This window comes from Aeromonas sp. R5-1 (assembly GCF_040908265.1).
GTDB classification, from domain to species: domain Bacteria; phylum Pseudomonadota; class Gammaproteobacteria; order Enterobacterales; family Aeromonadaceae; genus Aeromonas; species Aeromonas caviae.
This window is the reverse complement of the sequence record NZ_JBFODJ010000081.1, coordinates 1-44,909: the sequence shown is the minus strand read 5'-3', so window position 1 is coordinate 44,909 and position 44,909 is coordinate 1. Positions and strand designations below refer to the sequence as shown.

37 protein-coding genes and 2 pseudogenes are annotated in these 44,909 nt (G+C 63.5%); 15 read left to right on the top strand and 24 right to left on the bottom strand.

Going from position 1 to position 44,909, the window contains the following annotated elements; all coding sequences use genetic code 11:
- Positions 1 to 21 precede the first annotated feature (21 nt).
- The 8 genes and pseudogenes from AB5Y64_RS11870 to AB5Y64_RS11835 all read right to left on the bottom strand — a co-directional run bounded on the left by AB5Y64_RS11870 (position 22) and on the right by AB5Y64_RS11835 (position 9,377).
- Positions 22 to 1,149, bottom strand: coding sequence for an ISAs1-like element ISKpn9 family transposase (locus tag AB5Y64_RS11870; protein ID WP_053288160.1), 1,128 nt, complete (start codon positions 1,147 to 1,149; stop codon positions 22 to 24).
- A gap of 136 nt (positions 1,150 to 1,285) precedes the next feature.
- Positions 1,286 to 2,098 (bottom strand): annotated as a pseudogene (locus AB5Y64_RS11865) (M48 family metallopeptidase); the annotation flags it as partial.
- Between the two features lie 152 nt (positions 2,099 to 2,250).
- Positions 2,251 to 3,225 (bottom strand): PstS family phosphate ABC transporter substrate-binding protein, encoded by a 975-nt coding sequence (locus tag AB5Y64_RS11860; RefSeq protein WP_039039286.1) that lies wholly within the window; start codon positions 3,223 to 3,225, stop codon positions 2,251 to 2,253.
- 273 nt (positions 3,226 to 3,498) lie between these two features.
- The gene (gene phoR / locus AB5Y64_RS11855) at positions 3,499 to 4,794 is read right to left on the bottom strand and encodes a phosphate regulon sensor histidine kinase PhoR (protein WP_161470785.1); all 1,296 of its coding nucleotides are present in this window, start codon (positions 4,792 to 4,794) and stop codon (positions 3,499 to 3,501) included.
- A gap of 72 nt (positions 4,795 to 4,866) precedes the next feature.
- Complete coding sequence (phoB, locus tag AB5Y64_RS11850; RefSeq protein ID WP_010673471.1) at positions 4,867 to 5,556, bottom strand: phosphate regulon transcriptional regulator PhoB; 690 nt, start codon at positions 5,554 to 5,556, stop codon at positions 4,867 to 4,869.
- A gap of 102 nt (positions 5,557 to 5,658) precedes the next feature.
- Positions 5,659 to 6,068 (bottom strand): annotated as a pseudogene (locus AB5Y64_RS11845) (VOC family protein).
- A 68-nt stretch (positions 6,069 to 6,136) separates the two neighbouring features.
- Positions 6,137 to 7,423: a diguanylate cyclase gene (locus tag AB5Y64_RS11840; protein ID WP_053288159.1), complete on the bottom strand. Its 1,287-nt coding sequence runs from the start codon at positions 7,421 to 7,423 to the stop codon at positions 6,137 to 6,139.
- 283 nt (positions 7,424 to 7,706) lie between these two features.
- Complete coding sequence (locus AB5Y64_RS11835; RefSeq protein ID WP_368203849.1) at positions 7,707 to 9,377, bottom strand: sigma-54-dependent Fis family transcriptional regulator; 1,671 nt, start codon at positions 9,375 to 9,377, stop codon at positions 7,707 to 7,709.
- Between the two features lie 288 nt (positions 9,378 to 9,665).
- Here AB5Y64_RS11835 and AB5Y64_RS11830 point away from each other — a divergent pair, with 288 nt between their 5' ends.
- The gene (locus tag AB5Y64_RS11830) at positions 9,666 to 11,183 is read left to right on the top strand and encodes an aldehyde dehydrogenase family protein (RefSeq protein ID WP_041213364.1); all 1,518 of its coding nucleotides are present in this window, start codon (positions 9,666 to 9,668) and stop codon (positions 11,181 to 11,183) included.
- Between the two features lie 51 nt (positions 11,184 to 11,234).
- Here the strand turns inward: AB5Y64_RS11830 and AB5Y64_RS11825 are convergent, their stop codons facing one another.
- Entirely contained in the window at positions 11,235 to 12,029 is a 795-nt protein-coding gene (locus AB5Y64_RS11825) for a helix-turn-helix transcriptional regulator (RefSeq protein WP_103244450.1), read from the bottom strand.
- Positions 12,030 to 12,125: 96 nt separating this feature from the next.
- On the opposite strand from AB5Y64_RS11825, the gene AB5Y64_RS11820 reads away from it, so the two are divergent.
- A complete protein-coding gene (locus AB5Y64_RS11820) occupies positions 12,126 to 13,013 on the top strand; it encodes a DMT family transporter (RefSeq protein WP_010673465.1) in 888 nt (295 codons plus the stop codon).
- Positions 13,014 to 13,127: 114 nt separating this feature from the next.
- Here the strand turns inward: AB5Y64_RS11820 and AB5Y64_RS11815 are convergent, their stop codons facing one another.
- On the bottom strand, positions 13,128 to 14,111 hold the full coding sequence (locus tag AB5Y64_RS11815; protein ID WP_053288158.1) for an aldo/keto reductase: 984 nt from the start codon (positions 14,109 to 14,111) through the stop codon (positions 13,128 to 13,130).
- Positions 14,112 to 14,210: 99 nt separating this feature from the next.
- Between AB5Y64_RS11815 and AB5Y64_RS11810 the strand changes: the two genes are divergently transcribed.
- Positions 14,211 to 15,119 carry a LysR family transcriptional regulator gene (locus tag AB5Y64_RS11810; RefSeq protein ID WP_053288157.1) on the top strand — a complete coding sequence of 303 codons (909 nt, stop codon included), beginning with the start codon at positions 14,211 to 14,213 and terminating at the stop codon, positions 15,117 to 15,119.
- A 105-nt stretch (positions 15,120 to 15,224) separates the two neighbouring features.
- Here the strand turns inward: AB5Y64_RS11810 and AB5Y64_RS11805 are convergent, their stop codons facing one another.
- Together AB5Y64_RS11805 and AB5Y64_RS11800 are read right to left on the bottom strand one after the other, a co-directional pair.
- The gene (locus AB5Y64_RS11805; protein WP_039039279.1) at positions 15,225 to 15,917 is read right to left on the bottom strand and encodes a response regulator; all 693 of its coding nucleotides are present in this window, start codon (positions 15,915 to 15,917) and stop codon (positions 15,225 to 15,227) included.
- Between the two features lie 3 nt (positions 15,918 to 15,920).
- Positions 15,921 to 17,486, bottom strand: coding sequence for a sensor histidine kinase (locus AB5Y64_RS11800; protein ID WP_041213369.1), 1,566 nt, complete (start codon positions 17,484 to 17,486; stop codon positions 15,921 to 15,923).
- 258 nt (positions 17,487 to 17,744) lie between these two features.
- On the opposite strand from AB5Y64_RS11800, the gene slyA reads away from it, so the two are divergent.
- The 4 genes from slyA to AB5Y64_RS11780 all read left to right on the top strand — a co-directional run bounded on the left by slyA (position 17,745) and on the right by AB5Y64_RS11780 (position 20,857).
- Positions 17,745 to 18,218, top strand: a complete 474-nt coding sequence (gene slyA, locus AB5Y64_RS11795) for a transcriptional regulator SlyA (RefSeq protein ID WP_053288156.1) — start codon at positions 17,745 to 17,747, stop codon at positions 18,216 to 18,218.
- A gap of 1 nt (position 18,219) precedes the next feature.
- A complete protein-coding gene (locus AB5Y64_RS11790) occupies positions 18,220 to 19,275 on the top strand; it encodes an HlyD family secretion protein (RefSeq protein ID WP_010673458.1) in 1,056 nt (351 codons plus the stop codon).
- A gap of 10 nt (positions 19,276 to 19,285) precedes the next feature.
- The gene (locus AB5Y64_RS11785) at positions 19,286 to 20,314 is read left to right on the top strand and encodes a DUF2955 domain-containing protein (protein WP_010673457.1); all 1,029 of its coding nucleotides are present in this window, start codon (positions 19,286 to 19,288) and stop codon (positions 20,312 to 20,314) included.
- A 183-nt stretch (positions 20,315 to 20,497) separates the two neighbouring features.
- Positions 20,498 to 20,857 (top strand): MliC family protein, encoded by a 360-nt coding sequence (locus tag AB5Y64_RS11780; protein ID WP_161470777.1) that lies wholly within the window; start codon positions 20,498 to 20,500, stop codon positions 20,855 to 20,857.
- A gap of 58 nt (positions 20,858 to 20,915) precedes the next feature.
- On the opposite strand, the gene AB5Y64_RS11775 is transcribed toward AB5Y64_RS11780, so the two are convergent.
- The 4 genes from AB5Y64_RS11775 to nrdD all read right to left on the bottom strand — a co-directional run bounded on the left by AB5Y64_RS11775 (position 20,916) and on the right by nrdD (position 24,411).
- Entirely contained in the window at positions 20,916 to 21,296 is a 381-nt protein-coding gene (locus AB5Y64_RS11775) for an energy transducer TonB (RefSeq protein ID WP_234716510.1), read from the bottom strand.
- Between the two features lie 146 nt (positions 21,297 to 21,442).
- The gene (locus AB5Y64_RS11770) at positions 21,443 to 21,613 is read right to left on the bottom strand and encodes a YqaE/Pmp3 family membrane protein (RefSeq protein ID WP_010673454.1); all 171 of its coding nucleotides are present in this window, start codon (positions 21,611 to 21,613) and stop codon (positions 21,443 to 21,445) included.
- A gap of 57 nt (positions 21,614 to 21,670) precedes the next feature.
- Complete coding sequence (gene nrdG, locus AB5Y64_RS11765; protein WP_052815464.1) at positions 21,671 to 22,180, bottom strand: anaerobic ribonucleoside-triphosphate reductase-activating protein; 510 nt, start codon at positions 22,178 to 22,180, stop codon at positions 21,671 to 21,673.
- Between the two features lie 113 nt (positions 22,181 to 22,293).
- On the bottom strand, positions 22,294 to 24,411 hold the full coding sequence (gene nrdD / locus AB5Y64_RS11760; RefSeq protein WP_052814900.1) for an anaerobic ribonucleoside-triphosphate reductase: 2,118 nt from the start codon (positions 24,409 to 24,411) through the stop codon (positions 22,294 to 22,296).
- Positions 24,412 to 24,850: 439 nt separating this feature from the next.
- On the opposite strand from nrdD, the gene AB5Y64_RS11755 reads away from it, so the two are divergent.
- On the top strand, positions 24,851 to 25,819 hold the full coding sequence (locus tag AB5Y64_RS11755; RefSeq protein ID WP_221365719.1) for an ABC transporter substrate-binding protein: 969 nt from the start codon (positions 24,851 to 24,853) through the stop codon (positions 25,817 to 25,819).
- A 57-nt stretch (positions 25,820 to 25,876) separates the two neighbouring features.
- On the opposite strand, the gene ligA is transcribed toward AB5Y64_RS11755, so the two are convergent.
- The 3 genes from ligA to AB5Y64_RS11740 all read right to left on the bottom strand — a co-directional run bounded on the left by ligA (position 25,877) and on the right by AB5Y64_RS11740 (position 32,503).
- On the bottom strand, positions 25,877 to 27,883 hold the full coding sequence (gene ligA, locus AB5Y64_RS11750) for an NAD-dependent DNA ligase LigA (protein WP_053288152.1): 2,007 nt from the start codon (positions 27,881 to 27,883) through the stop codon (positions 25,877 to 25,879).
- Positions 27,884 to 27,982: 99 nt separating this feature from the next.
- Positions 27,983 to 29,113, bottom strand: a complete 1,131-nt coding sequence (gene zipA, locus AB5Y64_RS11745; protein ID WP_053288151.1) for a cell division protein ZipA — start codon at positions 29,111 to 29,113, stop codon at positions 27,983 to 27,985.
- Between the two features lie 15 nt (positions 29,114 to 29,128).
- Complete coding sequence (locus AB5Y64_RS11740) at positions 29,129 to 32,503, bottom strand: AAA family ATPase (protein WP_053288150.1); 3,375 nt, start codon at positions 32,501 to 32,503, stop codon at positions 29,129 to 29,131.
- A 110-nt stretch (positions 32,504 to 32,613) separates the two neighbouring features.
- Here AB5Y64_RS11740 and cysZ point away from each other — a divergent pair, with 110 nt between their 5' ends.
- Complete coding sequence (gene cysZ / locus AB5Y64_RS11735) at positions 32,614 to 33,378, top strand: sulfate transporter CysZ (protein ID WP_010673447.1); 765 nt, start codon at positions 32,614 to 32,616, stop codon at positions 33,376 to 33,378.
- Between the two features lie 134 nt (positions 33,379 to 33,512).
- On the top strand, positions 33,513 to 34,127 hold the full coding sequence (locus tag AB5Y64_RS11730) for a trimeric intracellular cation channel family protein (RefSeq protein ID WP_010673446.1): 615 nt from the start codon (positions 33,513 to 33,515) through the stop codon (positions 34,125 to 34,127).
- Between the two features lie 94 nt (positions 34,128 to 34,221).
- Here AB5Y64_RS11730 and AB5Y64_RS11725 read toward each other — a convergent pair whose 3' ends face one another.
- From AB5Y64_RS11725 to AB5Y64_RS11710, 4 genes are all read right to left on the bottom strand, one after another.
- A complete protein-coding gene (locus AB5Y64_RS11725; RefSeq protein ID WP_010673445.1) occupies positions 34,222 to 34,473 on the bottom strand; it encodes a hypothetical protein in 252 nt (83 codons plus the stop codon).
- Positions 34,474 to 34,576: 103 nt separating this feature from the next.
- Positions 34,577 to 35,122, bottom strand: coding sequence for a DUF882 domain-containing protein (locus AB5Y64_RS11720; protein WP_010673444.1), 546 nt, complete (start codon positions 35,120 to 35,122; stop codon positions 34,577 to 34,579).
- A 148-nt stretch (positions 35,123 to 35,270) separates the two neighbouring features.
- Complete coding sequence (locus AB5Y64_RS11715; RefSeq protein WP_045523555.1) at positions 35,271 to 36,752, bottom strand: murein L,D-transpeptidase; 1,482 nt, start codon at positions 36,750 to 36,752, stop codon at positions 35,271 to 35,273.
- Between the two features lie 91 nt (positions 36,753 to 36,843).
- The gene (locus AB5Y64_RS11710; protein ID WP_368203842.1) at positions 36,844 to 37,611 is read right to left on the bottom strand and encodes a substrate-binding periplasmic protein; all 768 of its coding nucleotides are present in this window, start codon (positions 37,609 to 37,611) and stop codon (positions 36,844 to 36,846) included.
- 309 nt (positions 37,612 to 37,920) lie between these two features.
- Between AB5Y64_RS11710 and AB5Y64_RS11705 the strand changes: the two genes are divergently transcribed.
- The 5 genes from AB5Y64_RS11705 to AB5Y64_RS11685 all read left to right on the top strand — a co-directional run bounded on the left by AB5Y64_RS11705 (position 37,921) and on the right by AB5Y64_RS11685 (position 43,447).
- Positions 37,921 to 38,466, top strand: coding sequence for a hypothetical protein (locus tag AB5Y64_RS11705; protein ID WP_010673441.1), 546 nt, complete (start codon positions 37,921 to 37,923; stop codon positions 38,464 to 38,466).
- 57 nt (positions 38,467 to 38,523) lie between these two features.
- Positions 38,524 to 39,582: a glycosyltransferase family 2 protein gene (locus AB5Y64_RS11700; RefSeq protein WP_041213382.1), complete on the top strand. Its 1,059-nt coding sequence runs from the start codon at positions 38,524 to 38,526 to the stop codon at positions 39,580 to 39,582.
- Positions 39,579 to 39,950: a GtrA family protein gene (locus AB5Y64_RS11695; protein ID WP_010673439.1), complete on the top strand. Its 372-nt coding sequence runs from the start codon at positions 39,579 to 39,581 to the stop codon at positions 39,948 to 39,950. Before AB5Y64_RS11700 ends, AB5Y64_RS11695 begins: the two co-directional genes overlap by 4 nt.
- Positions 39,950 to 41,116: a hypothetical protein gene (locus AB5Y64_RS11690; RefSeq protein ID WP_052814338.1), complete on the top strand. Its 1,167-nt coding sequence runs from the start codon at positions 39,950 to 39,952 to the stop codon at positions 41,114 to 41,116. The genes AB5Y64_RS11695 and AB5Y64_RS11690 overlap by 1 nt, the downstream gene beginning before the upstream one ends.
- Positions 41,117 to 41,323: 207 nt before the next feature.
- Complete coding sequence (locus tag AB5Y64_RS11685) at positions 41,324 to 43,447, top strand: alpha-amylase (protein WP_183149563.1); 2,124 nt, start codon at positions 41,324 to 41,326, stop codon at positions 43,445 to 43,447.
- A gap of 49 nt (positions 43,448 to 43,496) precedes the next feature.
- Here AB5Y64_RS11685 and AB5Y64_RS11680 read toward each other — a convergent pair whose 3' ends face one another.
- Positions 43,497 to 44,825, bottom strand: coding sequence for an IS4 family transposase (locus AB5Y64_RS11680; RefSeq protein ID WP_053288733.1), 1,329 nt, complete (start codon positions 44,823 to 44,825; stop codon positions 43,497 to 43,499).
- Between the last annotated feature and the right edge of the window lie 84 nt (positions 44,826 to 44,909).

Below are 44,909 nucleotides of genomic sequence, written 5' to 3'. Positions count from 1 at the left end.
ACAGGGCTGACGCATCAGTGTTTATACTTTGAACAACCCCATACATTCGAACAAATATTGTTCATTCAGACAGCAGAGCCTGCGCTTGTTGGCCATGCTTAGATTACGTGATTTGTTTTGCTTCAGCATGTTCAGTATCCACTGCCTGATGACCGCTAAGTTTTCCCCAGCGAAGCCCGCTCTGGCCTGAAGTTGATCCTCTCCGAACGCAATATCTAAAGTCCAGTGCAGCAGATTTTCTACCGACCAGTGCGCTCGGGTTGCCTTCAGCGCTGAGGTGGCATCCAACGCTCGGCTACTTATATAAAATCTCACGAAATCATAGCCTTTGCCATTTTCAATTCGCTCAGCCTGCACGGCTATGATCGTCTTCGCTTTCCACTGCTGGCAAACTGGCATGCTTTCATCAACCACCAGAACCCAACAACGTCGATGCTCTTTTCGCCCATGTTCTGAGTCAAATTGTTCAGTAAAGCCGTGCCCCGAAACATCGCTTTCATTCTTATCCCAATACGCTTGGAACTGTTCTTTTACTTCAGTATTGAGGCTAGGTTGGTTGTCTTTCACCGCAAGCAGGTAATCCCCCGACTTCTTGAGGATGGTGTCAGCAATTTTGACCTGTGTACCCATTGCATCAATACTGACCAAACACCCTTTTAATTCAAGAAGTTGGAGTAGCTCAGGTATTGCCGTGATCTCGTTAGATTTGTCAGCGACTTTTTGCTGGCCAACACACATTCCCAGCTCAGTTGACCAGACATTGACCATATGAACAACGTTGGCTCCTCGCCCTTTAGCGGTAGCACGAAGAGCTTTACCATCAACCGCTAGTTGGCCAACCAGTTTTTCATCGCCCATGATGTCGCCGATCCACGCTTGAAAAATGGATTTCAGACTGGCGGGAGGCAGAGTGGCAAAGATGCGGTTGAATGTATCGTGTGATGGAATGCCGCCAGGCAAGCGCAGCCAGCGCCGGAACCATGGCTCTCGCTCTTGAGCAAACAAGGTAATCTCGCTCCAAGTATCAAAACCGCACATCATGGCGCAAATGGCCATGAAAACAACCTCTGACAAGATATGTGAGCACTTGGCCTGATTGCGTGGGTCTGGGATTGATTCAAGGTAGTCGAGCAAAGACTTCTGGGCCATAATAATAAACAGTTGGTTAAGATCTCGACTATTTACAGCTTGGCAACGCAAGGTACAATTAAAATCGTACTTGGAGCCGTTCAACTGATCGAGACTTGATCAACTTGTGCAGAGAATGATCATGCGTCGGCCCTGACGCCTTGCACTGGGGAACCAGCCCTGATGCTTTCGCCTGCTGGTACAGGGGCTGCACTTCGGCCTGCTGGGCCTGCAGGTTGGCGATCCGGCTCTGGTCGCTGGGGTGGGTGGAGAGCAGCTGGGGCGGTGCCTTGCCACCGGAGGCGGCGCTCATGTTCTGCCACAGGGTGACGGCTTCGGCCGGGTTGAACCCGGCGCGGGCCATCAGCTCGAGGCCGAGCCGGTCCGCCTCGCTCTCCTGGGTTCTGCCAAAAGGCAGGGCTATCCCCACCTGGACCCCGAGGCCCAGGGCGGCCATGGTGGCAGCGCCCCCGAGGCTGTCGCTGCTGCCGATGGCGGCGTCCGCCACCGCCAGCCCGATACCGGTCAGCTGATCCCGGGAGAGGCGCTCGTTGGAGTGCTGGGCCAGCACGTGGGTCAGCTCGTGACCGATGACGGTGGCGAGCTGGTCCTGATTCTTGGCGACTTTCAGCAGGCCGCTGTAAACGCCTATCTTGCCGCCGGGCAGGGCGAAGGCGTTGATCTCCTTGGAGTCGAACACCACTACCTCCCAGCTGGTGATGCCATAGCTGGCAGGCACCTGGGCGGTCACCGCCTTGGCCACGCAGCCCACATAGGCATTCATCCTGGCATCCGTGCTCACCTTCTCCTGCTGCTTCATCTGGGTGAAGGAGTCGGCGCCCAGCTGGTTCATCTGCTGGGGGGAGAAAAGCAGCATCTGGTTGCGACCAGTCGGCGACTGGGCGCAGCCGGCCAGCAGGGCGCTGCACAAGGCCGTCAGGGCCAGTCTGGAGAGGGAAGATGCGCGCATGAGAGGGTCCTTTGCCGTGAAGTTGCCCTATTCTCGGAAATGCCGCCGCCCGGCGCAAGCCGGGCGCTGCGCCCTGCGACCAAAAAGATCCTGGGGCGCACCAATGAAAACGAGCCCGCATGGGGCTCGTTTTTCTGCAAGGGCATGTTCTGTTACATGATGCCCAGCTTCTTCAGGTCGGCCTGAACCACCTTGGCCGGGACCGGCACATAGCCGTCCTTGGCAACGATGGTCTGGCCCGCCTTGGAGAGCATCATCTTCACAAACTCCTGCTCCATCGGGGAGAGCGGCTTGTTCGGATGCTTGTTCACGTAGACGTACAGGAAGCGCGACAGCGGGTACTTGCCGGTGATGGCGTTGTCGGAGCTCGCCTCGATGAAGGTCTTGCCATCCTTGGAGAGCGGAACGGCGCGCACGCCGGAGGTGACGTAGCCGATACCGGAGTAGCCGATGCCGTTCAGGGAGGAGGAGACGGACTGTACCACGGAGGCGGAGCCCGGCTGCTCGTTCACGCCGCTCTTGAAGTCACCGTTGCACAGGGCGTGTTCCTTGAAGTAACCGTAGGTACCGGACACGGAGTTGCGACCGAACAGTTGCAGATCCTTGCCGGACCAGCTGCCGTCCAGACCCAGATCAGACCACTTGGTGGCCGCCTTGGCTTCGCCGCACTTGAGGGTGCTGGAGAAGATGGCGTCGATCTGCGACATGGTCAGCCCCTTGATGGGGTTGTCCTTGTTGACGAACACGGCCAGGGCATCGACGGCGACGCGGATGGCGGTCGGCTTGTAGCCGTAGCGCTTCTCGAATGCCTCCTCTTCACCGGCCTTCATGGCGCGGCTCATGGGGCCAAACTGGGCGACGCCCTCGGTCAGGGCAGTCGGTGCGGTGGAAGAACCGGCGGCCTGGATCTGCACGTTGACGTTGGGATACATGCGCTTAAATTCTTCGGCCCACAGGGTCATCATGTTGGCCAGAGTGTCCGAGCCGACAGAGGACAGGTTGCCCGAGATGCCGCTGGTCGGTGTGTATTCCGGCAGGTCTTTATCCACACCGGCAGCCAGAGCGCTGACAGAAAACAGGGTTGCTGCGGTGAATCCGATGACACCAGCCAGTTTGTTGAGTTTCATCCAATCTCTCCAAGTCCAAGGTTGCAGAAGGCAATCGTCAGGTTGACGTCTATACGTGGTTGACACCCGATCGCAATGATCCGTGGGCCAGCACCACTCCTTCTCCAGTGTTACAGAAGGTCCGTTCTTTAAGACGGCGCCAGTATCTGGCCTGGCAGTGACAAATTTATGGAATTTATATGACACTTTGATGACATGGGCCGAGAGTGGCCCGGATGAAAAAAGGGCTGCGATGCAGCCCTTCTATCGTTGCTAACACATTGACACAAAATATTATTTCACCAGCACCATGCGGGCGGGAATGAGAAAGCTGAAGCGGCTGCCCGCACCGACCCGGCTCTCGATATCGAGATGGGCATCGTGATGACTCAGGGCATGCTTGACGATGGCAAGGCCGAGCCCGGACCCTCCGGTGTGGCGCGAGCGGGCCTTGTCGACCCGATAGAACCGCTCGGTGAGCCGTGCCAGATGCTCGGGGGGGATCCCCTCCCCCTCATCCTGCACCGCAAACAGCGCCATGCTCCCCTGCTTGCGCCACTCCACGGTGATCTTGCGCCCCGCCGGGGTGTAGTGGATGGCGTTGTAGACCAGGTTGGAGACGGCGCTGCGCAGCTGATCCTGATCCCCGCGCACCAGCAGATTGGGCTGGACCATGAAGACGATTTCGTGGGCCCGCTCGCCGGAGAGCGCCCGCGCCTCCTGCTCCAGCAGCCCCAGCATGGCGGGCATGTCCACCAGATGGGAGAGATCCACGGTGGGCGCCGCCTCGATGCGCGACAGGGTGAGCAGCTGGTTGACCAGATTGTCCATGCGGATCGTCTGCTCCATCATCACCTTGTGCGCCTTGGCCCACATGGCGGGGGGCGGCAGCTCCTCGGTCATCTCCAGATACCCCTTGAGCACGGTGAGGGGGGTACGCAACTCGTGAGAGACGTTGGAGACGAAGTGCTTGCGCGTCTTCTCCAGGCTGCGCAGCCGGGTCACATCCCGCACCACCAGCATGGCCTGATCCTCCGCATAGGGCATGATGCGAAATTCGAGGAACTTCTCCTCGTTGATGGGGGAGTGCATCTCGAATGGCTCGTCATACTGCCCCTTGCCCAGATAGGCGACGAAGGCGGGGTGACGGATCAGGTTGCCGATGTGCTGGCCGGCATCCTCGGGCCAGCGAAAGCCGAGCAGTTGCTCCGCCAGCCGGTTGCACCAGAGGATGCTGCCGTCGGTGCGAAACACCACGGCCGCATCGGGCAGCGCCTCCGCCCCTTCCCGAAAGCGGCGGATGAGGCCCGCCAGCTCCCGGCGCCGGGCCCGGTGACGCTGCTGCAACTTGTAGATGCCGTTGAAGATGTGCTCCCAGCTGCCGCTGCCGTGGGGCGGCACCAGGCTGCGATCGTGCCACAGCCAGTCCGACAGCCGCTTCTGGAAGCGGTAGTGCCAGACCAGGTGCACCACAGTGGCCACCAGCAGGCAGAGAACGAGATGATCGATTAACCAACCTACCAAGACGAAGGGGCTGTAGAAGAACGCCATTCGCCACAACTGTCGCCGCCAGGCGTAAGGTTGCAACATTAAGATCTCCTAGAGGCAGCAAAGAGCCGGGTCCAATGCCCGCCGGCAGGCGCTGGCGGCACTGGCCCTGACCTAGAGACGGGTCGAGAAGCGGTAGCCGGCCCCGCGCACCGTCTGGATCAATCTGTCGTGCCCCGTCTCTTCGATGGCCTTGCGCAGGCGGCGAATGTGCACGTCCACCGTCCTGTCCTCGACATACACGTTGGTACCCCAGACGTTGTTGAGCAACTGCTCGCGGCTGTAGACCCGCTCGGGGTGGGTCATGAAGAAGTGCAGCAGCTTGAATTCGGTCGGCCCCATGTCGAGGGCCTTCTCCTCGGCACTGACCCGGTGGGAAACGGGATCCAGTTTGAGCCCCTGCACCTCGATCACCTCGTCCACCGAGGTGGGAGAGACGCGGCGCATCACGGCGTGCAGGCGGGCGGTGAGCTCCTTGGGGGAGAAGGGCTTGGTGATGTAGTCGTCGGCACCGGCCTCGAGCCCGCGCACCTTGTCCTCTTCCTCGCCCCGGGCGGTCAGCATCACCACCGGGATCTGGCGAGTCATCTCATCCTGCTTGAGCTGCTTGAGGAACTGGATACCGCTGCCACCTGGCATCATCCAGTCCAGCACGATGAGTTCGGGGTAGGGTTCGCGCACCTTTGCCAGTCCATCGGCGTAATCTTCTGCTTCTACTGTTTCATATCCCTTCTGCTCAAGCACGAAGCAGAGCATTTCGCGGATCGGTGCCTCGTCCTCGACCACCAGAATTCGCTTAGCCATATCCCTTCTCTCTCCTCTGTGAAGATGGGTGCGCCAATTATTAGAACTTTCTGTGACACTTTTATGACTTTATGACGGGCGGGATGATAAACGTTTTCAGATTCAGTTGGCAGCAGCGAGTTGCAGCAGGTCCCAGCGATTGCCACTGATGTCCTCGAACACCACCACGGTGCCGTAGGGTTCGAGGCGCGGCTGTTCACAAAAATGAACACCATAGGCCAGCATCCGCTCGTAATCGCCCCAGAAGTCGTCGGTCTCAAGGAACAGGAAGACCCGACCGCCCCCCTGGCGACAGATGGCGGCGCGCTGCTCCTCGTTGGCCGCGCGAGCCAGCAGCAGGGCGGAGCCGGGAGCCCCCTTGGGAGCGACCCGCACCCAGCGTTTGCCCGGTTTGCCCGGCTCGTCGAGGGGGTGTCTTCCAGTAGCTCGAAGCCCATTCCCCGGGTGAAGAAGGCGATGGCCTCGTCGTAATCCGCCACCAGCAGCGTCAGGGCGCCAATGTGTTGTGCCATGGCATCTCTCCTCGGATAAATGATGGGGCGCATGATAGCCCCGCCCGGCCATGGGCTCCAGCGCCGGATCAGTCGGGCGCCACCTCCACCCGGTTGCGACCATTCTGCTTGGCCTGATAGAGCGCCTCGTCGGCCCGCTTGAGCGCCTGCTCCAGGCTATCCTTGCGCCGCTCGGCCACCCCGAAGGAGGCGGTGATACCGAGCCCCAGCGGCCAGTGCCTGTACCCCTCCAGCGCCCCTCTCAGCCGCTCCGCCAGGGCGGCGGCCCGTCCCTCGTCGTAATGGAGGCAGACCAGCACGAACTCCTCCCCGCCCCAGCGCACCAGTCGGCACAGGCTGTCGCAATGGCGCAGCAGCTCGCTCACCATGTGCTTGAGCACCTCGTCCCCCACCGGGTGGCCGTGACCGTCGTTGACCCCCTTGAAGTGATCGATGTCGATGTAGATGAAGGAGAGCGGCATCTCGCCGAGCTCCCCGAGCAGCTTTTCGCCGCCGAGCCGATTGAGGGCCCCGGTCAGGGGATCGTAACGGGCCTCCTCCTCGGTGCGCCGGTTCTGCTCGCACAGGCTCGCACTCAGGGCTTCAGCCGCGAGGCGCGCCTCCCTGGCCTTGCGCAGCCGATCCCCGAACATCAGGTTCTGGACCAGGAAGAGCAGCACGCCGTAGACAAGCCACCCCAGCAGCAGATAGCGATAGAAGTCCCCCGGCTTGCACCAGCGGCCATAGAACTCCAGCCGCTCGAGCCGCAACCGGTGCTCCCCCGGCAACATCTTGTCATCGGAGGCGATCTCGATGGCGTAAACATGGTGCAGATCCGGCCCCTGCTGGACCAGCGGAATGTCGTACTGCTGCACCCACCAGGAGCTGGGGGCAAAGACATTCAGGGGGACATCCTGCTCACGACCAAAATCCCTGGCGGTGAAGAGCACTTCGTTGAACTTGTGGGAACTCTCGTCTTCCCGCGTCGAGTAGACGGGATCGTAGTTGCGCAGATAAAGGCGCCAGGCCTGTACCCCCTGCCCTTCTACATCCAGCCTCACCCGCACCCCGGTGAAGCCGGAGAGATCCAGCCCCTGCTCGGGATCGGTCAGGGTCAGAACCAGCTCGCAGAAAGGATAGGCATATTGGCTTCGCAGGGTGCACTGGATGGCGGGTCTGTCGCCCCCCTGACTCAGGGTGGCGACGGAGGAGCCCTTGTGGGCCCTGTCATCCTGGGCACGCACGGACAAACCGGCCTGGCTCAGGATGTCGAGCCGCCGCTCGGGTCCGAATTCGAATAACACCATGGCCAGCAGGCTCGCCGCCAGCAGGCACCAGAACAACAGCGTCGTCATGCGGGAATAGGAAGGGATCATCGGCATCACACCTGAAAAAGGGCTTTTACCCTACACCTTGAAGCGCCGAACCGCGCTGATCCAGATCCAAGGTTATTACACGCGCCGCACCGGGCGCAGACGGGTGCCGACTAACCGGCACGGGCCCCATGGGGCGCAAGCGGCATCGGCCAGCAGCCGGGAGAGAGGCGGGGGGCCTCGTCGGTGGTGAGATGGGTCATTGCGCACTCCCTGCGATGGAAACATAACGAAAAAACGTCCTTGCCTTCGCAGTCTACACAAGCGCTGGACGGCGCGACACCCTTCACCCCTCCTCCCGCAGCGCCCGATAGAGGGTGGTGCGACTGATGCCAAGACGGCGCGCCGCCTCGCTCACGTTGCCGCCGCACTCTGCCAGGGTCTGTTGCACCCGCTGCCGACTCTGCTCGCGCAGGGTACTCCCTCCCAAAGGTGAGCTCGCTCCCCCTTCCACGGCGGGCAGATGCAGATGGGCAGGTTCAATCCAGCCCTGCCCCTCTGCCAGTACACAGGCCACCTCCAGCGCCTGTTTGAGCTGGCGCACGTTGCCGGGCAGAGGGTGAGCCAGCAGCCGCTGCTCCGCCTCCCGGCTCAGTTGTAGCGCCGGGTCCATCTGGGCGAGCAGGTTCAGGATCAACCCCTGACGCTCGGGCACCGACCAGGCCCGCAGGGGTGCCAGTTGCTGGCGCCAGCCGCAGATGCGGTAGTAGAGATCTTCGCGAAAGGTGCCGGCCGCCACCATGGCCGCCAGATCCCGATGGCTGGCGCTGACCAGCCAGAAATCCACCGCCTCGGGTCTGTGGCTGCCTACCGGGGTGACGACGCGCTCCTGCAACACCCGCAGCAGCCGGGTCTGGGCCTGGAGCGGCAGCTCGCCAATTTCATCCAGCATCAGGATGCCGCCGTGGGCGGCGCGCAGATAGCCCTGGCTGCCCTGGCTGCGGGCACCGCTGAAGGCCCCCCCCACGTAGCCGAACAGCTCGGCCTCCACCAGCTCCGCCGGCAGGGCGCCGCAGTTGACGCACACCAGAGGCCGCTCCCGACGGCTCGAACTGGCGTGCAGGGTGCGCACCAGGTGCTCCTTGCCGCTGCCGGTCTCCCCCTCGATGAGCAATGAGATGCCCCGCTCCAGCATCTTGAGCGGCACCTGCTGCGCCTGCGATCCCCCCTCCTCAACCGCGCTCGGCAGGGGGAGCCTGGCGGCGCGCTCCTCCGGCACCAGCCGCAGGCCGCGGCGCTCGCGCAGCAACTGCTGACCGTCGAAGGGGTGCTGGCCGAGCCAGAGCCGACCGGCCCGGTTGGCCCCGAGCAGCTCGCCCCCCTCCCCCAGCAGCAGGCGGGCAGACCAGAGGCTCTGGGGATCGAGATCCACCAGCCAGCCCGGCTGGCGGGCCAGCAGGGCGTTTTCCAGGGTCATGGCCAGGAGGCGCACGGTGCCCAGCATGTCGCCGCCGTGGTGGGCCGCATCGGTGGAGATGTCGAGCACGCCGAGCAGTTGCCCGTCCGGCCCGAGCAGGGGACAGGCGCTGCAACTGAGAAAACTGTGCTGGGCGAAGAAGTGCTGCGCCCCCAGCACCTGCACCTCGCTCTGCTCGGCCAGCGCGGTGCCGATGGCGTTGGTGCCCTTGCTCGCCTCCCCCCTGCGGGCGCCGCTGCGCAAAAAAATGCGCTCGGCATGGCGGGCAAACCGGTCGTCTCCGCTCACCGCGAGGATGGCCCCCTCGCCGTCACACAGCAGCAGACGACAGGGTCTGCCTGCCAGCAACTGGCCAAAGAGCGGCAGCACGAAGCGCTGGAAGCAGGCGATGAGCGTCCTGTGCTGCTCCTGGCGAGCCGACAGCTCCCCCTGGGGCAGCAAGTCCAGCTCGGCGCTCTGCTGGCGGCTCAGCCCCTGATGCAGGCAGCGCTCCCAGGAGCGCTGGATTGGGCTGGCACCGGATTGAGGCAACTCGCTCATCACACCTCCTTCTACACACTCGCGAATAGGGCCGCCTTGGGGGAGCGCCTTCATCACGTCTCCTGTTCACAAACGGCACAGTGTCACACCCGATGTTCAGAAACGGCACAGTTCGGGGGCCGCTCTGGGGGGCACTGGTTAACCAAGATACCCCTTGGCACCCCGTTTTATAACGTTTTTGCAACCTTTTTGTGTAGAGCGCCGCCCGCTGGCACGCCCCTTGCGATGACAGGAAGCAACCGGACTGCCCGCCAGGCCGGTCAGGACCACACACATAAGGATGATGAGATGATTTATACCGCTCCCGGTCAGGCAGGTGCCCTGGTCAGCTTCAAATCCCGTTATGACAACTTCATCGGTGGCGACTGGGTGGCGCCGCGCGCCGGCCGCTATTTCGAGAACATCTCGCCGGTGGATGGCCGGGTGTTCTGCGAGGTGGCCCGCTCCGACGCCGCCGACATCGAGCTCGCCCTGGACGCGGCCCACAAGGCGTTCGCCAGCTGGAGCAAGACCAGCGTCACCGAGCGCAGCAACCTGCTGCTGCGCATCGCCGATCGCATCGAACAGAACATTGAGCGGCTTGCCGTCGCCGAGACCTGGGAGAACGGCAAGGCGGTGCGCGAGACCCTGGCCGCCGACCTGCCCCTGGTGGTGGATCACTTCCGCTACTTTGCCGGCTGCATCCGCGCCCAGGAGGGCTCCGCCGCCGAGCTGGACCAGAACACCGTCAGCTACCACTTCAAGGAGCCCATCGGCGTGGTCGGCCAGATCATCCCGTGGAACTTCCCCCTGCTGATGGCCGCCTGGAAGCTGGCCCCGGTACTGGCGGCCGGCTGCTGCAGCGTGCTCAAGCCCGCCGAGCAGACCCCGGTCACCATCATGCTGATGATGGATCTCATCAAGGACATCCTGCCCCCTGGCGTGGTCAACGTGGTCAACGGCTTCGGCGCCGAGGCGGGCCAGGCGCTCGCCACCAGCAACCGGATCCAGAAGCTGGCGTTTACCGGCTCCACCGAGGTGGGCGCCCATATCCTGCGCTGCGCCGCCGACAAGCTGATCCCTTCCACCGTGGAGCTCGGTGGCAAGTCCCCCAACATCTACTTCGCCGATGTGATGCAGCACGAGAGCAGCTACATCGACAAGGCGGTGGAAGGGATGCTGATGACCTTCTTCAACCAGGGAGAGGTATGTACCTGCCCCTCCCGCGCCCTGGTGCAGGCCAGCATCTATGACGACTTCATGGACCGGGTGCTGGCCCGCGCCCGCACCATCGTGCAGGGCAACCCCCTCGACACCACGACCCAGGTGGGGGCCCAGGCGTCCCGCGAGCAGTTCGACAAGATCCTGAGCTACATGGAGATCGGCCGCGGCGAAGGGGCCAAGATGCTGCTGGGCGGCGGCCCGGCCAAGGTGAGCGGGCTGGAGGGGGGCTTCTACATCCAGCCCACCATCTTCTCGGGCCTGAACAAGATGCGGGTGTTCCAGGAGGAGATCTTCGGGCCGGCGCTCGGGGTCACCACCTTCAAGGACGAGGCGGATGCTCTGGCCATTGCCAACGACACCCAGTACGGGCTCGGGGCGGGCCTGTGGACCCGGGACAGCAACCTGGCCTGGCGCATGGGGCGCGGCATCCAGGCCGGCCGGGTCTGGGTCAACTGCTACCACGCCTACCCGGCCCACGCGGCCTTTGGCGGCTACAAGAAGTCGGGGATCGGTCGAGAGACCCACAAGATGATGCTGGACCACTACCAGAACACCAAGAACCTGCTGGTGAGCCACGACATCAACCCCCTCGGCTTCTTCTAAGCCCATCCCATGATCCACAAGGGCGCCTGCGGGCGCCCTTTTTCATGCGGTTCAGGCCACGGGTTGGCCCAGTTGCTGGCGATAGCGCTGGGGGGCGCAGCCCTGTTCCCGCTGGAACATGGCGATGAAAGCCGAGGTGGAAGCGTAACCGAGGCGCCAGGCGATCTCCTGCACCGGCATCTCGCCCCGCAGCCAGTCCAGCGCCTTCACCAGCCGCAGCCGGGTGCGCCACTGGCCGAGGCTCATGCCAAGCTCCTTCTGGCAGCGCCGCGCCAGGGTGCGCTCCGTGGTGTGCAGCGCCCTGGCCCACTCCACCAGCGTGCGGTTGTCCTCCGGCGCCGCCTGCAATGCCGCCAGCAAGGGGGCCAGCAGGCGATCCCGGCTCTGGGGCAGGTAGCTCGGCTGGCAACGGGTGCGGGCCAGCTTCTCGATGAAGAGTTCACCTTGACGGGCATCCCACTCATCCTCCATGTGGCCGACCCGGCGCTGGGTGAAGTCCTCCAGCAGGGCCCGCAGCAAGGGGGTGAGCGCCAGCAGCTGGGGTTCCCGTGGCAGGCGCGGGGCCAGGGCGTGGCTCACGTAGATGGAGGTGTAATCCAGGGTCTGCTCGTTGAAGGCGGTGTGGGGAAGGTCCGCCGGCACCCAGATGAGGTAGTCCGGGGGCGCCACCAGCCGCTCTCCCCCCACCTCCACCACCATGACCCCCAGGCTGATGAGGCTGAGCTGACCCCAGGGGTGGGCGTGCTCGGCGCAGGCGTTGCCCCCCTGGATCTGGCTGTAGCGAAAGTAGAGGGGGTCGGGGTCGGCCAGCAGGCGATCCTGCTCGGCCAGGGTGAGGGTGCCCATGCAGATTGTCCCAAAGCGGTTATGACATGTCTTATTTACGCTACTTACCTCGTTCAAGACAAGGCTAGACTCTCCCCATCGTACCAAGGAGTGCCTATGCCTTTTCTCTTCCCCCTGCTCGCCATCCTGATCTGGGCCGCCAATACCGTGGTCTCCAAGGCCGCCGCCGGCGTGCTGGATCCCGCCGCCATCTCCTTCTATCGCTGGGTGATCGCCGCCCTCGCGCTCTCTCCCTTCTGCCTGCCGCAGCTCTGGCGCCGCCGGGCCGACATCCGCCCCTGGCTCGGCAAGCTGCTGGTGCTCTCCCTGCTCGGCATGGTGCTCTACCAGTGCCTCGCCTACTACGCCGCCCACAGCACCTCGGCCACCAACATGGGGGTCATCGGCTCCCTGCTGCCCCTGCTCACCCTGCTCATCGGGGCCTGCTGCTTTGGCCAGAAGCCGGGCAAGCAGGCGCTGCTCGGCATGAGCCTCTCCCTGTTCGGGGTGCTCTGGCTGCTGGGTCAGGGCAACCCCCTGGCACTGCTGCACAGCGGCATCAACCCCGGCGACGGCATGATGCTGCTGGGGGCGGCCAGCTATGCCCTCTATGGCCTGCTGATCCGCCGCTGGCAACTGCCGTTCGGCCCCTGGCTCAACCTCTACCTGCAGATCCTGCTGGCGGTGCTGCTGCTCATCCCGGTGGCCCTCTCTGCCGACTCCCTGGCCATTCCCGCCCAGGGCTGGAGCATGGTGCTGTTCGCCGGGCTCGCCTCCTCCATCTTCGCCGCCTACTGCTGGATGCGCGGCCTCGCCACCCTGGGGGCGGAGCGCACTTCGGTCTTCATGAACCTGATGCCCCTGTGCACGGCCCTCATCGCTGTCATCACCCTGGGGGAGCCCATCCACGGCTATCACCTGCTGGGGGGCGGCCTCATCCTGACCGGGGTCATGCTCTCCCAGCTCAAGCCGAGGGTACGCCGTCCTCTGCCGGAAGGGGCCTGAGCCCGCCAGCACCATGAAAGAAGGGAGCCTCGGCTCCCTTTGTCATTTTCCCGCCCAGGTGGTGCCCTCAACGGAGCGAGCAGGCCAACCCGGGGCGGGCTGAGTGCGGGCCGCTCATGCGCTCACCCCCTTCATCCCCTCCGGGGTGTAGCGCTCCCCCGCCACCGGCAGGGTCCGGATGGCCTGTCCCAGGGCCCCGAGTTCTGCTGGGGAGAGGCGCACCGAGAGGGCGCCGAGGTTATCCGCCAGGTGGGTCAGGCGCCGGGTGCCGGGGATGGGCACTATCCCCTCCCATTGCGCCAGCAGCCAGGCCAGGGCTATCTGCGCCGCCGAGCATCCCTTCTGCTGCGCCAGGGCCATGACCGCCTGCACCAGGGTGCGGTTGGTGGCGAGGTTCTCCCCCTGAAAGCGCGGCAGACCGGCCCGAAAATCCCCCTCCTCGAACACCGCCTCCTGCTGGTAACGCCCGGTCAGAAACCCGCGCCCCAGGGGGGAGTAGGCCACCAGACCAATTCCCAGCTCCTGGCAGGCGGGCAGCACCGCCGCCTCCACCTCCCGCGTCCAGAGGGAGTATTCGGTCTGCACCGCCGCCACCGGGTGCACGGCATGGGCGCGCCTCAGGGTGGCCTCGCTCACCTCGCACAGACCGATGCGGGCTATCTTGCCCTCCTGCACCAGCTGCGCCAGCCCGGCCATGGTCTCCTCGACGGGATGGGCCGGATCGAGGCGGTGCACATAGTAGAGATCGATCTGCTCGATGCCGAGGCGGCGCAGGGAGCCCTCGCAGCTCTGGCGCGCATAGCGGGCGCTGTTGTCGAGGGTACGCCTGTACTCCCCGTGCTGGCGCACGATGCCAAACTTGGTGGCCACCTTCACCTGCCCCCGCCGGGTCGCGAGAAAACGCCCGATCAGCGCCTCGTTGTGGTGGGGGCCGTACATGTCGGCGGTGTCGAGCAGGTCGATGCCCCGCTCCACCGCCTCCGCCAGCACCCGCAAGGACGTCTCATCGTCCCGCGGCCCGTAGAATTCGCTCATCCCCATGCAGCCCAGCCCCAGGGCAGAGACCTGCAGGTTGGCTCCCAGTGTTCGTCGTTGCATCGCATTTTCTCCCTGACAAGTTGCGGGGGAGTATGGTCTTCCGAAAATGAATGAGATATAGAGATAACTGGCAACCTATCTTCCGATTATGGAAAAATCATGCACGATCTCCTGCTCTGGGACGACGCCCGCGTCTTCCTGGCCATCGCCCGCAGCGGCACCCTGAGCGGTGCCGCCCACGCCCTTCGCATGGGAGTGGCCACCGTCTCCCGGCGCCTGGACAGGCTGGAGGCGGCCCTCGGCCTGCCCCTGTTCAGCCGCCACCAGCAGGGTTATCGCCTGACCGACGACGGTGAGGCCCTGCTGGAGCGGGCCGAGGCGCTGGAACATGCGGGGCTGGCCTTTGGCGAGGCGGGACAGCAGCAGGGGCAGGTGGCCGGCACAGTGCGCCTCGCCACCGCCGAGAACCTGGCCAATCCCCTTATCATCCCCTCCCTGCCGACGCTCTTTGCCCAGCACCCCGAGCTGAGGGTGGAGCTGGTCACCGGGGTGCAGACGGTGAACCTGCACCGGCGCGATGCCGATCTCGCGGTGCGCATGGTCAAGCCCGATGCCGGCCACCTCACCCTGCGGCGCCTGGGCACCCTGGGCTTTGGCCTCTACGGGGCCGGCGCCTACCTGGATGCCCGCAGCCCCGGGGTGGATGCCGCCAGCTTCGATCAGGATGACTTCATCGGCTGGAACGAAACCCAGAGCCACCTGCCCGCCGCCAGATGGATGACCCGCATGCTGCGCGGCCGCCCCTGCCGGGTGGAGACCGGCACCCTGGCGGCCCAGCTCGCCGCCGCCCAGGCCGGTCTGGGGCTCGCGGTGCTGCCCCACTACCTGGCCCGCCAGACGGATCTGGTCTGCCTGCTGCCGGAGCTCGGGGTGGATCAGCCCATCTGGCTGGTACTCCACAGCGATCTCGCCCACTCCCGGCGGGTGCGGGCCGTGGCGGATCACCTCATCGCCCTGTTCGAGCGCGCCCGCACCGCCCTGCACCCCTTCTCGGGCGACCCCAGATAGAGGGGCCTGGTCGCATCGGGGCGAAACAAAAGGGAGCTCAAAGGCTCCCTTTTATCTGCGCGGCATGGTGTGCGCGGCCTCTTCGGCGTTGTGCCAGCGGCGGGGTCACGACTCCCGGCGCCAGTGGTAGCGCCGCTCCGGGCGGCCACGCTGGCCGTAGTTGAGCTCCACGTCCAGCCGATCTTCTGACTCCAGAAACTCCAGGTAACGGCGGGCCGTAGTGCGACTCAGGGAGAGGCGCAGGGCCACGGTGTCGGTGGAGAAGGTGTTGTCCGGCTCCCCCGCCAGCAGGTCCAGCACCTGGCGCAGGGTGATGGCGTCGATCCCCTTGGGGGTTTCCCGCGCCTCCCGCCCCTGGTTGCGCGCCTTGCCCATCAGGCGGTCCAGATCGCTCTGGGCCAACTCCCCCGGCTCGCACAGGCGGCGATGCAGGACCAGGATCTCCTCCAGGCTCTGCTGGATGCGAAACAGCCGCAGCGGCTTGATGACGTAATCCTGGACTCCCAGGTTGAGGGCCTGCTGTATGGTCTCCACGTCGCAGGAGGCGGTCACCATCATCACCATCACCTCCCGGTTGTGGCTGCGCAGCCGGCTCACCCACTCCAGGCCCGAGCCATCGGGCAGGGAGATGTCGACCATCAGCAAGCGGGGCTCGCTCCCCGCCATCAGGCGATCCGCCTCGGCCAGGGTGCCGGCCCGCCCCATCAGGGAGAACCCGGCCGTGGAGGAGACCAGCTCCCCCAACATGGCGCCTATCCGCTCGTCATCCTCGATAATCAGCGTGAAGATTGGCTTCATGACTTACACCAATTGGTTTTTATTCAAATAGATACCGAACAGGGTCGTCTGCTCGGCGGTGCGGCGCCATTCTATCACGCCCCCCCGCCTGGCCACCGTCTTCTTGACCAGGAAGAGGCCGACCCCGTGATCCCCGGTCTGGCGGCTGACACCGTAGTCGAACAGGTGATCCGCCAGCGCCTCGTCCACCCCCTCGCCACTGTCCTCCACCTCGATCACCAGCCGCCGCCCCAGATCATCGAGGGAGAGCAGCACCCTGGGCGCGGCGTGCTCGCGGTTCCCCCAGGCGGCGCGAATGCCGTTGTCCAGCAGGTTGCCGATGCAGGTGATGAGATCCGCCGACACCTCGGCCGGATACTCCCCGAGGGCCGACCCCGCATCCAGCACCAGCTCCACCCCCAGCTCCCGCGCCCGGCTGAACTTGCCGAGGATGAGCCCGGCCACCGGCTTGTTCTCGATGACCCGCAGCAGATCCTGCAACATGTTCTGGCAGGCTTCGTTCTCCTGCTGGATGAGGTCTACCGCCTGATCCACGTGGCCGAGCTGGAGCAGGCCGGAAAGGCTGCTGAGCTTGTTGGCGAATTCATGGGTCTGGATACGCAGCATCTCGCCGTACTGGCGCAGGTGGGTCACCTGCATGCCCAGGCTGCCAGTGCCGTCTGGCCGGCTGAAGATGAGCATGCGCCCCGGCTCGCGACCGCTGAGCTCCTGCCAGTGGCCGACGAAGTCATCCCCCTGCACGGTGAACCTGACCGCCCCCCCTTGCTGCAACGTGGGCACGAGGCCGGGGGCCAGCTCCGCCAGGGAGCGACCCAGCAGGGCGTGGCGCCCGGTGCCGGGCAGTCGCAACTGATAGAAGGCGGCGCTGTTGAGCATGGTGATCCTGTGCTGGTTGTCCAGGGCCACTATCCCCTCCGAGATCCCCTCCAGCACCAGATCCTGCTGGGCGAAGCGATTGGCGATGGTTTCCGGCTCCAGATCCAGCAGGGTGCGGCGCAGCAGGTGCTGCACCCAGAGCGCCAGCAGCAGGCCACACCCCAGCACCGCCGCGATGGCGCCGACCAGCAGGGCGATCCGCTCCTGATAGGTGCCCTCCACGGTGCGCATCAGATAACCTACCGCCACCGCGCCGATGGCCTGGCCATCGGGCCCCACCACGGGAGCGAAGCAGCGGATGGCGGGGCCCAGGGTGCCCACGTCCCGGGAGCAGTAGCTCTCGCGCGACTGGAGTGCAGGCCAGATGTCCTCCCCCCGGAAGGTCTGGCCCACCAGCTCGGGGGAGGGGTGGCTCAGGCGCCTGGCATGTTCGTCGGTCACCACCATGTAGGCGGCGTCGGTGCGGCTGCAGATCCCCTGCACATAATCCCGCAGCCCGGGATCGCTCCCCTTCTCCAGGGCCTGGACCACCCGGCTGTCTGCCGCCAGCACCCGGGCCAGATCGCTCCCCTTCTCCTTCAGGTTGTTCTCCAGCAGGTGGCGCATGAAGAGGGCGAGCAGACAGCCCAGGATCAGGATCAGCAGTAGTGACAAGCCAAGCGAGAGGGTGACTAGCTGGTGGCGCAGTTTCATCGTTCAACCTTGCAGCGGACGGGAAAGCCCAGGGTGAGGGTGTCCCCCGGCCGGGTCAATGGCCAGCCTGGCGCACCTCAAAGGTGGCCACTCTAGCGCCTCCCCCGGCCGTTGTCGGTTAGCTGGCCCGCAAAGCCATATAAAAACTTAAACACCACGGCCCGGGCAAAAAACCTGAACGTGAGCTGTATCACACTATTTACTTAGCCTGCGAAATAAATATAATGCTTCGCAAGCTAAGTAATTGAGGTGCCCGTCATGAAAAAGGATCTGGAGATGTTGCGAGAACTCTCCCTCGCCGAGCAGCTGGGGCGACTGCACCGGCTCTGGCGCACCGTGGCCGATCTCGAGCTGGCACCTCTGGGGCTCACCCATCCCCGCTGGACCGCCCTGTGGAAACTCAGCCGCCTCGGCGGCCACCTCAGCCAGAAGACCCTGGCCGAGGCCCTGGAGATAGAGCTCCCCTCCCTGATGCGAACCCTGGGTCAGCTCGAGGATCAGGGGCTGGTCGAGCGCCACTGCTGCAGCCAGGACAAGCGGGCCCGCATCGTCACCCTGACCCCGGCGGGCAAGGCGCTGCTCGATCAGATCGAGGGCCGCATCATCGCCGTGCGCCGGGAGCTGCTCACCGGCATCAGCCAGCAGGAGCTGGCCCAGTTTGAAGACATTGTGCACCGCATCTCCGCCAACGCCCTCGGCAAGATAGCCGCACAGCATGAAGAGAGAGAATAAGATGACACCGGATCAACAATTCAAGCGCTGGATAAAGTGGGCCATCGTCTGCTTCGTCCTGGTGTTTGGCTACTTTCTGCTGGCCGACATCAAGATGCCCCTGACCCCCCAGGCCATGGCCACCCGGGTCGTCACCCGGATGGCCCCCCAGGTCAGCGGCAAGGTGGTCGAAGTCGCCGTCGCCAACAACCAGCACGTCAAGCAGGGGGATCTGCTGTTCGCCCTCGACCCGGAACCCTTCCAGCTCGCCGTGGATCAGGCCAGGCTCGCCCTGGATCAGGCCAGGCAGCAGAACCGCCAGCTGGACGCGACCCTGACCGCCTACGAGGCGGAGTACAGCTCGCTGCGCACCCAGGCCGACCAGAAACAGCGGGAAGCGGCGCGCATCGACGCCCTCTACCGCCGTCACATGGTCTCTGAACAGCAGAAAGATGACGCCGACAGCGCCGCCCGCACCGCCCGTGCTAACCTGCTCGGCAGCCAGGCCCGGGTAGAGCAGGCCCGCGTCAACCGCGGCTTGCCAGGGGAAGACAACCTGCTGCTGCGCCAGGCCCGCAACCGCCTCGCCCAGGCCGAGCTCAACCTCGCCTACAGCCGGGTTCATGCGAGCCAGGACGGCATCATCACCAACCTGCAGCTCAAGCCTGGCAGCGTGGCCAATGCGGGCTCCCCCCTGCTGGCCCTGGTCTCCGAGCAGGTGGACGTGATCGCCGATTTTCGCGAGAAGAGCCTGCGCCACGTCAGCGCCGGCAGTCAGGCCCTCGTCGCCTTCGACGGCGAGCCCGGTCGCCTCTATCCTGCCCGCGTCGCCAGCCTGGATGCCGGGGTCAGCGCCGGCCAGTTTGACGCCAACGGCCAGCTTGCGAACCCTGTCGAGTCCGATCGCTGGGTGCGGGATGCCCAGCGCCTGCGCCTGCACCTGACCCTGGAGCAACTGCCCGCCCACCTGCCGGCCGGGGCTCGCGCCACGGTGCAGCTGCTGCCGGACAACACCCTGACCGGGCTGCTGGCCCGCGGCCAGATCCGTCTGCTCAGCCTGCTGCACTACATCTATTGAGATGACGACCATGAACCTGTGGCACAGACCCCTCACCCCCAACGAACTGCGCCAGTGTCTGCGCATCGCCTTTGGCTGTACCCTGGGGTTTGTGCTGTGCAAGATCTTCGGCTGGAGCAACGGGGTCTTCTTCACCGTCACCCCGGTGCTGCTGCTCGGCCTGGTGCCGGTGATGAACGGTCACGCCGCCCGCCAGCTCATCGCCTCCGCCGCCATGTGCGGTCTGGAAGTGGGGCTGCTCGGCGGCCTGTTCGGCGGCCACCCTGGGCTCATGACCCCCCTGGTCTTTTTGCTCTTCCTCTACCGTTTCGCCGCCATGTCCCGGGGCAGCCTGTTCCTGTTCGGTGCCAACGGGGTGCTCAGCCTCAGCATCATGCTGCACTTTGCCAGCTACCCCGGGATTGATCTGAACGACCTCATCTTCAGCAACCTCTGGGCCAGCGTCCTGTCGGTGCTCATCGCTTATCTGATGACGGCCCTCATTCCGGACGTGGAGGAGCGCCCCAGGCCGGCCCCCTCCCCCAAGGCGCCGCACCGGATGCGCCACGAAGCCCTGCTGGGGGCGTCCATCGCGACCCTCTCGTTCCTGGTGTTCCAGATCTTCGATCTGCGCGACTCCATGTCCGCCCAGGCCACCACCCTGCTGCTGCTCTTCCCCATGCACTGGAACGGCGCCCTGGACTATGCCCGCAAGCGGGCCATGGGCACCCTGCTGGGGGTGAGTTTCGGCATCCTGGGGCAGCTGGTGCTCTATGACTGGTCCGGCTTGCTGCTGCTGGTGACCCCGGTGCTCTGGCTCGGCGCCATGCTGTTCAGCTATGCCCATGTGAAGGAGGCGAGCGGCTCCGGAGTCGGCTTCGGTGCCCTCACCACCCTCGGCATCCTGTTCGGCCAGTACCTGACCCCGGGTAACGACCTGGTGTTCAGCGCCCTCTATCGGGTGAGCAGCATCCTCTTTGCCATCGTGGTCACCTTGCTCGCCTGCTACCTCATCCACCGGCTGCTCAATCGCTTCGAGGCGACACGGTTCGGCCACTGACCCTTTTCTGCAGCCATTGGACGGCTCCCTTTCGCCCCGCTTGCCTGCCGGGGCGTTTTTTTGCCTGCTCCACGGACCAGAGGGAGACGGACGCATCCCGACGCAGGGCTCCCGCCACGAGGTTGCAGTTGTGCCTCATCCTGTTAGGCTCAAGGCCATATGACACCGTTGTGAGGATCAAACATGAAACACGCCAAGCTCTTTCTACTGGGGGCGGGCGCCATCACCCTGCTCGGCGGCTGCGATCTGGGCAGCGGCAAGCTGGGAGTGACCGGCGGCGATCCCGTCACCTACCTGTGTGAACAGAACCAGAAAGTGCAGGTTCGCTACTTCTCCCTCTCGGACGATAGCCTGAACTTCGTCAAGCTCTCCCTCCCCGATGGCAAGGATTACACCCTGCCCCAGGCGGTTTCCGCCTCCGGCGCCCGCTATACCGACGATCACGAGGTGGTCTGGTGGAACAAGGGCAAAGAGGGGTTCGTCGAGATGCGTGATGACGCCGGGGAGTGGCAGAGCCGCTACAACGACTGCAAGGAGCAGTGATCCGCGCCGTCATGGCACAGAGCCCACACGAAACACCCCGGCCTGGCCGGGGTGTTTGTCATTTCACTTCCACTTCGAATCGGGCCACAACCCGAGCCGGAATGGCTTGCTGATTCTGCTCCGATGGCCGGTAGCGCAGCTGCGCCAGCCCGGAGATGGCGATGAGATCCAGCACGCCGGGAGGCTGGGACTCCAGTACCTCTGGGCTGAACAGCGTGCCATTGGAATCGATGAGGTAGCGAAGGGTCACATACCCCTTGACCGGCCTCTTCGCCGGCAGCCCCCCGACCGGGTTAAAACTGATGGCATCCCCCACCAGCACCCAGTATTCGGGCAGCGTTTCCCAGGTGACATCCACCGGAGGCTGATTCAGCTTGGCGGTGGGGCTGGCACAGCCCCCGAGCAGGGCCAGGACGGCCCACAGCAACAACCCTTTCACTCGCACTCGACATTCCCTCTTCGTTGTATCGCTCGATTCCATGAGCGACGCGCCAGTGTCAGGCAAAGGGGCTCATCCGGGAAGCCCCCATCTGGCAGGCAAAAAAAAGCCAACCCCGGAGGGCTGGCCTTGTGATCTCTCACGACTCAGGCGCGCTTGTCGCTGACCACCAGCCAGAGGGCATGGACCATGCCGGGCAGACCGCCCAGCAGGGTCAGCACTATGTTGATGAGGAAATGGAGGCTGAAGCCTACCTGGATAAAGGCGCAGACCGGGGGGAGAAAGATGGCCAGCAGGATCTTGAGCAGATTGTTCATCGGGATTCCTCGTGTAAACAGCGCTTGGGGTTGGCCTAACCATAAACACCCAAAGCCTCAACTGCAAACCAGACAGGGGATCCGCTCTCCTCCTTTCCGCCAGGCGTTGAGGTCGTGAACCATCTGATTGCGGCTGCCACGCCAGAGCAGACCGGGATCCGCCAGGGCCTTCTCGAACCTGCCATCCACCAGCACGTCCAGCAAGGCCACCAGCTCCCGCTGGGCCGGGCTGAGATCGGCCAGCAGATAACCGGTCCAGCACCAGATGTCCTTGCCGGGGCACTCGGCCCGCACCCGCTTCACCAGCGCCAGCACATGCGGCACGTTGGCGGGGTGGAGCGGATCGCCGCCGGAGAGCGACAGTCCGCGCCGCTTGATGCGGCTGTCGTTGAGATCGTGAATGATGCGATCGCTCATCGCCTCATCGAACGGCTTGCCCCCATCGAGCCGCCAGGTGCTCTGGTTGTAGCAACCGGGGCACTGGTGCTCGCAACCCGACACGAACAGGGTGGCGCGGGTGCCGGGGCCGTTGATCACATCGACCGGGTAGTACTGGTGGTAGTGCATTCGAGTTCTCTGGGTTAACGGCCAACCCCCTCCCAACCTCCCCCTTCGAAAGGGGGAGGAGCTTCTTTGCCCCCTCCCCTGCCAAGGGGAGGGCTGGGGTGGGGTCTGCTCGCTTACATATGCTTGACGCGGCGCTTCACCTCTTCCTGCTTGCCCGCGTTGAAGGGGCGCGCATCCGGGCTGCCGAGATAGCCGCACACCCGGCGGGTCACCGACACCTTGGCCGGGTCGTGGTTGCCGCAGCGCGGGCAGGTGAAGCCCTTGGAGGTGCACTCGAACTCGCCGGTGAAGCCGCAGTCGTAGCACTCGTCGATGGGGGTGTTGGTGCCGTAGTAGGGCACCTTGTCATAGCTGTAGTCCCAGACATTCTCCAGCGCCTCCAGGTTGTGCTGGATGTTGGGGTACTCGCCGTAGCAGATGAAGCCGCCGCTGGCGATGGGCGGATAGGGCGCCTCGAAGTCCAGCTTGTCGTAGGGGTTCACCTGCTTCTCCACGTCCAGGTGGAAGCTGTTGGTGTAGTAGCCCTTGTCGGTCACCCCGGCCACCACGCCAAACTCCTTGGCGTCGATGCGGCAGAAACGGGTGCAGAGGTTCTCGCTCGGGGTGGAGTAGAGACTGAAGCCGTAGCCGGTCTCCTCCTTCCACTCGTCGGTGGCCGCCTTGAGCCGCGCGATGATGGCGATGGCCTTCTGGCGCAGGGTCTCGCTGTCGAACAGGTGGACGTCTGTGCCATAGAGGGCGTTGATGGTCTCGTGTACCCCGATGTAACCCAGCGAAATGGAGGCGCGGCCATGTTTGAAGATCTCGCTGATGTTGTCATCGGCCTTGAGGCGCACCCCGCAGGCCCCCTCCATGTAGAGGATGGGGGCGACCCGGGCCTTGACCCCGTCCAGGCGCTTGATGCGGTACATGAGCGCTGTCTTGGCCACCCGCAGGGCGGCATCCAGCTTGTCCCAGAAGTCCGCTTCATCGCGGGATTTCAGGGCAATGCGCGGCAGGTTGAGGCTCACGACACCTAAGTTGTTGCGCCCTTCGTGGACCAGCTCGCCATTCTCCTCGTAGGCACCGAGGAAGGAACGGCACCCCATGGGGGTCTTGAAGGAGCCTGTGACCTTGACCACCTGGTCGTGGTTGAGGATGTCCGGGTACATCCGCTTGGAGGCGCACTCCAGCGCCAGCTGCTTGATGTCGTAGTTGGGATCCCCCTGCTTGTGGTTCAGGCCATCCTTGATGGCGAACACCAGTTTCGGGAAGACGGCGGTCTTCCTGTTCTTGCCAAGGCCGGCGATGCGGTTGCCAAGGATGGCGCGCTGGATGAGGCGCGATTCCCAACTGTCCCCCAGGCCAAAGCCGAAGGTGACAAACGGCGTCTGACCGTTGGCGGTGTGCAGGGTATTGACCTCGTATTCGAGGGACTGGAAGGCGTCGTGGCACTCCTTCTCGGTGCGGGCCATGGCATAGGCATCCACGTCCCTGATCCCCCACTCCTCGGCCACCTCCCGGTGCTTGTGCCAGCTGATGGCCACATAGGGTGCCAGCACTTCGTCGATGCGGTTGATGGTGGTGCCGCCATAGATATGGCTCGCCACCTGGGCGATGATCTGGGCGGTCACCGCAGTGGCGGTGCTGATGGATTTGGGAGTGTCTATCTCGGCATTGCCCATCTTGAAGCCGTGGGTCAGCATCCCCTGCAGATCGATCAGCATGCAGTTGAACATCGGGAAGAAGGGGGAGTAGTCAAGATCGTGGAAGTGCAGGTCGCCGCTCTCGTGGGCCTGCACCACGTCACGGGGCAGCATGTGACTGATGGCGTAATGCTTGGCGACGATGCCCGCCAGCAGGTCACGCTGGGTCGGGATCACCTTGGAGTCCTTGTTGGCGTTCTCGTTGAGCAGGGCCGCGTTGGTCTGCTCCACCAGGCCGCGGATCTCCTGGGCCAGACGACCCCTGGCCTCGCGGGCCTGATCCCGGTCGTGACGGTATTCGATGTAGGCACGGGCGATGGCCTTGTCGTCGGAGGCCATCAGGTGGTTCTCGACCCGGTTCTGGATCTCGTGGATGTCTACCTCCCCTCGCCCCTCCAGCTCCTGGCTGACAGCGGCGGCAATGCGCTCTGCCAGCGCCGGACTGGCCTGATTGACCGCTGCCGCCGCTCGGCTGACCGCATCGCGGATCAGTTGGCCATTGAATGGTGCACGACATCCATCGCGTTTGATCACTACCGGTTTCATCGATTTTCCCCGTATTGAAAGACCTGGTGGCCACCCTCGGCTCACCCTCGTTGAGTCCCCTTCTCCACGCCCGTCCCCGGCGCAAACAAGGTCAGCCAAGGCTTGAAACACCTGGGCTGACACTGAGAGGGCGACCACTTATGCACAGCTTTATGACACTATATATGGGTGTTTTTTTTATGCTTACCCCTATATGTGGGGTCTATTAGGCACCAAAGCGGTACCCTGTTTCTTGATCCAGAACAGGTTTTGGAAGGAGTGGGGCAGTTCACGACCAGCGCCAAAAGGCGCTCTTTTTGCTCACCCCAGACGGGATGCGGGCTCCCGCCCGGCAAGGGATAAAAAGAGAGGGGCACGCCTTCCGACAACAATTGACCGAGGCGCCAGAGAGCGGGAGAGCACATACTGGGGAACAGTCTGTCCCTTGCGGAAAACACACGTGACCAAGGTCTTGCTCCTGCTCTCCCTTCTCTCCCTCCCGCTGCTGGCCGCCGAGATCCTGGTGATCAGCAGCTATCACCAGAGCAACCAGTGGGATCAGAGCTACAGTGCCGGCCTAGAGCAACACCTCAAGCAGGCGCATCACCTCGGCTATCTCTATCTGGACACCAAGCGCCAGCCCGGCCAGACCCGTGACGAACTGCTCGCCAAGGGAATGGCCGCCTACCGGACCCACCAGCCAGCGCTGGTGATCCTGGGGGATGACAACGCCATCAACGCCCTCGCCCGACCCATCGCCGCCCGGGGAACGCCCGTGGTGTTTCTCGGGATGAACGAGAATCCGCGCCCCAAGGGGCTGGTCGGCCACCCCCTGATCACCGGCGTCCTGGAACGCCCCCTGCTCAAGCGCAGCATCAGCGAGATGAGCCAGTTGATGGGAGGGCTGGAGCGTGCCCTGGTGCTGTTTGACGAAAGCGAGGTGTCCCGCACCGCCGTCGCCCACGAGTTCAAGGGGCGAGGCGAGCTGACGATCGGCCAGACCCGGGTCAGCAGCCGCCAGTTCACCGACTATGGACACTGGCAGGAGGCAGTGCTCGCCAGCCGGGAAAACGGCTATCAGGCGCTCTTCCTCGGCCTCTACCACACTCTCACCGACGCTCAGGGCCAGCATGTAAGCGAGCAACAGGTACTGGCATGGACCAGCGCCAACAGCCCGGTGCCACTGTTCTGCTTCTGGGCCTTTGCGGTGGGCAGGGGAGCCGCCATCGGCGGTCTGGTGCTCGACGGCCACAGCCAGGGAGAGAGAGCCGCCGAACTGGCCAATGCCATCCTCTCGGGCACGGCGCCCGGCGCCCTCTCCCCCCGCGCCGCATCCCGCGGGGAATACCTGTTCAGCAAGAGCGAACTGGCACGCTGGCACCTGACGGCTCCCGATGCCTGGCAGGACAAGGTGAGCTACGTCGAGTGAGCCCACCAACGACAAACCCGGCCAGTGGGCCGGGTTTGTCTGCTCAAACGTGCATCCTCAGGGCTGAATGGCCGCCTGCAACTCGGCTTCGGTCCAGATGGTGATCCCCAGCTCCTGGGCCTTGGCGAGCTTGGAGCCTGCCGCCTCCCCCGCTACCAGCACGTCGGTCTTGGCCGACACCGAGCCCGCCACCTTGGCACCCAGGGCCTGCAGCGCCGCCTTGGCGTCGTTGCGGGACAAGGCGGTGAGGGTGCCGGTCAGCACGAAGGTCTTGCCGGCAAAGGGCTGATCGCTTGCCTCTTTCTTCTCGATGACCGGCCAGTGGATACCGGCGGCCAGCAGGGCGTCGAGCACCTCGATGTTGTGGGGCTGGCGCAGGAAGTAGTAGACGTGCTTGGCCACTATGTCCCCCACGTCGGGTACCTCGAGCAGCTGCTCCACCGAGGCGGCGCGCAGGGCTTCCAGGGTGAGGAAGTGGTTGGCGAGGTTGAGCGCCGTCGCCTCCCCCACCTCGCGGATCCCTAGGGCGAACAGGAAGCGCGGCAGGGTGGTGCTGCGCGCCTTGTCGATGGCCGCCACCAGGTTGAGGGCGGACTTTTGCCCCATCCGCTCAAGACCTGCCAGCTGGATGGCATTGAGGCTGAACAGGTCGGCCGGGGTCTTCACCAGCCCCTTGTCCACCAGTTGCTCCACTATCTTATCGCCAAGGCCGTCCACGTCCATGGCGCGACGCGCCGCGAAGTGCTTGATGGCGGCCGCCCGCTGGGCCTCGCAGAAGAGACCGCCGGAACAGCGGGCCACGGCCTCCCCTTCCAGCCGCTCCACCGCCGAGCCGCACACCGGGCACTCGGTCGGGAAGAGGATCGCGCGGGCATCCGCCGGGCGCTGCGCCTCCACCACAGCCACGACCTGGGGGATCACGTCCCCGGCCCGGCGCACGATCACGGTGTCGCCGATCATGACGCCAAGGCGCGCGATCTCGTCCGCATTGTGCAGGGTAGCGTTGGAAACGGTGACGCCGCCGACAAACACCGGCTTGAGCTTGGCTACCGGGGTGATGGCACCGGTGCGGCCCACCTGGAACTCGACATTCTCAAGCGCCGTCATCTCCTCTTCGGCCGGGAACTTGTGGGCGGTGGCCCAGCGCGGTGCGCGGGCCACAAAGCCGAGCTCCCCTTGCAGTGCGATGTCGTCCACCTTGTAGACCACGCCGTCGATCTCGTAGGGGAGATCCCCGCGACGCGCCAGAATGTCGTCGTGGAACGCCTGACAACCGCTGGCACCCTCTTTGAGCTTCACTTCCGGGCTGAGCGGCAGACCCCAGGCCTTGAGCTGATTGAGGCGACCGAAGTGGGACTCCCCCAGCTCGTCGCCACCGACTCCCACGCCGTAGACATAGAAGCTGAGGGGGCGGCTGGCGGTGATGCGTGAATCGAGCTGGCGCAGGCTGCCGGCAGCGGCGTTGCGCGGGTTGACGAACACCTTCTCCCCCGCCGCCAGCGCATCGCGGTTCATCGCCTCGAACCCCGCCTTGGGCATGAAGACCTCCCCACGCACCTCCAGCCGCGCCGGCCACCCCTGGCCTCGCAGGGTCAGGGGAATGGCCTTGATGGTGCGCACGTTCTCGGTGATCTCCTCCCCCGTGGTGCCGTCCCCGCGAGTGGCGGCCTGTACCAGCTGGCCAGCCACGTAGAGCAGGCTCACCGCCAGACCGTCGAGCTTGGGTTCGCAACAGAAGGTGAAATTCACCTCCCGCTTGAGGCGATCACTAATGCGTTGCTCGAACGCCTGCAACTCCTCGCTGCTGAAGACGTTGTCCAGACTCAGCATGGGGATCTCGTGGCGTACCTGCTTGAAGGCGGTCAGCGGCTGGCCTCCCACCCGCACGCTCGGCGAGGCCGGGGTTTTCAGCTCGGGATGCTCGGCCTCCAGCGCAATCAGCTCGCGCATCAGGCGATCGTATTCGGCGTCCGGCACCGTGGGGTTGTCCAGCACATAGTACTGATGGCCGTACTCGGTCAGCAGCTCACACAGTTGACGGTGGCGGGAGAGGATATCGCTCATGAAAAAGTCTCGAAGTGTGATGGAACATTCAGTCTGGGGCAGAAACAAAAATGCGGCACCGGGGTACCGCACTTTTCATTGTTCAAGCCCCATGGCGCATCAGTCGCGGCTGGCCTCGTAGGCCGCCAGCTCGTGACGGTAGCGGGCGATGTCGTCGTCGCTGAGGGGACTGCGCGAGGCGTCGGTCAGCATGGCATCGAGATCGCTCGCCAGCTGATCCGCGGCCTGCAACATGTGCTCGAAGGCGAAGGCGGCATTGCTGCGAAGGGGCAGTTGCATGAAGAGGGACACACCCGGGGTGCTGAACTGCTCCATGCGATAGGGGTTGAAGGTACCCGGCTTGACCATGTTGATCATGGAGAAGAGCACCTCCCCCTTGCCGCCCAGATCTTCGTGACGGTGGAAGATGTCCATCTCGCCAAACTTGAAGCCCAGCGCCAGCAGGGAAGAGAGCAGGGTCGCCCCTTGCAGATCGTGGCCGGGACGGGCCATCAGGTTGATGACATAGACATCCTGCCAGATCTTCTCGACCGGGGCCGGAGCGGGTTCTGGCTCGGCTGTGTGAACCGGCTCTTCATAGGCTGGCTCGTCATCGTAAGCGGGCTCTTCATAAGCCGGCTGGGCGTAGCGGGGAGCCTGCTGGGCAACCGGTGCCGGCTCGCGTGCACCGAAGGTCGGCGCCTGGGCATAGGCCGGCTCCACCAGCGGCTCTTCGTCCAGCGGCTGCATCATGGGCTCGCGCTGCGGACGGGAACGGTGTACCGGGGTACGGCGGATCACCTGGGCAGGTTTGCGCACCGGCGCAGCAGGGGCCTCTTCAACAGGGGCGGCAACCGGCTCTTCATAGTCCTCTTCTTCCTCATACACAGGCTGAGGGGGGACAGGGCGAGCGGCAGGCTTGCGCACCACGGGAGGCGGCAGATCAGCGTCGTCATCTTCATCATCGAAGGCGGGAACGGGGGCGACACGGCGGGGTTCGGGCTGACGGGCCTCGTCGCTACGCAGTTTGGGCTCGGCACGACGGCCACCGCTCACCACACGCACCTGACCGATGCCATCGCTGTCGAAGGCGTCGTTGTCACGCTCACGGGACTTGGACTCCATCCGACCCAGGGGTTTCTCCTTGATCGGTGCCTGACGATTCTTTCTGTTGCTCCACAACCCGTGAATGAGCAATGCCGCGATGGCAATACCGCCCAGGGCAACCAAGATGTAACGCAATTCCTGCATTAGCTGCTTCTCTTTCTAGTTTTGCTCAGCCAAAGCGACGGCTTCACCGATATCGACCGACACTATGCGCGAAACCCCGGGCTCTTGCATCGTGACGCCAACCAGCTGCTCGGCCATCTCCATGGAGACCTTATTATGACTGATGTAAACGAACTGTACTGTGCTCGACATCTCTTTGACAAGAGAACAGAAGCGACCGACGTTCACTTCATCGAGCGGTGCATCCACCTCATCCAGCAGACAAAATGGTGCTGGATTGAGTCTGAAGATGGCAAAAACCAGCGCAAGGGCGGTTAGCGCCTTCTCCCCCCCGGAAAGCAGGGCAATGGTAGCATTCTTCTTGCCCGGAGGTCTTGCCATGATGCTCACTCCGGCCTCCAAAAGATCATCCGAGGTCAGCTCAAGCCAGGCACTGCCCCCCCCGAACACTTTTGGGAACAGGGATTTTAAATCTTCATTGACCTTATCGAAAGTGTCGCGGAAGCGTATTTGTGTTTCTTTATCAATTCTTTTAATGGCTTGGCTCAAGGTGTCGAGGGCCTGCTCCAGATCCTGGCACTGATTTTCCAGGTAGCTTGCGCGGGTTTTCGCCTCCTCATACTCCTCCAGTGCCGCCAGGTTGATGGCGCCAAGCGCCTCCACCTGCGCCTCCAGCGTCTGGATCTCCTGGCGCAGCTTGCCGCGATCAGCGGCAATCAGCACCGCCTGATCGAGGTCCACCAGGCGCACGCCCAGCTCTTCGAACTGCTCGTGCAGTCCCTGCCTGCGCGTCAGGTTGCGCTCGCGCTCGAGCCGCAGAGTCGCCAGCTTCTCTTGAATTTTCACCAGCTGCTTGTGATCGGCGCTTCTGGCCTGCTCCAGCTCGGTCAGCTGGCGATCCAGCTCCGCGAGCCGCTGGTGACAGGCCAGTTGCTGCGCCTCAAGATTGCGCTGTTCGACCAGCAGGGGCGACAGATCCTGACTCGGAGCGGCCCCTGGCTCCTTGAGTTCCGCCAACTCCAGGCCGAGACGGGCCAGCTCCTGCTCGCGCAGCGTGATGAGCTGGCGCTGGTTCTGCTGCTCCAGTTGTAGCCGCTGGCAGGCCGCCTGCTGCTGCTCCCGGCGAAGGCGCGCCTCTTCCAGCGCCCGCTCCGCCCCGCTCACCTGCTCCTGGGCGAGCAGCAGCGCCTCGGCGAGTACCTCCCCCTGCTCCTGCAGTTCGCCAAGGGCCGCGTCATCCTGCTCAAGCCGCTCCCCGGCCGACGCCAGCCGCTGCGCCTCCTCAGCCTGCTCCTTATCGAGCCGGGCCAGCTCTTCCCCCAGCTGGCCCAGGCGCTGCAAGCGCTCCTGGCGCTGCCCCTCGCGCAGACTCCAGGCTTCGCGCAGTTGCTGCCACCGCAGCTCCTGCTCGCGCAGGGTGTGCTGAGCCAGCTCATGGGCACTGTGCTGCTGGGCCCGCGCTGCATCGGCGGCGGCAAGCTGCTCGTCGAGTCTGTGCAGCACCTCCCGACCCGCGGCCAGTTCGGTGTGCAGCCGCTCACGTTCACCGAGCAGCGCCAGGGTACCCAGGGCCATGCCCTCCCCCAGATCCGCCCAGTTGGGGCCGAACCAGTCTCCGGCGGGAGTGAGCAGCGACTCACCGGCAGAGAGGCTGTGCAGGCGGGACAGCGCCTCCTCCCTGCTCTCTGCCAGCCAGATGGCATTGAGGAAAGCCGGAATGTGCTCGCCCCCCAGTTGCGCCGCCAGGGTACCGGCCCTGGCTGACTGGGCCGGGCCAATCCAGAGTCCGGGTTGCGCCAGGTTGCACTCGTCCGCCGGGATTGCGGTGAGCCAGCGGCCGAGCACCTTGTCCAGCCCCCGGGCCCACTCGGGGGGAACCTGCAACCGATCCGCCAGGGTGGCGCCCGCCATCTGCTCCCCCAGGATCTGATCCAGGGTGGCGAGGCGCGCCTCCAGCTCGCGCAGCAGGCCCTGCTGGCGACCCTGCTCTGCCTTGAGTGCTTCATGGCGCGACACACCGGCCTGCCACGCCGCATCGGCTTCCTCATGGCGGGCGCGGGAGAGCGAGAGTTCCGCCGCCAGCGCATCGAGCGCCGGTTGCAGGTTCTCCCCCTCCCCGCCAAGGGGCCCGGCCTGTTCGTCTTCCAGCTTGAGGCGGGCAAGCCGGGTCTTGGCCTGCAGCTCCTGCAGACCGTTCACCTCGGCGCGGGTCTGGTTGAGCCGCCCCTGCAACTGGCCCAGCTGCTGCTGCCACTGCTGCTGACGCTGGCGCGCCTGCTCGAGCCGATCGCCCGCTACCGCACGCACGCTCTGCTGGTCGGTGAGCAACTGCTCACACTGCTCGAGGCGCGCCGACGCCACCTCCCCCTGCAACGTGCTGTCGCCCAGTTGCTCCAGCTGGCCGGCCAGCTGGGCCTTGAGGCCGTCGATACGCTCACCGAGGGACTGCCGCCTCGCCTGCCAGTCGCGGCCCAGCTCGCTCTGGTGCAGTTGCTGCTGCTCGAGGCGAGCGATAGCCTGCCCGCCGAGAAAAATCTGCTGCTGGCGGCTGGCCTGCTCGGCCTGCGCCTCCTGGCGGGCCACCGACAGGGTGACGTGACGCCCCTCGTCTGCAGTGCGCTTGGCATCGAGGGCCGCCAGCGCCTGCTCGGTCTGGGCCAGTTCGGTCTTGGACTCGCCGAGTCGCGTTTCCAGCGCCCACAGTTCCGAGCCGATCAGCTCCGCACGAGCGGCACGTGATCGACTCTTGAGCTGCTTGTAGCGCTCGGCGGTCTCGGCCTGGGCCTTGAGATGCTCGAGGCGTGAGCCCAGTTCGCCGCGGATGTCGCCGAGGCGCTCCAGGTTCTCCTGGGTATGGCGGATGCGCTGCTCGGTCTCGCGGCGCCGCTCCTTGTAGCGGGAGACCCCGGCGGCCTCTTCCATGAACAGCTTGAGATCGGCGGGGCGGGACTCCACCAGCCGGCTGACGGTGCCCTGTTCGATGATGGCGTAACTGCGGGGCCCAAGGCCGGTGCCGAGGAAGAGGTCGGTCACGTCCTTGCGGCGGCACTTCTGGCCGTTGATCTGGTAGTGATTGGAGCCGTCGCGCAGCACTTCGCGGCGCACCGAGATCTCGGTAAAGCGGCCGAACTCGCCGGGTACCCGGTTGTGGGGATTGTCGAACACCAGCTCCACCGAGGCGCGGCCATGGGCGCTGCGGTTGATGGAGCCGTTGAAGATGACGTCGGTCATGTTCTCGCCGCGCAGATGGCGGGCGGAGCTCTCCCCCAGCACCCAGCGCACGGCGTCGATGACGTTGGATTTGCCGCAGCCGTTGGGGCCCACCACGGCGGTCATGTCGGCGTTGAGTTCGATGCGGGTCGGCTCGACAAACGACTTGAAACCGGCGAGTTTGATCAATTTCAGACGCATGGCGGCCTATGTGGGTAACGAAATAAAGAGGAGGCGGGCAGGCGACTTTACCAAATCAAAGGCTTGTTTGTAATATGCTGGCACTTTCCCCATTCACTGATGGAGCTCACATGAGCCAATCACCCCACATGGTCAAAGATTCGGTCAGCGGTGCAGACTACTTCCTGCGCGGGTTTTCACTCATCCGCCAGCCCGGCATCCGCACCTTCGTGCTGATCCCCCTGCTGGTCAACTTCGTGCTCTTTGCCGGTGCCTTCTACGCCCTGTTGCTACAACTGGACGGCCTGTTCGCCTGGCTGCACCAGCAGATCCCGAGCTGGCTCTCCTGGCTTGATTACCTGCTCTGGCCCATCGCCCTCATCACCATACTGGTGGTCTTCTCCTTCATCTTCAGCTCGGTGGCCAACTGGATAGCCGCCCCTTTCAACGGCCTGCTGGCAGAGAAGGTGGAACAGATCCTCACCGGTGAAGCCATGAATGACACCGGCATGCTGGATGTGGTGAAAGATGTGCCCCGTACCTTCGGCCGCGAATGGACCAAGCTGAAATACTATCTGCCCAAGGCCATCGGCTGCCTGATCCTCTTCCTGATCCCGGTAGTGGGCCAGACCCTGGCACCCGTGCTCTGGTTCCTGCTCAGCGCCTGGATGATGGCGATCCAGTATGTCGATTATCCGTTCGACAACCACAAGATCGGCTTCATCACCATGCGCGACGCTCTCAAGCAGCGTCGTGGAAAGTGCCTGAGCTTCGGCGCCCTGGTGACCCTCTTCTCCGCCATCCCGGTGGTGAATCTCTTCGTGATGCCGGTGGCCATCTGTGGCGCCACCGCCATGTGGGTGGACCAATACCGCAGCGAGCAACTTGGACGCTGAACCGCGTCATCATGATCAAAAGAGGGGGCGAAAGCCCCCTCTTCATTACTTAATCTAATGCATAACCAAGATAGCTTGTCGCCCCAGCGCAGGGTTGTTAGGATGCGGGCCTTTCTCGCACCCTGGGATATCTCATGTTACATGCACTCTTCTTGCTCGGCCTGGTGGCCGAAGGGATGACTGGCGCGCTGGCAGCGGGTCGGCGACGGATGGATCTGTTTGGCGTCGTGATCATCGCCTCGGCGACGGCCATCGGTGGCGGTACCATTCGGGATGTGCTGCTGGGCCACTATCCCCTGCTCTGGGTCGAGCACCCCGAATACGTGCTGCTGGTGGCGGGCGCCGCCATGGCCGGGGTCATCTCGGCCCCGCTGATGCGCTACCTTGGCAAGCTGTTCCTGGCGCTCGATGCCCTGGGGCTCGTGGTCTTCTCCATCTTCGGGGCTGCCCGGGCGCTCGAGATGGGCCACGGGGCCGGCATCGCCTGCATCATGGCCGTGGTGACCGGCGTGTTCGGGGGGGTACTGCGGGACTTGCTGTGCCAGCGCATCCCGCTGGTGTTCAAGCGCGAGCTCTATGCCGCCGTCTCGCTGATCACTGCCGCACTCTACTGCTTTGCGCTGCACCATGGGCTGCCCAACGACTGGGCCGCTTTCGGTGCCATCGGCATCGGCTTCGTGCTGCGGCTCCTGGCGGTACGCTTCAAGTGGGGACTGCCCACCTTCAACTATCAGTACGCCACCCATTGATCGCGCCAGTTCCTGGCCATATCGCACGGATAACGAGCAACAAAAAAGCGCCATACGGCGCTTTTTTGTTGGGCATCGGCAAGAGAGGAAAGGGTCAGTTGATCCCTTCCGAGCTGAAGAAGGTCGCCTTGTCGGCGATGAAACGCACCTTGATGTTCTTGCCTTCCCCTCCCCAGACACAGCTCGTGGTGCCGAGAGCATCGTCGCAACGCTCGGCCTTGCCGAGGATGGCACTCGCTTCGGCATAGCTCATCCCGACTTTCAGCTTGTCGTAGCTCTCGCGGTTGAGCTTGCCGCAACCAGTCAACAACAGGGCGATGAGCCCCCCGATCACAATCTGCTTCATCTTTCTCTCCTCTGGCTGGAGTCCAGAGCCTAGCAGCTTGGTCCCCCTCAATGCCAGCGGCAAAAAGACACAATCGGCACTCAACTCTTGAGACGATCCCGACTCACCAGCTGCGAACGGGACCCGTGTCCAAGTGTACGAAGTTGTCGGAAGGGTAATAACCCACACCGCCCACCTTGAGGTTCAGGGCGGCCTTGCGCAGGTGCGCCAGCTGCACGCCGGGGATGCGCACGTCAACCGCCTGCCCCAGGGTGTGGTAGCTGTGCTTGGCGACGCCGCGACTCTTGCGCCGCTTCTGCTGATTGGTGGCCGGGGAGCGATAGCCCGAGATGAGCTGGATTTCGCCGTGGCGCCCCAGCTTGTGTTGCAGCAGAAAGAGCTGATCGAACAGCTTTCTGTCGATGTTGAACACTTCGTTGCGACGGTAGTCACGGAAAATATGGTTGAGCTCCGCCAGCCCGTCGCTCAGATAGTGGCCATCTTCCCAATAACTGGCGCGTACCCGCTCGCCGGTATTGAGGTTGAAGAAACTCAGTTCCCGTCCCGAAGTGCTGCGGCTCGCCAGCGCAGGGAACGACAGCAGGCTGGTCCCCATCAGGCAACCCGCCCCCAGCAGCAGACGGCGTCGGCTTATCCCTTGTCCCAGCATCCGTTGTCCGTCCATCTCATGGTGAAGTCACACAGGTGAATGAATTTGATACAAGGGCCGAAACTACCTGCCAGAAAAAGCGCTGTCAAACCCCATTCACCCATGAAAAAGCCCGGCACGGGCCGGGCTTTTCACTCTGTGGCGAGGATCACAGCAAGCGGCTTTGATAGCTGACTCTGTCGAATCCGTAGATATCGTTGCGCAGTTGCTGACGTCCCTCTTCATCAATCCAGCTGCTCCAGTAGACGGTAAACACCGGGATAGGGTTGCTCAGGGGCAGCCACTTGGTCTGGGTCTCTTTCAGGATGCTGGCCACCTTGTCCGGCTGATAGCGGGAGTCCGCCAGCAGCAGCTCTGCCAGATCGTCGGCGTGTTCCACCCGGATGCAACCCGAGCTGAAGGCACGGGCCCCCTGCTCGAACAGCGCCTTGCGCGGGGTGGAGTGGAGATAGATGGCATCGTTGTTGGGCAGATAGAACTTGTAGCGACCCAGGGCATTGTGATCCCCCGGCTTTTGCCGCAACCGGTAAGGGAAACCGGAGGCCAGCGCATGGTGCCAGCCATCTTCGCTGAACTGCACCGGATTGCCCTCGCCGTCGATCACCTCGAACTGTTCGCGATCCAGGTAGGCAGGATCGCGCCCGAGCTTGGGCAGAATGTCCTTGCTCAGGATGGAGCGCGGCACGTGCCAGGCCGGGTTCAGCACGATGGAGCGGATCTCGCTGGCGAGGATGGGGGTGGCCCGCTGCTCCTTGCCGACGATGACCCGACTGGTGAAGACCTCGCTGCCAGACTCCACCACGCTCAGGCGGTAGTCCGGAATGTTGACCAGCACATAGCGACCGGCAAGGTGATCCACCAGATCACGGCGCCACAGGTTGCGTACCAGCAGGCTGGCGCGCACCTCGGGGCCGGTATTGAGCCAGCTGCGGGTCTGACGGCCGATGATGCCGTCGGCCGTCAGGCCGTGGCGGCGCTGGAACTGCTTGATGGCCTGTTCGGTCTCGGGATCGTAGAGGCTGTCCTGGTGAGTCGGGGCACTGTCCCCCAGTTCGTTCAGGATGGAGCGGATCTGGCCGAGCTCGGTCGAGCTCTCCCCGGCCCGCAGGGTCGGCATGGAGAGAGTGGGCCAGTGCTTGGCCATGGGCATGGCCAGCAGCTTGCGCACTTCTTCGCGCACGGCGTCGTATTCCGCCACCTGTGGCCTGAGTTGCCTGACCTGCTCCAGCAGATTGTCTCCCTGGGGGGCATGGGCCAGGGGGCGGTTCAGATCCAGCTTGAGGGTCTGCATCTGTTCGCGCGCGACCAGATCCATCCCTCGCCAGGCCTGCTGGAACCGGGCCAGCTTGCCAAAGGCCTCATCGTAGAGGGCACCGCGCCGATCCGCCGGGGTCTTTTGCAACTGCTGCCAGAGGCGGTAGAAATCCGGATGCAGCTGGGCCAGCACCGCTTCCTGCAACTGCTGTTCAAGCTCATGACGAGCCTGCTCGGCCACCTCGTTCTGATACCAGTCATGTTGGATGCTGGGACTGGCCACTACCGCCTGTTCCGTGCTGGCATGAACCATGCTGGCCGGCCAGCAGCCCAGCCAGATCAGATTCGCCAATGCCAACCAATACTTCTTACCCATGCTTCTTACCACGCTTGCCTCAAATCGGTTCATTTCGGCCTGTCAGGCGCGACGGTCAGGACCCCATGATGCGTGAATGCCGACGACTTTGCTAGCGGACGGAGGTGTAACGACGCCAGATGAGTTCCTGCTCCCCGCTGTCGCCGACGGCCACTATCGCCTCGTTGAACCGCTCTACGAATTCCCCGGACAGGGTCTTCTTGCTCAACATGAAAAAGGTGGGCGTCTCATGGATCGCCATTGTGTGGGGGACGACCGCATCCGACAGCCCCTCTCTCTTCAGACCCCAGGGCGTGGCCAGACTATCCCCGAGAAAACCGTCTATCCGCCCAAGCAGCAGCTTGCGATAGTTTTGCACATCGTTGACCTCGCTCACCTGGTTGCGGTATCGCTGCAGAACCTTGGTGATTTCCGGGCCGTAATAGTAGTCCCTGGTCACACCGAGGCGATGCCCGTGGGCCAGCCAGCTCGCCAGATCCGACTCCTCACCGGTACCGGATTTGCGTACCCAGAGCGATGTCCGGCCCGGGTTGTAGGGGATGGAGAACCAGGCATAACGCGCCCTGTCATCGGCAAAATATGCCTCCATCACGATGTCCAGCCGACCCCGCTCAAGATCGTGCAACCCCCGCTTCCAGGGACGCTCCACATAGACCAGACGACAACCCAGCCGATTCGACACGGCATTGAGGTAGTCGACCGCAAATCCACGCAGTTCCCGACGTGCTCCCTCTTGCTGGTAATAGTGGTATGGGGGCCAGTCATCGAAACCGACGCGAAGGGGGGAGGAGCAGAACGATTGCGCCCACAACGGTTGGAGGGGCAGACAGCAGAGCACAGAGAGAGAGAAGAGTCTCATGGGTCATCCTTGACGACGGGACAGGCCATCTTAATTCTGCCCGGGTGAAATGGCGACAGATCCTGCCACAACAAAGTACAATATCAGCCGTTTGCCTGATGCGCCCCAGGTGGCGGCAGACAGGTTGGCGCCGAAAAAGCCACAATCAAGAAGAGGAAGCAAACGACCCCAAAGCCCCTTGGTAAGCAGGGTGATTGAGGGTTAATATCTGAGCAAATATATTTTTGTGATCCACTATGCTTTTTTTGCAATTGGATTAGCATATGCGCGAAATCTGCCTATCAATCTGTCGGGCGTCGAGTGAGTAATATGACCTACAAAAAGTTCGGTTTTCTGGCTGCCATCCTGGCACTGAGCGGTTTCTACCTTTATACCCTCTATCTGGCCGCTCACCCCAACGTGAGCCTGGCTTACAAGCTCTATTACCTGGAAGGCAAGACCCGTTTCTGGGAGCACAACTCCAGCATGACCTACCAGCCCGGCAACGAACTCAACCTGACCAAGCCGAGCCGCTTCCTCTCAAGCGAAGGCTGGGCCAAGAAGCCCAGCGAGCAAGGTACCGAGCTGAGCGGTCAGGGCGGTCTCTATTTCGTGCTGCCCAAGCAGCAGGCCCAGCCTGAGCAGCTCACCATCCAGGCCAGGATCAACAGCCCCCAGGCTGGCGCCCTGCTCAAGGTGGCGCTGGGTCATGATTTCACCACCACGGTCAAGCTGGCCAAGGCGGGCATCAACGAGATCCGCCTCAGCCTGCCGGGCGACTCCCTGACCGCCGATCCCAAGCGTCCCAACTTCCTGGCGCTCTCCGCCCCGACACCGCTCAACGTCCAGTCCGTGCGACTGACCGTGGCTCAGTGAAGCGGAATGCCCCAAGCATCTGTTCCGTAAAATAATTCTTTCAATAAGGAAGTTCCCATGTCCCGTGCCGATTTTCGACTCTCTCTGGTCGTTCCCGTTTACAACGAGGAAGAGAGCATAGACGCCTTCATCAGCGCGATAGATACCGAACTGGCCCCGCTCAAAGACCAGCTTGAAATCGTGTTCGTCAACGATGGCAGCCGTGACCGCACCCGTGAGGTGGTCGAGCAGGCCATCGCCCGGGATCCCCGTGTGACCCTGGTCAACCTGGCCCGCAACTTCGGCAAGGAAGCGGCCATGACCGCCGGCCTGCACCAGGCCAAGGGCGACGCCATCGTCCCCATGGACGTGGACCTGCAGGATCCCCCCTCTCTCATTCTGGAGTTCGTCAAGCTGTGGCAGACCGGCGACTATGACACCGTCTACGGCATCCGGGTGGATCGCAGCGCCGATACCCCGATGAAACGCCTGACTGCCGGTGGCTTCTACCGCTTCTTCAACGCCCTCTCCACCAGCACCAAGCTGCCGGAGAACGCCGGTGACTTCCGCCTCATCGATCGCAAGGTGGTCGAGGCCATCAAGCAGTTGCCGGAGCGCAACCGCTTCATGAAGGGGCTGTTCGCCTGGGCCGGTTTTCGCGCCGTCGGCGTTCCCTACGAGCGCCCGGCCCGCCATGCCGGCGAAACCAAGTTCAACTACTGGAAGCTGTGGAACTTCGCCCTTGACGGCCTGATGAGCTTCTCCAGCTGGCCGCTGCGGGTGTGGAGCTACATCGGGGTCGGTGTCTCCTTCATCGCCTTCCTCTATATCCTCAAGATCATCACCCAGGTGCTCTTCTTCGGCATCGACGTGCCCGGTTACGCCTCCCTGATGTCGGTCATGCTGTTCCTCGGCGGCATCCAGCTGCTGTCGCTGGGCATCATCGGCGAGTACATCGGCCGCATGTTCGTCGAGGTGAAACAGCGCCCCGTCTACCTCATCGAAGGGGTCTACGGCCAGTACGCCAAGCAGGATGAAGAGCAGAAGCAGGAAGTGCCCACCGCCAGCAAGAAGAGCGCTGGCAAGAAGGCCGCCGCGAAAGCCGCTGATGATCAGCAGGAGCAGGCGTCTCAATGATCTCCCGCGAGGAATTCTGGCGGCTGGTTCGCTTCGGTTTTGTCGGCGGGGGGGCCACCCTCGTCGATCTGGGTACCTCCATCGCCCTGTTTCATACCTGGCCGGCCATCTCCGAGCACCTGGTCACGACCCTGGCCTTTGCCGTGGCGTTCTGGTTCTCGTTCTTCGGCCATCGCTACATCACCTTCCAGAAACAAGGTGCCGCCAGCAAGTTCCTGCTGGTTGCCCTCTTCTCGCTGGCGGTGCGTAATCTCATCCTGAGCGGTTTGCTGTTTGCCGGTCTCTCCGGCCTGTTGCCGGTGGTGATCGCCACCCTGACCGTCACCGTGCTCACCTACGTTCTCTCCCGTATCTGGGTTTTTGCCTGATGAATGATATGACCAATACCGCCCCGTCAACCGGGGCTGCACTCCCCTATCGCCCGTCACTGCGCATCAGCGGCCGCGACTGGCTGATGATCGTCGCCGCCTTCGTGCTGAGCCGGGTGGCGCTCTATGGCATGGGCTATTTCGGCGTCCAGCTCTATGGCGCCACCGACATCGGGCCGCTGCAAGCCTACTGCCAGTTCGACTGCGTCTGGTTCCAGCGCATCATCGAGAATGGCTACGACCTCTATCCACGCTGGTTGAGCAAGGGCAATGCGGCGAACTGGGCCTTCATGCCCCTCTATCCCATGCTGGCCGGCGGTCTCTCCAGCCTGTTTGACATGGAGAGCCTCATCGGCCTGATGCTGGTGGCCAACATCGCCTTCTTCATCAGCTTGCCCCTGATGCTGCTGGTGCTGCACCAGCTCAAGCTGGGGGACGACACAGCCCGCTTCGGGGTCTGGCTGCTGGCCTTCTCCCCCTTCTCCGCCTATTTCGTCTCCGGCTATACCGAGCCCATGTTCATGGCGCTGATGCTGGGAATGTTCCTGTTCGCCTACCGCGAACAGTGGCTCATGGTCGCCTTCCTCGGCATCTTCATCTCCGCCACCCGCAACCTGGGGGTGATGATGGTGTTCCCGGTGCTGATCCTGGCCCTGCAGGCCTACGGCTGGCGCGAGTTCTTCCGCTTCACCGAGCGGGCCTTCAAGGTGGTGTTCACCCTCTGGCTCATTCCCCTCGGCCTCTTCTCCTACATGGTCTATCTCTATCACCTCACCGGGGATGCCCTGGCCTTCAAGCACATCCAGGTGGCCTGGGGCCGCTATATGGACAGCCCCCTGGACTGGTGGCTGAGCGGCTTCGAGCTGGGGGGGCGCAAGGCCTATCTCTCCATCATGGTGATCTTCGGCTGGTGCCTGAATGGCTACCTGTTCAGCCAGAAACGCTGGGCCGAAGCAACCCTGATGTTCATCTGCTGCACCATCCCCCTGATGACCGGACTCAACGCCATGCCCCGCTACATGTTCGGCCTCTATCCGACCCTGCTGGCCATCGTGCTGCTGGCCCATCGCTGGCCTGCCATCCGCCCTGCGGTGCTCTGCATCAGCGGCATGGTTGCCTCCTTCATCGCGGTGGCCTTCGTCAACTTCAAGTTCTTCACCGTGTGACGCCACCCCGAATGCCTACAAGCCGGTCAACTGACCGGCTTTTTTCATGGCCGCGACACCCGGTTCACACTTTTCCATTCTTGAAAACGTAACCATTTGAACTGACGTCACAAATCGGTATTTTACCGGTCCAAGCCTGCCCCAGCGCGCCCTAGAATGAGTGCCTCAACGGATCCTGCTCCTCACACTCTGCTCAAGGAATGGCTTATGCGTCTCTCTTCGCGCCCCGCTCTTCGCCCATCACCCCTGTGGCTGGCCGTGCTCGCCACACCGCTGTTCATCGGTCAGGCGATGGCCGCCCCCGAGGTCTATCTCCATGTGGATGGCAAACCGGTAGCCGAGGCGCTGACGCTGGACAAGGGCACCGTCACCCTGACCCACAGACTGGACAAGGGGAGCCACCAGATCCGCATCAGCGATGCGGGCAACAGCTGCGGCACCAGCTTCGGGCCAACCGAGGCCAAGCCCCTTCCCTTCGGCACCGCCCAGCCCATGGACAAGTGCAGCAAGGGGACAGACTTCAATCTGAGGGTGATGCTGGCGGGGGACTACGAGTTCACCTTCAACCCCGATACCCCCAGCCTCAAGGTGTTGCGGGCAACCAAAAAGAGCGAGTTCAAACGCCAGCCTCCGGAAGAGCCCTGCATCAGCTGGGATGGCGGCCCGGTCACGACATCACTCAAGGGAGTCTGGCCCGACGGCACACGGTTGCGGGATGCCTACTCGGGACAGGAAGCCGTGGTCAAGGGCGGCAAGATCACCCTGACACCGAGCAAGGAGAGCGGCGGCCTGCTGCTGCTCGAGCCGGTCAAGGCCGCCAAGCCTGCTCCCTTCAGCTGGGATCAGGCGAGCGTCTATTTTCTGCTGACCGACCGCTTCCACAACGGCGATCCTGCCAATGATCACAGCTTCGGTCGTCAGAAGGATGGTCAGGACGAAGTGGCCACCTGGCATGGCGGTGACTTCAAGGGGCTGACCGAGAAGCTCGACTACATCAAGCAACTCGGCATCAACGCCATCTGGATCACCCCCATGGTGGAACAGGTCCACGGCTTCATCGGCGGTGGCGAACAGGGGAACTTCCCCTTCTACGCCTACCACGGCTACTGGGCGCTCGACTTCACCAAAATCGACCCCAACTACGGCGACGAAGAGAGCCTGAAAACCCTGGTGGACGAGGCCCACAAGCGCGGCATGCGGATCATCCTCGACGTGGTGATGAACCACGCAGGCTACGCCACCCTCGCCGACTTGCAGGATCTGGGGCTCACCGATCTCACCCAGAACACCGGCAAGCTGCCGAGTCGCTGGAACGAATGGCGCCCAAGCGGCGGCCTCAACTGGCATGGCTACAACCAGTTCATCGACTACCAGTCATCCCACTGGGACAAGTGGTGGGGCCCTGACTGGGTGCGCGCAGGCCTGCCCGGCTACCCGCAACCCGGCACCGACGACGTCACCGGCTCGGTGGCGGGACTGCCGGACTTCCTGACCGAATCCACCAGATCGGTGGGGCTGCCACCGCTGCTCGCTGCCAAAAAAGACACCAGGGCCAAGGCCCTGCCCAACGCCACCGTGAGCGATTACCTCATTGCCTGGCACACCGACTGGGTGCGCCGCTTCGGCATCGACGGCTTCCGTGCCGACACCGTCAAGCACCTGGAGCCCGCGGTCTGGGCCAGGCTCAAGCAGGCGGGCACCGACGCGCTCAAGGAGTGGAAGGCCGCCAACCCGGGCAAGGCCCTCGATGACCTTCCCTTCTACATGGTGGGCGAGGTGTGGGATCACGGGGTCGCCAAGGACTTCTGGTACCAGCACGGCTTCGATTCCCTGATCAACTTCGACTACCAGCGTGAATTCGCCCTGCCCCAGGCCCAGTGCATGGCGGGGGCAGAGCCCACCTATGCGAGCTACGCCAGCCGCATCAACCAGGATCCCGAGTTCAACGTGCTGAGCTACATCAGCTCCCACGACACCAAGCTCTTCTTCGGCGACTACCAGGACGTGGCGCTGCAACGGCGGGTGGCCAACAGCTTCATGCTGCTGCCGGGGGGCATCCAGATCTACTATGGCGACGAGTCCGGCCGGGGACTGGCCAAGGATGGGGGCGTGTTCGATCAGAGCGTGCGCTCGGACATGAACTGGCAGGAGCTGGCGAGTGGCGAGAAGGCGGAGCTGGTCAAGCACTGGCAACGGCTCGGCCAGTTCCGTGCCGCCCACCCTGCCATCGCGGCGGGCAGCCACAAGAAGATTTCCGATGCCCCCTACGGCTTCGTGCGGGAGAAAGGAGAAGACAAAGTGGTCGTGGTCTTCGCGGGTCGGCAGAAATAGCGACCTGGCCTGAATAAAAAGGGGAGCCGATGGCTCTAATGCCAGTCAGTTAAGCCTGACTGGCATTGTTTTTACTAGGTTTTCTCGTCGCATACTTCTGTGGTTTGGCTTTGATGCACCTTGGGTAACTTCGTTCTCGGCGGGCGGGTAACTTGAACTGCTCTGCCTGTTTGTCCAACTCAGCGACACGCCCTGGAACCATGCCCGGTGACACAAACGGCAGGCAACTGAGTTCATGCAGCAGATACACCGATGCCATGTGAAAGCTCAACTGGCTGGCCGTATAGCCCTTTAAGCTCGCCGCCATCCTAACCATCTGATATCTCAGTAGGTTATAGGCCAATACCAAGCCCCATAGCTCCTGCCTTACTCCATCGGGTTTCTTGCTGCGCAGCGTCAGCCGGTGCTGTTGCAGGCTATGTTTCATCTCCCGATAGCCCAGCTCGATTTCCCAGCGATTCTGGTATAGCTCCATCAACTCGCTGGCCGGGAAGCGCAGCGGGTCGGTGAGCGAGGTCAGCACCTGCCGCTCCTTGCCGTTTACCGTCCGGGTCAGCAGCCGGGCTTCGAACTGCTCCGGCAACTCGCTCCACTTCTTCTTGGCCTGCGGACTGGCACTGAGGCGTACCAGCACATCCTGCCGCCCCAGCTTGCGGATGACCTCGTATTGAGCCCCCTTTTTCAGCGGAATAAGCCAGTGACGCGCTACGCCCTGGCGTTGCCAGGCATGGAGTAACCCCAGTGAGTAGAAGCCCTTATCGAACAGGGTCAGGCTATTATCGGGTGTTTTTTCAATCAGTTGCTCTGCCAACACCATCTCGTTTACCGCACAGGAGTCCATCACTGTCTGGGTCAGCAGATGACTGGTCAGCTCCATCTGACACAACATGCGGACCTGGGGATATTGCGTCTCCCCCTGGACGGTTTTCGACTTGGCAAAGGCGCCGGCATTGTCCGGAGTATCGGGCGTGCGCCAGACCACCCCGTCCACGGCCAGCAGCTGCAAGCCGGCCCAGGTGGGGTGCTGACACTGCTGATGCCAGAGTGTGGCGGTCTGCTGGAACACCTGTCGAACGGCTTGGTCAGCCAGTTTTTGGCGCGCCTGGATGAAGGCGCTGGGGACGACAAACGGCCGGTCGCCGGGTAACAGGATATCGAGCTGGTTGGCCAGCTGGGCCATAGGGACATGACGAAACAAGGACATCCCGATAATGGCCCATAGCACCCGCTCCATGGGCATGCGCCGTCGGCGCAAGGAGACGGAGCCCGTCTCGGCCAAGCAAGCCTGCACCAGTTCAGGTGACAGCAGGTCAGACAGGGACTCAAACTTTCCGGGAGGACAGGCGTGAATGAAGTCGAGAGCTTGGTCGATACGCATAAAAAAATCCGAAACCCAACAAGGAGTTTCGGATTCTTACACAGCCTGAGGATCGGTCAATGGATCCTTAACTGATCGGCATTA

Excerpts from the sequence above, each read along its gene's own strand:
- AB5Y64_RS11870 (WP_053288160.1), bottom strand. The coding sequence starts at position 1,149 with ATGGCCCAGAAGTCTTTGCTCGACTACCTTGAATCAATCCCAGACCCA.
- AB5Y64_RS11860 (WP_039039286.1), bottom strand. The coding sequence starts at position 3,225 with ATGAAACTCAACAAACTGGCTGGTGTCATCGGATTCACCGCAGCAACC.
- phoR (WP_161470785.1), bottom strand. The coding sequence starts at position 4,794 with ATGTTGCAACCTTACGCCTGGCGGCGACAGTTGTGGCGAATGGCGTTC.
- phoB (WP_010673471.1), bottom strand. The coding sequence starts at position 5,556 with ATGGCTAAGCGAATTCTGGTGGTCGAGGACGAGGCACCGATCCGCGAA.
- AB5Y64_RS11840 (WP_053288159.1), bottom strand. The coding sequence starts at position 7,423 with ATGATCCCTTCCTATTCCCGCATGACGACGCTGTTGTTCTGGTGCCTG.
- AB5Y64_RS11835 (WP_368203849.1), bottom strand. The coding sequence starts at position 9,377 with ATGAGCGAGTTGCCTCAATCCGGTGCCAGCCCAATCCAGCGCTCCTGG.
- AB5Y64_RS11830 (WP_041213364.1), top strand. The coding sequence starts at position 9,666 with ATGATTTATACCGCTCCCGGTCAGGCAGGTGCCCTGGTCAGCTTCAAA.
- AB5Y64_RS11825 (WP_103244450.1), bottom strand. The coding sequence starts at position 12,029 with ATGGGCACCCTCACCCTGGCCGAGCAGGATCGCCTGCTGGCCGACCCC.
- AB5Y64_RS11820 (WP_010673465.1), top strand. The coding sequence starts at position 12,126 with ATGCCTTTTCTCTTCCCCCTGCTCGCCATCCTGATCTGGGCCGCCAAT.
- AB5Y64_RS11815 (WP_053288158.1), bottom strand. The coding sequence starts at position 14,111 with ATGCAACGACGAACACTGGGAGCCAACCTGCAGGTCTCTGCCCTGGGG.
- AB5Y64_RS11810 (WP_053288157.1), top strand. The coding sequence starts at position 14,211 with ATGCACGATCTCCTGCTCTGGGACGACGCCCGCGTCTTCCTGGCCATC.
- AB5Y64_RS11805 (WP_039039279.1), bottom strand. The coding sequence starts at position 15,917 with ATGAAGCCAATCTTCACGCTGATTATCGAGGATGACGAGCGGATAGGC.
- AB5Y64_RS11800 (WP_041213369.1), bottom strand. The coding sequence starts at position 17,486 with ATGAAACTGCGCCACCAGCTAGTCACCCTCTCGCTTGGCTTGTCACTA.
- slyA (WP_053288156.1), top strand. The coding sequence starts at position 17,745 with ATGAAAAAGGATCTGGAGATGTTGCGAGAACTCTCCCTCGCCGAGCAG.
- AB5Y64_RS11790 (WP_010673458.1), top strand. The coding sequence starts at position 18,220 with ATGACACCGGATCAACAATTCAAGCGCTGGATAAAGTGGGCCATCGTC.
- AB5Y64_RS11785 (WP_010673457.1), top strand. The coding sequence starts at position 19,286 with ATGAACCTGTGGCACAGACCCCTCACCCCCAACGAACTGCGCCAGTGT.
- AB5Y64_RS11780 (WP_161470777.1), top strand. The coding sequence starts at position 20,498 with ATGAAACACGCCAAGCTCTTTCTACTGGGGGCGGGCGCCATCACCCTG.
- AB5Y64_RS11770 (WP_010673454.1), bottom strand. The coding sequence starts at position 21,613 with ATGAACAATCTGCTCAAGATCCTGCTGGCCATCTTTCTCCCCCCGGTC.
- nrdG (WP_052815464.1), bottom strand. The coding sequence starts at position 22,180 with ATGCACTACCACCAGTACTACCCGGTCGATGTGATCAACGGCCCCGGC.
- nrdD (WP_052814900.1), bottom strand. The coding sequence starts at position 24,411 with ATGAAACCGGTAGTGATCAAACGCGATGGATGTCGTGCACCATTCAAT.
- ligA (WP_053288152.1), bottom strand. The coding sequence starts at position 27,883 with ATGAGCGATATCCTCTCCCGCCACCGTCAACTGTGTGAGCTGCTGACC.
- zipA (WP_053288151.1), bottom strand. The coding sequence starts at position 29,113 with ATGCAGGAATTGCGTTACATCTTGGTTGCCCTGGGCGGTATTGCCATC.
- AB5Y64_RS11740 (WP_053288150.1), bottom strand. The coding sequence starts at position 32,503 with ATGCGTCTGAAATTGATCAAACTCGCCGGTTTCAAGTCGTTTGTCGAG.
- cysZ (WP_010673447.1), top strand. The coding sequence starts at position 32,614 with ATGAGCCAATCACCCCACATGGTCAAAGATTCGGTCAGCGGTGCAGAC.
- AB5Y64_RS11730 (WP_010673446.1), top strand. The coding sequence starts at position 33,513 with ATGTTACATGCACTCTTCTTGCTCGGCCTGGTGGCCGAAGGGATGACT.
- AB5Y64_RS11725 (WP_010673445.1), bottom strand. The coding sequence starts at position 34,473 with ATGAAGCAGATTGTGATCGGGGGGCTCATCGCCCTGTTGTTGACTGGT.
- AB5Y64_RS11720 (WP_010673444.1), bottom strand. The coding sequence starts at position 35,122 with ATGCTGGGACAAGGGATAAGCCGACGCCGTCTGCTGCTGGGGGCGGGT.
- AB5Y64_RS11715 (WP_045523555.1), bottom strand. The coding sequence starts at position 36,752 with ATGGGTAAGAAGTATTGGTTGGCATTGGCGAATCTGATCTGGCTGGGC.
- AB5Y64_RS11710 (WP_368203842.1), bottom strand. The coding sequence starts at position 37,611 with ATGAGACTCTTCTCTCTCTCTGTGCTCTGCTGTCTGCCCCTCCAACCG.
- AB5Y64_RS11705 (WP_010673441.1), top strand. The coding sequence starts at position 37,921 with ATGACCTACAAAAAGTTCGGTTTTCTGGCTGCCATCCTGGCACTGAGC.
- AB5Y64_RS11700 (WP_041213382.1), top strand. The coding sequence starts at position 38,524 with ATGTCCCGTGCCGATTTTCGACTCTCTCTGGTCGTTCCCGTTTACAAC.
- AB5Y64_RS11695 (WP_010673439.1), top strand. The coding sequence starts at position 39,579 with ATGATCTCCCGCGAGGAATTCTGGCGGCTGGTTCGCTTCGGTTTTGTC.
- AB5Y64_RS11690 (WP_052814338.1), top strand. The coding sequence starts at position 39,950 with ATGAATGATATGACCAATACCGCCCCGTCAACCGGGGCTGCACTCCCC.
- AB5Y64_RS11685 (WP_183149563.1), top strand. The coding sequence starts at position 41,324 with ATGCGTCTCTCTTCGCGCCCCGCTCTTCGCCCATCACCCCTGTGGCTG.
- AB5Y64_RS11680 (WP_053288733.1), bottom strand. The coding sequence starts at position 44,825 with ATGCGTATCGACCAAGCTCTCGACTTCATTCACGCCTGTCCTCCCGGA.